We start from the raw sequence: 55,668 nt of genomic DNA, 5'->3' as shown, positions 1-55,668 counted from the left end.
CTTGGCGGATTCGGCCGCGGCCTTTCTGGATTCTTCAAGCAGTTTCGAAGGGTCCTGGCGACGCCTGGCCTTGACTTGGGCTTTTTTCTTGCCCACCAGACCAAAAATGCCGGTGGAGCCGCCGGTTATGATCTCCACTTCAAGCTTTTCACGCTCCGTCGTGAAAAATTTGCAGGCCTCCTGTATGGCGTCGTCAACGGTTTTCCCCGTGAAGATGGTGAAATCGCTCATGGTCGTTCCTTAGGCTTTGGGCGCGGCCGGGGTCTTGCCGCTACGCATGAGCAGCCACTGCTGGGCGATGGACAAAACGTTGTTCACCAACCAGTAGATCACCAGACCGGAAGGGAAATTGAGGAACATAAACGTGAAGATGACGGGCATGAACATCATGATCTTGGCCTGCGTGGGGTCGCCAGGGGCCGGAGTCATCTTCTGCTGGAGGAACATGGTGGCGCCCATAACCAGCGGGGTGATGTAGTAGGGGTCTTTGGCGGAAAGGTCCGCCAACCAGATGTGATGGGTGAACGGAAGGTAGGTGATGAACGAGGCGTGACGCAGCTCGATGGCGTTGAGCAGGGCCTGGTACAGGCCGAAGAACACCGGCAACTGCACGAGCATGGGCAGACAGCCGCCGGCCGGATTGACCTTGTAGGTCTTGTAGAGCTGCATGAGCTCTTCGTTCATCTTGTTGCGGTCGTCGCCGTACTTTTCGCGGATGGCCGCCATCATGGGCTGGAGCTTGCGCATCTTTTCCATGGACTTGTAGCTTTTTTGGGAAAGCGGCCAGAACAGACCCTTGATGATGACCGTCAGGATAATGATGGCCACGCCGTAGTTGTGCACGTAGCCGTAGAGGTAATGCAACAGCCAGAGCAGAACTTCGGCCACAACGTGGAACCAGCCGTAATCCAGCGCGGCCTTGAGGTTGTCCGGGGCCAGGGAAAGCGATTCGCGGGTCTTGGGGCCAAGGTAATACGCGGAAGCCGTCTCGGTGCCTTCAGGGGTGACGGAGATGCCGTCCCGTTCGGCCGCAAGCCGATAGACATCGTCCACATACTGAAACTTGAGAGCGCATTCGGCTCCGGGCAGCACCGCCACGATAAAGTAGTTGCTTTCCACCGCGGCCCATTTTCCGCCGGAAGGAATCACCTTGCCGTCCTTGATCTTGTCGGGATCGGTGATGGTTTCGAGGCTTTTGCCTTCCAGGTAGGCGGCGCGAGTGGTGTTGTACTTGTCCTCGTGGGAGGTGAGTGTTGTGGAGGCCAGGGTGAAGGCCACCTTGGCCGTGGTCGGAGTGGGGGAGGAAAGGCGCACGGTCTCGTCGATGATGTAGGTGTCCGCGTGGAAGGTCAGCTTGCGCACGATGGTGATCTGGCCGAGTTGACCCGTGAAGGTCAGCGTGACGCTTTGGCCGGAGGAGAGGGCGGTGTCTTTGGCGTCCGTGGTCCAGGTGGCGTCGCGCCAGGAGGCCTTGCCGTCCACGATGAGTCCCAGAGGCGCCTTGGAAAGGGCCTGTTGGGTGATGAGGTTCATGTTGGGCGAGTCGGCGGCCATGGACTGTTTATAGTGGGTAAGGGAAAATTGTTCGAAGACCGCGCCGGAACTGTTGATGACCGCCTTGTACATGGGCGTGGTGACGGTTATGGGCACGCCGGCCAACGGCTCGGCGGCGGCCATGTTGGCGTCGGGCTTGGCCTGGGATTTGGCGGGCTGCGCGTTCTGCTGGGCTTGGCTTTGCTGAGAGGGGTCGTTGGCTTTGTTCTGGGCGCCGAGGGGAGGGAAAAGAAAGTGCCAGCCGACAAGAACGACCACGCTCAGGGCGATGGCCAGAAGAAGGCGTTTGTTGCTTTCCATGAAAACGTCCTATTTTGCGGCGACACCCGCACGGCGCACGAAGATTTTGCGCCAGTTCAAGGTTTCCGGAACGGGGTCGAAGCCTCCCCTGCACAGTGGTTGGCAGCGTAGAATGCGCCAGAGACCGAGCACGGTTCCCTTCAGTGGACCGAAGCGAGTGACGGCTTCCTTGGTATATTCGGAACAGGAGGGCGTAAAACGACAGCAACCTGTCAACAAAGGCGACAGGCAGTACTGATAGACGGCGATGAGCCCCAGAATCAACCTTTGCATAGTATCCTGAAGCCGGACGCGAAGTCCGGCGCAAAGGGCCATGCGGCCGTGAGGCTCCACACAACGGCCGATATTCGGGCGACGCGCGGGTGTGCGCGCGTCGTCCGGGACGGAACCGCTTGGTTCAGGGTTCCTCCTGGGGGACGTCCTGGCGGCTTGAGCGTTCCAGATCGGCCTGAATCCTGGAGAGCAGAGGCTCGAGATCTCTGGTGACGATCTCAAGCGTCAGACCGTGTGGCGCAAGATTCTTTTTTGGAACGGCAACAATATCGACGCCGCCTGGGACGTCCTGGCGGTGGAGCCGGAAAAATTCCCTCAAGAGCCGTTTCACCCGGTTGCGATCGTGAGCCCGGCCAGTCTTTTTGGTGACCGCCGAGCCCATACGCCAATGCGTTCGACCCGGAATCCGCGCCACGAACAAAAGAAAACGTTTGCCGTGGTAGCGGCGACCGTGATCGTAACAAGCCAGAAAGTCCGCGCGGCGAAGCAGGCGAAAGGCGCGGGGAAAACCTAAACTCCCAGGCGTTTGCGTCCCTTTGCCCGGCGGCGGCGGATGATGGCCTTGCCGGTTTTGGTCTTCGAGCGGGTCAGAAACCCGTGGGTGCGATTGCGACGGGTCTTGTGGGGCTGATATGTCCTTTTGCTCATGCATAGTCTCCAATCGTGTAATCTCGTGATTAAGGAACTTGGCTTGATACAGCGAGACCGGGCTCCGGTCAAGTCGAAACCGGCGGGGCGACGCTGGACAGGCTTGTGCGACGAAGGTATTGGGATGAAGTGGTAAAGCCGTGACAATCTTCTGTCAACAAAGGAAGCCATCATGCAGACACCATTGGAAAAATACTATCTTGGCCGCCTGGAGCAGGCCGCCGTGGCCCTTCGAAAAAACAACTTCGCGGTCCATGTGGTCGAAGATTCGGAACAGGCCAAGGAATTGGTGCTTGGAACGCTTATCCCTCAAAGTGGGGCCAAGTCGGCGGCTTTCGGGGGATCCATGACCCTGGCCGATACCGGGATCTATGCCGGGGTCAAAACCCTGCCCGGACTCGAAGTGCTCGATACCAATGATAAAACGATTCCTCCGGCCGAGATGATCGAACTGCGCCGCAAGGCCCTGTTGGTCGACCTCTTCCTTATGGGAACCAACGCGGTCACGGAGCAGGGGACCCTGGTGAATCTCGACGGCACAGGCAACCGGGTGGCTGCGCTCACCTTCGGCCCCAAAAAGGTCATTGTGGTGGTCGGCCGCAACAAACTTTGCTCTGACGAATACGACGCCATGGAGCGTGTGCGCGAACTGGCCGCGCCGGTCAACGCCATGCGGCTCGCGCGCAAGACCCCTTGCGCCAAGACCCTGCGTTGCGAAGATTGCAATTCGCCTGAGCGCATTTGCAACACCTGGGTCATAACGAAGAAATCCGCCGTGCGGGAGCGCATTACCGTTGTCTTGGTCAATCAGGATTTGGGATTCTAGGGCCTGTCTCCAAACCATCGCATCCAAATGAGGCATGATGCGATTAGTCGAATTCAGGACATGCTTTGGCCTTGCAACGCGTTTTTTGGCTGATGGAATATCTAATACACCGTAAAGCTTCTGGTGTACGGTTCCATAGACGCGTGATGACTCCTGAAGAAAGAATACGCGCGTGTTTTACGAACGGATTACGAGAATCCCCTGTATCAAGGGGGCGCAGGTACTTCACCGATGCGGCGTTGTGTCTGTTGAAGAGTCGCACCGGATGTCGATGTGGCGTATCGTTGGCGTCCAGGTGCGACTCTTTTCGCAAGGCGCCGTTCTTTCCTGGCGCAAGGGGACACGCGGAGGAGGGGCAGGGCTCTTGTTCGATCGATCACAAGCACAACGGGAATTTCCTACCGGATCAGGCGGGCAGAGGGTGCTTGGGGGCTCTTGCGACGCGACGGAGGGGCGGGGTGGCAACAGGGCGCAAATGGTGTTGATCCTACGGAAAAGGTCGGAAATGGCGCTCCGTGTTCTCAGGTAGAGAAACATGGTATTTCAAAGAGTTGTCGGAACGCCGAGTCACGGCTTTACGGACGGCATTTCGTTCGATATTTTTTCGCAGTGGTTCAGGATGCGGTAACAGTCGTTAATAGCGACGAATTGCTGGTGGAAAAGTTATTGGGATTATTTTCACATAAGTTGACAGAAAAATTTGCCCAGGCTAGGTAGGGCAACCGAATGGCTAAATATTCGCGCTAGATGTTTGCGCGGCCAGTCCTCGCGTAGGCTGACGGACTAGGGGCGCAACTCCTTCGAGTCGGGAAGTGTCAGCGGATTGTGGCGTGCCTTGACGATAGAGTCGGTTTTTACCGAACAACATGTCAGGCGGGGCCGGTTCGCAACTACTTAAAGATTGGGTGTTGTCGGTTTTCGAACCGGCAGGGGGCTCCGCGGGCGTGCGGAGCCGAGCGAGCCGCTTCGCGGCGGCGCGTCGGTTGGGCGCGTCTTTGGTGCTGTGTGTTCGGGACGACCGGTCTTGGATTTCCGCCAATATCTCCCAAAGGCGTCCAGTACCGATGGCCTGGACGCCTGCCTGTTTTTTCGCGCAAAAAAACACCTTTCTCGACGACAAAGGAGCAATCGCTGTGGACGACCGTTCGACGTTGGATCTGTTGTACATCCTGGCATTTATGCTAGGCGGCCTAGGATTCGCCATAGGGCCGTTTCTTGTAGTCTACCTTGTCGCGCCGCGTAAGACGCGCAACACCGTACAAAAAACCACACAACTCATCGAATGCGGCATGGATCCCATAGGCGATGCCTGGATCAAGTTCGCCGCCGTATACTACCTCTATGCCCTGATGTTCGTGGCCTTCGCCGTGGACATTTTGTTCTTGTTTCCGGCGGCGCTGGTTTACAACAAGCCAGGCGTGATCGGCGGATTGCAAGGCTTTCTTGAAATTGTGCTTTTTGTGGGAATCTTGTCCCTCATCATCGTTTACGCCTGGAAAAAGGGAGTCTTCACGTGGGAACGAAAGAGCATCAAGAACCTTTAGTGCAGTTCGCAAAGCTCAGCCAGCTTCTCGATCTGTGCCGAGCGAACTCGCTATGGCCCATGACCTTCGGCTTGGCCTGCTGCGCCATCGAAATGATGGCCACGGGCGCGGCCCGGTTTGACTTGGCCCGGTTCGGGGCCGAAGTGTTTCGCCCCTCGCCCAGGCAGGCCGACGTGATGATCGTAGCCGGCACCATCAGCAAGAAGATGGCGCCGGCCGTGCAGATCCTCTACGACCAGATGCCCGAGCCCAAATGGGTCATTGCCATGGGCAACTGCGCTATCTCCGGCGGGCCGTTCGTTTTCGAGGGCCAGTACGGCATCGTGGAAGGAGCCGACAAGCTCTTTCCTGTGGACGTCTACATCCCCGGCTGTCCGCCTCGCCCCGAGGCGCTCATCGAGGGGATTCTCCTCTTGGAGGAAAAACTCACCGGAACCCGCCGGTGGCCCAGGGTGGAGGCCTAAACCATGAACATCGAAGCGGTGGAACAGGCCCTGGCCGACCAGAGCCCCGAAGCCCTGACCCGGTGCGAACCGTCCGCCAAGGGATACGCCCTGGACGTGCGGGTGAGCCCGAACAAACTTGTCGCGTGCGTGGCCCTGCTTGATAAGCTGGGCTTTTTCCTGGAAACCATAACCGGCGTGGACTGGTTCGGCGAAAACGTGGCCAAATGGCGTGAAGAAAAAGCCGCCGCGGCCAAAGCCGAAGCCGACAAGGCCGCCAAAGCCGCCGAAGCCGAAGGCAAACCCGCCCCCAAACCGGCCAAAGCCGCCAAGGATGACGCCACTCCCCCCGCCGATCTCCCCCCCGACGACATCGAAGTCGTCTACGACTTCAACCGCTACGATAGCCCGCTTCGCGTGGTCGTCCGCGCGCGCACTCCGCGTGATAAAGCCCGGGTGCCCACCATTTCCGAGATCTATCCTGTGGCCCATTGGCACGAACGCGAGACCCACGAATTCTTCGGGGTCAAGTTCGAGGGGCATCCCTATCTGGTGCCTCTGTTCTTGCCCGAGGACGCCGATTTTCATCCTCTGCGCAAGGATTTCAAGTCATGATTCGTCCCGCTCAAAGTTCAGACAAAGAAACCTTCGTCCTCAACCTGGGACCTCAGCATCCGTCCACGCACGGCGTGCTTCGGGTCAAGATGGTCATGGACGGGGAATATATCGTCATTGCGGAGCCCGTGCTCGGTTACATTCACCGCATGCACGAGAAAATGGCGGAAAATCGCACGTATGCCCAGTATCTGCCCAACATGGGGCGTTTGGACTACCTGCACGCCTTGGCCTACAACCACGGTTACGTCTGCACGGTTGAAAAGGCCCTCGGCCTCGAAGTGCCGGAACGCGCCGAATACATCCGTGTCATCACTACCGAACTCAACCGAATCACCAGCCACCTGCTTTGGTTCGGAGCCTTCGTCCTCGACCTGGGAGGCTTCTCCCCCCTGCTGTACGCCTTCGATGATCGCGAACAGGTCCTGGATCTGCTCGAATCGGTCACCGGTTCGCGCCTGACCTACTGCTACTTCCGCTTCGGCGGCGTCTACAACGACATCGACGAGGACTTCATCACCGGAACCCGGGCCTTCATCGAACGCATGCGCAAACGCATGCCGATGTACCATGACCTGGTGACCAAGAACATCATTCTGATGAAGCGACTGGTCGGCATAGGTTTCGTGGACGCCGAAATGTGCCGCAAGTACGGAGCCACCGGCCCTGTGGCCAGGGGCGCGGGCATTCCCTACGACGTGCGCCGCCACGAACCCTACTCGGTGTATCCGGAATTCGACTTCGATATTCCGACATACCCTGAGGGCGATTCCATGGCCCGCTACATGGTGCGTATGGACGAGATTCTCCAGAGCCTGCGCATCATCGAGCAGGCCCTGGCAAAGTTGCCGGACGGGCCGGTGGACCTTGGGTCCAAGGCGCCCAAGTCCATCAAGCCTCCCAAGGGAGACACGTATTGTGCGGTCGAGGCCGCGCGCGGAGCCTTCGGCGTGCGTTTGGTGAGCGATGGTTCGACCCAGCCCTACCGGCTCAAACTGCGTTCGCCGAGTTTGTCCAACTTCCTGGTCTTTGGCGAGGTGGCCGAGGGGATGCTGCTGCCCGACGCCATCGCCTTCATGGGCAGCCTGGACCTGGTCATTCCCGAGATAGACAGGTGAGGAGTTTCCGCCATGAGTAGCTGGTTCGAAGTGTTACGCCTGCTGGGATTTCTGGTGGGCATCATCGCCTTCGTGGCATTCAACGCCGCCTATCTGGTCTGGCTTGAACGCAAGGAGGCCGGTCACATCCAGCGCCGCATCGGTCCAAAGGAAGTCGGACCGTACGGCCTCTTGCAACCCGTGGCCGACGGCGTGAAGCTGATGGCCAAACAACTCATTATACCCGATGGGGCCGACAAACTGCTGTTCATGATGGCCCCGGTCCTCGTCATGACCCCCGCGCTCATGGTGTATGTGACCATCCCTTACACTGCGGTGCTCGTCCCGCGCAGCATGGACCTGGGGCTCCTGGCCATTTTCGCCTTTGGTTCGGTGAACGTGCTGGGACTTCTGCTCGGTGCGTGGGGTTCGCGCAACAAGTATGCTATCATCTCTTCGGCGCGTGTCGTGTCGCAAAACGTGGCCTACGAAATTCCCATGCTCGTGGTTGTGGTCACCCTGGTCATGGTCACGGGTACCATGAACCTGACCGACATGGTGGCCGCGCAGGACGGCGGATTCTGGAACTGGAACATCTTCCGTTTGTCCGCGAGCCCGCTCATGCCAGTGGCCTTTCTCATCTACTTCGTGTGCATGCTGGCTGAAACCAACCGCGCTCCCTTCGACATGACCGAAGCCGAGAGCGAATTGATCGCCGGCGCCTTCACCGAATATCCGGGCATGGGCTTCGGCGTGTTCTTCATGGGAGAATACTCCAACGTCCTCGCCGGTTCGAGCTTGGCCACGGTGCTTTTCCTCGGCGGGTGGAACTGCCCCTTCGGTCTGTTCCCCGGATTGCACTGGTTCCTTATCAAACTGTACTTGATCATCTTCACGGTTATCTGGATACGTTGGACCTTCCCGCGCACGACCTTCTACGGACTGCTGAACCTGTCGTGGAAGATTCTTATTCCCATTTCGTTCGCTAACCTGATTCTCACTAGCGCCCTGCTCAAGGTGTTTTAACCATGAAAGCCTACTTCAAAGAGATCATCGACGGCACCTGGAGCCTCTTCGTGGGCATGGCCATAACCTTGCGCTATTGCTTTCAACCTGTGGTTACGCTGCGTTACCCCTATGAATCGCTGACCATGACCCCTCGTTACCGTGGGCACATCGAGCTCGTGGGCGAGGAGCGCAAGGGCGGCGGACACAAGTGCATCTTTTGCGGCATGTGTCAGCGCAACTGTCCGTCCGGGTGCATCACCCTGGTCGGCGAGCGCAAGGAAGGCTCGAAGCGTAAAGAGCTGACCGGGTATCTGCTCGATTTCACCAAATGCAGCCTGTGCGGACAGTGTATTGAAAACTGTCCCACCAGCGCCATTGACTTCTCGAAAGAATACAACCTGGCCGGATTCTCCCGCGGAGATTTCCAGTACGACCTGCTCAAGCGTCTGGAGGCGAAACAGTCATGACCCCATCTTTGTTTTCGGCCGAGGGGCTGGCAGGCCTGGCTTTTCTGGGCTTTGTCGCGGCCACTCTCGGCGGCGCCGTTGTCGCCACCCAGGCCCGCCAACTGGTGCGTAGCGTCGCCGGTCTGGCCCTGTGCTTCGTGGGCGTGGCCGGGCTCTACTACTATCTCGGCAGCCCCTTCATAGCCATGATGCAACTGCTCATCTACGTAGGGGCCGTGTGCGTGACCATCGTGTTCGCGGTCATGCTGGCCGATCCCGACGAACCGCCGCGCTCGGTTTCCGGCGCCATTCGCCTGCTCGGTGCGGTGGCCTGCGCGGGAACCTACCTGGCCTTGGCCGCGCTGGCCCTTTCCACGGACTGGAAGCCCATCCCGGGTGATGGAAACGGCAGCGTGGAGCGTATCGGCCAGTCGCTGCTCACCACCAACGGCTTCAGTTTTGAACTCATCTCCCTGGTGCTCCTGGTGGCCATCATCGGCAGCCTTGTGCTGGCCAGGGAAGGGAGGAGCAAGTCATGAGCCTGCTTTCGCTGCCAAACGAACTCGGGGTCTACCTGCTCATCGGCGCGCTGCTGTTCGCCATGGGGCTTTGGGGCGTTGTCCGCAGAAGGACCTTCATCGGCATGCTCATCTCGGTGGAGCTCATCCTGAGCGGAGGTTCGCTCAACTTCATGGCCTTCAGCCGGTTTCTGGCTCCGGACCCCTCAACGGGGTACATCTTCACCCTGTTCGTCATGGCCATAGCTGCGGCGGAAACGGCTATCGCTCTTTCCATCATTATCGCCGTGTACCGCAACTACAAGTCGATAGACACCCAAGACCCCGCTCAACTCGGCGGGTAGGGCGACCAAGGACCTAGGCTCATGGAAAGTATTGAATCCGTCCGTCCTCTGCTGGCCGTGCTGACCGCCCTCGTCGGGGCGATCCTGGTGATGCTCAACGGCCGCAAACCGAACGTCAGGGAAACCTGGTCTTTCGTTGCCGCCCTGACCATGTTCGGCATCATCGCCTCGATGATCGGCATCGTGGCTCCCGCTCCCCTGGGCGAGGGCAAACTCATTACCTGCAAGGTGTTCACCATCCTGCCGGGGCTCGGCGTGTCCTTTCGCGTCGACGCTTTCAGCATGGTGTTCGCCATGGCCGCCTCGTTCCTCTGGATCATCGCGGTGTTTTATTCCGCAGGATACATGAGGGGCCTGCACGAACATGCTCAGACCCGTTTCAACGCCTGCTTCGCTCTGGCTTTGTTCGGCGCCATCGGCGTGGCGTTTTCCGACAACCTGCTCACCATGTATCTCTTTTACGAGATCGTGAGCATCTGCACCTACCCCTTGGTCGCCCACCATCAGGACGAGGAAGGCTACGAAGGCGGTAAGAAGTACATCGTCTACCTGACGACCACCGCCAAAGGCCTGGTGCTGCCGGCGATGATTCTCATCTACGTGCTGACGGGGTCTCTCGACTTCGCCCACGACATCCACAAGGGTGTCTTCTCGCCCGAGACCAACGCCGCGTTGGTGACCGTATTGTACATCTGCTGCCTGTTCGGCTTCGCCAAAAACGGTGTGATGCCGTTCCACAACTGGCTGCCGAGCGCCATGGTGGCTCCCACACCTGTCTCCGCGTTGCTGCACGCGGTGGCCGTTGTTAAGGTCGGCGTGTTCTGCACCACCCGCGTCATGCTCTACATCTTCGGTGTGGATACCATGAGCGCCCTCAACCTGGGGGTGCCGACCGCCTACTTCGTCTCGTTCACCATCCTCACGGCTTCAATCATCGCGCTGTCCAAGGACAACCTGAAAGCCCGGCTGGCCTACTCCACAGTGAGTCAGCTCTCCTACATCATCCTGGGCGTGGCCCTGCTCACCCCGGACGGCATCCAGGGCGGATTGGTGCACATAGCCAACCACGCCTTCTCCAAGATCACACTGTTCTTCTGCGCCGGCGCGATTTACGTGGCCACGCACAAGAAGTCCATCTCCGAGATGGGCGGACTCGGGCGCACCATGCCCTTCACCTTCGCGGCCTTCGCCGTGGCGTCGCTCAGCATGATCGGCGCTCCTCCGGTGGCAGGCTTCGTCACCAAGTGGAAGCTGCTCGTCGGGGCCATGGAGATGCCGGCCCATTCCATCGGCATCCTTGTCGTGCTCCTGGCCAGTACGCTTCTCAACGTGGCCTACTTCGCTCCGGTCACCTTCAAGGCCTTCTTCGGCAAGCGTCCGGAGGGCGAGGTCTATGAAGGCGTTCGCGAAGCGCCCATGGCCATGGTCGTTCCCATTCTGATTGCGGCCACCATTTCGGTGATCATCGGCATATGTCCTGATTTCTTCATGACCTTCGTCAAGGCGGTGACGGGATGATCGTTCGTTTTATCCAATTCCTGCGCGACCATTTACGGGTCGTGACCTGGCTCTGCCTGGCGGGGCTGGCGCTTCTGGTGATCTGGGACGCCCTCTTCGTGGACAAGGGCCACGCCCATACCTCCATTGAAACCATTCCCGGTTTCTGGGCCGTGTATGGCTTCGTGGCCTGCGTCTTAATCATTATCGTTTCCAAGTGGTTCGGCCACCTGGGCATCATGACCCGCGAGGACTACTATGATCGGTGATTTTTGGCTGCATCCCTCGCTCATACTGCTTCTGGGGGCCATAATCTTGCCCGTTGTCCCCAGGCAGTACAGGCGGTGGTATCTGGTGGCTGTGCCTGTCCTGGCCTTTCTCGACGTGCTCACCATGCAGGGCAACTACGGCGTCTACGGCGTGAGCAAATTCATGGACTGGTCCCTCACCTTCGGCAGGGTCGACAGACTGTCCATGGTGTTCGCCTACATCATGACGCTCATGTGCATCATCGGTACGGTCTACGGCCTGCATGTGGAGGACGACTACCAACACATGGCCGCCTGGACATACGTCTCGGGGTCGTTGGGTGTCATCTTCTGCGGCGACTACCTGGTGCTCTTTCTCTTCTGGGAGTTGATGGCCTTCTCGTCCGTGTTCCTGGTCTGGTTCCGCGGCCGCAAGGAGTCCCTCGCCTCGGGCTACCGGTACCTGCTGGTGCATACCTTCGGCGGGCTTCTGCTCCTGGCGGGGCTGGTGCTGCGCTACCAGGCCACCGGCGGAGACCTGTCCTTCGGCCCCATCGGCGTCGATGATCCGCACCTCTACACTTGGCTCATCATGGCCGGCTTCATCCTGAACGCCGCTGTTCCGCCCCTGCACGCCTGGCTGCCCGACGCCTACGGCGAAGCCACGGTGAGCGGCGCGGTGTTCATGTGCGCCTTCACCACCAAGACTGCGGTCTACGCCCTGGCCCGGGGATTCGCCGGCATGGAGATCCTGGTGCCCCTGGGCGTTATCATGGCGCTCTACGGCGTCGTGTACGCGGTGCTTGAAAACGACTGCAGACGGCTGCTTGCCTACCACATCATCAGCCAGGTCGGTTACATGGTGGCCGGCGTGGGTATCGGAACGGAACTGGCCATCAACGGCGCTTGCGCCCACGCCTTCGCTCACATCCTCTATAAGGGCTTGCTCTTCATGGGATGCGGAGCGGTGCTGCACATGACCGGCAAGAGCAAGTTCACCGAACTGGGCGGTCTGTGGTCGAAGATGCCGCGCACCTTCATCTTCACCCTCATAGGCGGTCTCTCGATATCCGCATTCCCCTTGTTTAGCGGTTTCGTGAGCAAGTCCATGATCGTGGCGGCGGGCTTCGAAGTCCACAACTACTGGGCGGGCTTCCTGCTCACCCTGGCTTCCGCCGGTACCTTCCTGCACACCGGTCTCAAGGTTCCGTACTTCATCTGGTTCGGCAAGAACAACTGCAGCCAGGAAACCTTGGAAAAGGCCGCCGATCCGCCGGCCAACATGCAGTGGGCCATGGCCGCTGCTTCGTTCCTGTGCATCTTCATCGGTTGTTACACCCCGTACCTCTATGACATGCTGCCCTTCCAGCAGGCTGCCATGGACTATCATCCCTACACGGCCAGCCACGTCACCGAAACGCTGCAGATTCTGGGCTTCACCGCTCTGGGCTTCTTCCTGCTCATCAAGAAGCTGACCCCCGAAGCCAAGATCAGCATCGATCTGGACTGGTTCTACCGCATGGGCGGTCGGGCTTTCCTCTGGTTCGCCAAGAAGCCCGTTCAGGAAGCCGACGACGTTGTGAGCGAAGTGTACCGCACCGGCGGTCTTCAGCCCCTCATGCGCACGGCCCGGTTCTGGTCCTGGTTCGATTGGAACGGCATCGACACGGTGGTGGACGGAATCGCCCGCTCGGTTCGCTCTGGAGGCGGCGTCGTGCGCCATCTGCAGAGTCCGCGCCTGCAGACCAACATCGTCTATGCCTCGTGCGTCGTGGCCCTGGCCCTGATGATTCTTGTCTTTGTGTGAGCCAGGCCATGCTGCCTGACCGAAAAGACCTGGCGGCGACCGTCTTTCACCTTCGCCCATCCCAGGGAGGAACGTGTCCATGGATTTCCTGATAATGAACCATCTGGGGCTGCCCATCCTGAGCATCCTGATCTTCTTGCCCCTGGTCGGCGCCCTGGTGCTCCTGGCCTTGCGCGGCGATGAAGCGGTGAGGCTCTGGACCTTGGTGATCACCCTGGTCAATGCGGCCATTTCCCTGCCGCTCTACTGGATGTTCGATCCCACGACACCGCGCTACCAATTCGGCGAGCACGCTTCGTGGATCCCCGCGCTCAACATTCATTACACCCTCGGGTTGGACGGCATTTCGCTCCTGCTCGTGCTGATGACCACGCTCATCATGCCGCTTTGCGTGCTGGGATCGTGGAAATACATCGCGACCCGGGTCAAAGAGTTCATGTTCTGCCTGCTGGTCATGGAAACCTCCATGCTCGGCGTGTTCGCGGCGCTGGACTTCGTGCTCTTCTACGTCATGTGGGAAGCCATGCTCATCCCCATGTACCTCATCATCGCGGTCTGGGGCGGACCGCGCAAGGTGTACGCTTCCGTGAAGTTCTTCCTGTACACCTTGGCCGGCTCGGTGCTCCTTCTGGTCGCCATCATCGCCCTGTACCTCTCCCAGGGCACCTTCAGCATTCCGGCGCTCATGGGGCAGAGTTACTCGTCCGACTTCCAGTTGCTCGTGTTCGGGGCGTTCTTCCTGGCCTTCGCCATCAAGGTGCCCATGTTCCCGTTTCACACCTGGCTGCCGGCCGCCCACGTCGAAGCGCCCACCGCGGGCAGCGTCATCCTGGCTTCGGTTCTGCTGAAAATGGGCACTTACGGCTTCCTGCGCTTTTGCCTGCCCATCACGCCCCAGGCCACGGTTGACGTTTTGCCCTTCGTACAGTGGCTGAGCATCGCCGGTATCATCTACGGCGGTTTCACGGCCCTGGCCCAGCAGGACATGAAAAAGCTCATCGCCTACTCCAGCGTGGGCCACATGGGCTTCGTCACCCTGGGCATCTTCGTGCTCAACCAGCGCGGCATCGAAGGCGCCATCCTGCAGATGATCAACCACGGTATCACCACCGGCGCGTTGTTCTTCTGCGTGGGCATGATCTACGAGCGCACCCATAGCCGCGATCTGGCCACCGCCGCAGGTATCGGACGCTTCATGCCCATCTATGTGACCTTCTTGACCTTCTTCTCACTGTCTTCCCTGGCTTTCCCCGGCACCAACAGCTTCGTCGGCGAGTTTCTCATCCTGGCCGGCAGCTTCATGGACAACAAGATCCTGTCCGCCTGCGCCATTCCCGGCGCGGTGCTGGCCGCGGCCTATATGTTGCGCTTGTTGCAGCGGGTGATCTGGGGCGGAACCAACAACCCCGACCACACCGGGCTCATGGACCTGAGCCTGCGTGAAGTGGTCGTGCTTGCTCCCTTGCTGCTCTTCGTTTTCTGGATCGGACTTGGCGCGTCGCCGTTTACCGAAGTGATGCACGCAAGTGTTGGCCATCTGGTCAATCAGACGACCGTGGCGGCCAAGGCGGGAGGCCTCTCCCTGGCTGGGATCGCGCCCTGGTAGGCCCCTGCGGGCGACACCTTTGAACCTTACGCAAAGGCCATACTCATGAAGCTTGTGTTGTTTGCCCCGGAACTTGTGCTCTTATTGGGAGGGCTGGCGTTGTTCCTGGCGAGCGCGGTCAAAGGCTCCGCGCGTTATGCCAAGAATCTGGCCCTTGGCGTCTCCCTGGTCACCCTTGTGGTGAGTTGCCTCTGCCTGACCCAACAGGGAACGCTTTTCTATGACGCTTACAAGGTCGATCTCTTCTCGCAATTGGCCAAACTGGTCATCGCGGCCGGTTTTGCCGCGGTCATGTTCTTTGGCGGCGAGCTCAAGGATATCGCCGAAGACATTCATCCGGAATACTTCGTGTTCCTGACCACGAGCGTTCTGGGCCTGGTCATGCTGGTTTCCAGCGCCGACCTGCTCAGCATGTTCATCGCTTTGGAGCTCTCGTCCTACTCGCTCTATCTGCTCGTGCCCATGCGCAACGACCGCGACGGGTTGCGCATTCAGATGGAAGCCGCGATCAAGTACATCCTCTTCGGCGCGGTGGCCACCGGGGTCATGCTCTTCGGCATGAGCTACCTCTTCGGCTTGACCGGAACCACGTACTTTACGGCTCTTGTGCCGGCGGTGCGCAACCTGTCCGGCAACCCGGCCGTCACGGTGGGATTGATCATGCTGCTGGCCGGCTTCTTCTTCAAGTTGGCCGCCTTCCCCATGCACTTCTGGGCGCCTGACGTCTACCAGGGATCGGCCAACGAGACCTCGGCTTTCGTTTCAAGCGTGCCCAAGGTCGCAGCCGTGGTCCTGCTCGTGCGCGTGGCCGTTCTGGCCTCGCCGCAGGATGAGGCGATCATCTGGGTCTTCGCCACGTTGGCCGCGTGCTCCATGCTGTACGGCAATTTGGTGGCCCTGGTGCAGACCGACGTCAAGCGCATGCTCGGTTTTTCGGGCATCGCCCACGCCGGCTACGTGCTGTTGGGTCTGGTGACTTTGGGCGCCGCCGGGTACGCCGCCGCGCTCTACTACATTACCGGTTATCTGTTCATGAACGTAGCCGCCTTCCTGGTGATCTGCGCGGTGTCCAAGAGCGGTGAAAATCTGACCGTGAGCGACCTGGGCGGCCTGTACAAGCGCTCGCCGCTTCTGGCCTTCACCCTGGGCGTGAGCATGTTCGCCCTGGCCGGTATGCCGCCTTTCGTCGGCTTTATGGGCAAGTTCTTCCTGCTCACCGGCGCGTACAAGGCCGGCCATGTCCTGCTGGTGATCTTCGCGGCCATCAACACCGCCATCTCCATCTACTACTATCTGAGCGTGGTGCGTTCGGCCTATTCCGACGCTCCCCAGGCCGACGAAGCCCTCACCGTGGACAAGACCACCCGTTTTGCCGCCGTGGTCCTGGTGCTGGTCACTCTGGCCTTGGGTCTGCTGCCCAACAGCATTATTGATCTGGCCGCCAACGCGGTGCGCACGCTTTTGTAACCGTTCCTCCCTCCCTTGGATTACAAGCCGCTCGGGACACGCTCCCGGGCGGCTTTTTTGTTTGCCCGTTTTGAACCCTTCGCAACCCGAGCGGTTCGTTGGACGTCCTGGGCAAAAGAAAGCCGGGACCTGTTGACCAGATCCCGGCGTGGAAGGGAGAACAGGGGGCGCCTGGGTCAGCGCGCGAGGGCCTTGGCCAAGATTTCGGCCATGTGTCGAACCTCGATGTGCATGTTGGCGTTCACGGCGCCGCCGCGAATCTGCATGACGCAGCCCGGACAGTCGGTGACCAGGGTCGCGGCTCCGGTCGCTTGGGCGGCGGCGAGCTTCTTGGCCAGAAGTTCCCTGGAGATCTCGGGGAACTTCATCGAGTAGGTTCCGCCGAATCCGCAGCAGACTTCTTCCTCGTCGTTTGGCCTGTAGTCGTATCCGGCAATGCGCATGAGGTCGCGCGGGGCCTCATGGACGCCCATGCCTCTGCAGAGGTGACAGGGGGCGTGGTAGCAAACGCTCTGGCCGTTGGGAGTGAACGCCTCGGGTTGCACACCCAATCGATCGCGCACCAGGGAACTGAAATCGATCACCTTGTCGGCAAAGCGGCGAACCCGCATGGCCTGGTCCGGCATATCGGACAAAAGCTTGGGGTAGCCGTGCTTGAGGTGCGCGGCGCAGGAGGCGCACAGGCAGACAATCGCGTCGGCGTCGCAATTTTCGAAAGCTTTGATGTTTTGTAGAGCGACTTGGCGCGAGGAGTCGTTCTCGCCCATCATCTGCACGGGCAGACCGCAACAGGATTGCCCCATAGGGAATTCCAGTTGAACGCCCAGGCGGTTCAGAACCTGGACGGCGGCTTCCATTTGTTCGGGATAGATGAAGTCTTGCACGCAGCCGGCGAACAGGGCCACCTTGAGCTTCGGATTGGCCACGGGCTTGCGCAGGCTCGGCCAGCGGTCGCGGAAGGCCTTGTCCGCCACGGCCGGCACGGCGCGAAAGGCCTGATCCTTGAAAAACATCATGGGCAAATGGCGCAGGTAGGGTGCACCACCGGTCATGGGTTTTTGGGCGAAACGGGCCGCCTTGAGCAGGCCGTGGAAGAATTTGCGATTTTTGAGCACCATGCCCAACAAGGCGCTGGGCAGGGGATGGCCGTCCTCGTCCTGGATGCGGGAGTGGATGATCTTGATGACGCGGGGCAGGTCGATGCCGGCGGCGCAGACCGCCTTGCAGGCCTCGCAGTTGATGCAGTTCTGGATGAGGGCCTTGGCTTTTTCCTTGCCGTGGAAAAAGTAGGTCAAAATGAGCCCGATGGCTCCGATGTAGACATAGCCGTACTTGTGGCCGCCCACCAACCGGTAGACCGGGCAGACGTTGGCGCAGGCTCCGCACCGCACGCACCGGAGCACCTGGGCGATGTCCTTGTCCCGGGACATGGCCAGGCGGCCATTGTCGAGAAAGACCACATGCATGATCTTTTTGCCGTCCGCGGCGTTTTGCGCTTCGCATGCGCCGGAGATCCAGGTCACGTAGCTGGTGATGATCTGGCCGGTGGCGTTGCGCGGGGTGACGCGCAGCACCTTGAGGGCGTCGTCCAGGGTGGCGCACAGTTTTTCCAGCCCGGCCAGGGCCACATGGACGCGGGGCAGGGTGGTCACCAGTCGGGCGTTGCCTTCGTTGGTGAAGGTGGCGATGGTTCCGGTTGCGGCAATGGCCACGTTGGCCCCGGTGATGCCCATGTCAGCTTCGATGTATCGGGGGCGAAGCTCGCGTCGCGCCACCTTGACCAGCTTGGCGATGTCTTCGTCTTGGTGTTTTTGGGTCACTTCGGTGAAGAGATCGGCCACCTGGTAGCGCGAGAGGTGGATGGCCGGCAGCACCATGTGGCTGGGCCCTTCGTGACGCAGCTGGATGATCCATTCGGCCAGGTCGGTTTCGGTCACCTCCATGCCGGCGGCGATCAGGTCGTGGTTGAGGTGGGTTTCCTCGGTGGTCATGGACTTGGACTTCACCACCTTCTTGACCCCGTTCTCCTTGGCGATGGCCGTGATGATGGCGTTGGCCTCGGCCGCGTCGGCCGCAAGGTGCACGTGCACGCCGGCGCGTTCGGCGTTGGCCTTGAATTCGTCGTAGAGCTCCATCAGGTGGGGCATGGCGGCGTCCTTGGTGGCGGCCACCTCGGCGATGCAGGCTTGCGCGTCGAGACCTTCGTAGGCTTTTACCCGCGCGCCCCGGTAGGCCACGGCGAATTTGTCCAGGGCTTCGCGCTGAAATTCGTTGCCCAAGGCTTCGCGCAGTTCCGCGCGGTATGCGTTCACGGTCTTGGATTCGATCATGAGTTCAATCCTCCAGCAAAACGATGTGGGCTTCCAGGGGGCCATGAACGCCGATGGTGAGTACCCGTTCGATGTCGGCCGTTCGACTCGGGCCCGTGATGAAGGCCAGGTTGCAGGGAGGGTTTTTCATGCGCGCGGTCATTTCCCCCGAGATGTCTTCGCCCCTGGGGACGATTCGGGAGACGGGCAGGAGAATCACCACGGTCTCGCAGACGCTGGTGGCCAGGCGAACCTCTTCGCTCGAAGACTCCACCACGCAGGTGCCTGTTTCGGCGATGCCCCATAGGGCGCGGCACAGGCCCACGTCGATGCCGGCCAGGCGGTGACGCATGCCGGAAGCGATGCAGGCCATGCCTTTTTCGTCGCAAAGCCTGCTGAGTTCGGCCAGCTCTTCCGAAGAAAATTCGGGCGCGGCCAGCACTTTTTGTTGCTTCTGGTCGCAAAGTGCCTGCCCGGAATCGGAAAGAGGCAACTCGCACCCGGAAACCATGAGCTGGCAGGCCTCCTTGCGTTCGCAAACGTCCACCGCGTAGGCCAAGGCCTTGGCAGGAGTGGAAACGCTCGCGGTTATGGAAGAAAGCACCTGGGCTTTCTGGAGAAACTGTTCCTTCAAACCTGGGTTGTTCATGCGGGCCCTCCTGAAGTCGGGATTCTCGCGGCCAAGGGCGAGCGGTTCGCCCCTGGTGTCGTTTTGTGGACCTTCTGTACGAGAAAGCACGCCGGACCCGACCATGCAAGACAAATCGCGCGGCGAGATCAAGGCGTTCACGGCGGGGGTTCCCGGGGTCCGATTGGTCTTGCGACGTGGCCGGGGGGCTTTTCGCCCCCCGAACCGAGCGCAAGGGCTAGGGCAACATCCATTCGAACCAGTAGGCCTGGGCCAGGGTGAGCAGGCAGACGAATCCGCACATGCCCACGGAGTGCCACAGGGTGAAGCGGAAGATGTCGCCGTCCTTGCCGACCAGACCCGTGGCGGCCGTGGCCACGGCGATGGACTGGGGCGAGATCATCTTGCCCGCGCCGCCGCCCGAGGTGTTGGCGGCCACACACAGGGCCGGGTCCACGCCGATGGCCTGGGCCGTGGTCTGTTGCAGGGGACCGAACAGGGCGTTGGACGAGGTGTCGGACCCGGTGAGAAACACGCCCAGCCAACCCAGGATGGGGGCGAAGAAGGGAAAGAACACGCCCGTGCGGGACAAGGCCAACCCCATGGTGGAGCTGAGTCCCGAATAGTTCATGATCTGGGCCAGTCCCAGGATGCAGGCGATGGTCATGATGGGCACGCGCAACTGGTTGACGGTGCGTCCCAGGCAGGCGAACGCGCGGGAGTAGGTGTAGCCCGGCATGACCGGCACGGAGATCAGACCCGCGAGCAGGATGGCCGTTCCGGCGGCGGACAGGACGTTCAGCTTGAATATGGCCGCGTAGGGGGCGGGGGTGGCGGACACGGGGGCCATGCGGATGACCTCGTTGTGCAGTCCGGGCCAGGCGAAGCCCTTCTGGGCCAGGATGCCCACGAGGGCGTCGAGTTCCTTCTTCACCGGCGCCATGCCCCACAGGAGCACGAGACCGGCCAGGATGATCCAGGGCATCCAGGCGCGCAGGACTTGGCCGGCGGTGTAGTCGTGGGCGGTCTTTCCGCTGGAGGCGGGCTCGTCGGGAAAGTGCCAGACCGCCTTGGGCTTCCACACGCGCAGGAAGAGTCCCAGACCGATGATGGTGGTCAGGGCCGAGGCGATGTCGGGCAGGTAGGGACCGTGGAAGTTGGAGAGCAAAAATTGCGGTCCCGCGAAGCACGCGCCGGCCACGAGCAGGGCGGGCAGCACTTCCAGGGTGCGCTTGAGGCCGCACATGGTGACCGACAGCCAGATGGGCACGAGCATGGAGAGAAATGGCAGTTGGCGGCCGACCATGGCGGAAATCTGAAGTTCGCCGAGGCCCGTGACCTGGGCGGCCACGGTGATCGGAATGCCGATGGCGCCGAAGGCCACGGGGGCGGTGTTGGCGATCAGGCAGATGCCGGCGGCGTAGATGGGGTTGAAGCCCAGACCCACCAGCATGGCGGCGCAGATGGCCACCGGGGTGCCGAACCCGGCCGTGCCCTCGATGAACGAACCGAAGGCGAAGGCGATGAACAGGGCCTGGAGTCGCCGGTCGTCGGTGATGGAGGCCAGCGAGCTCTTGATGATTTCGAATTCGCCGGATTCCACGGTCATGTTGTAGACCCAGATGGCCGTGACCACGATCCACACGATGGGAAAGATGCCGTAAAGGCCGCCGTAGAGCAGGGTGCTCACGGCCGCGCCCGCAGGCATTCCCCAGACGCCCACGGCCAGTACGGTGGCCGCAACGGTGGCGGCCAGGGCGGCCGCCCAGCCCTTGGCCCGTTTTACGGCCAGCAGGTAGAAGAGCACGTAGAGCGGCAGGCCGGCGGTCAGGGCCGACGCCACGACGTTGTTGCCCACGGGGGAGTAGACTTGTTCCCAGGCCATTCGAACCTCCGGATTGGCTTAGCGCCCGAGCGATTGGGCGTAGAGTTCCACGGGATGCTTGACCGCGACGCGGTCGCCCGCGTGCGAAAGCATGTCGGTGATCTGCATCATGCAGGCGGGACAGCCGGTAGCCACCACTTCCGCGCCGGCCGCGACGATGTTGTCGCGCTTTTTCCGCCCGATCTTCTTCGATTCCTCATAGTGTTGCAGGTTGAAGGAGCCGCCGCAGCCGCAGCACACATCCGCTCCGGCCATCTCCACCACCCTGAGATCCGGGTTGGCCCCCACGAGGGCGCGCACCTGGCCGGACACGCCCAGGGACTTCTTGAGATGGCAGGGATCGTGAATGGTCACGGTTCTCGCGTCGGGAGACGCGTGGGCCGGTGCGACGCCCAGCACGTCCACCAGGAAGGCGTTGATATCCAGGGCCTTGGCCTTGAGCATGTCGATCCGGGCCCGTTCTTCGTCGGTGAAGCCCGAGTTCATAAGCGGCCAGATGTGGTGAAAGGCCTCCGTGCATGTACCGCAGGGGGTGACCAGGTAATCGAAATCGCCCTTGCCGAAGTGCTTGAGGTTGGTCCGCACCAGGGTTTCGAAGCTCGCCATGTCTCCGGAGGCCAGGGACGGCACGCCGCAGCAGGCCTGGCCCACGGGCATGAAGACGCCCACGCCGTGGTGCTTGAGAACCTTGAGTACGGCGTGTCCTATGGAGGGAAACATCTTGTCCGTCATGCAGCCGTAGAAGAAGGCCACCCTGAGCCCTCCCTCCCCGGCCGGCATGTTCACATCGCCCCTGTCGCGAAAGGCGGTCCGGGCCAGGGCCGGAAAATGCCGATCGCCCAGGATCGGAGCCATCAGCCTGGAGCAGGAGGTCCCCAGGACCTCGCTCGCCGGGTTGGTGAAGAATCCCTGGAACCTGGCTCCCAGGCGCAGAAGGCCGTTGAACAGGGCCGGCCTGGCCAACATGCCGTGGAAGATGGCCTTCTTGATCGGAGACAGGCCCAGGTAAGCCGTGACGATAGACCGGGCCTTGAGGAAAATGTCCAGCACCTTCACGCCCGATGGACAGGCCGCGGCGCACGACCCGCACAGCAGGCAGTTGTCCAGGCGTTCCTTTACGCCCTTGGCGTCCCGGGTCATCTTGTGGCCGAGAAATTCGAGCAGGGCGATCTTGCCCCGGGCCACGTCGGCTTCGCGCCCGGTTTCGGCGTAGAGCGGACATACGGACTGGCACATGCCGCAACGCATGCAGTTGACCAGTTGGTCGTCGAGTTCTTCCAGTTGCCGGATCATGGTGTTCAAATCGGCCATGGCTAGTCTCCCAGGATCTTGCCGGGGTTGAGCAGATTCTTGGGGTCGTTGGCCAGCTTGAGACGCCTGGAAAACAGTACCGAAGCCTTGTTGGTTTCCTTTTCCAGATACTTGGACTTGGCCAACCCGATGCCATGTTCGCCCGAAAGGGTTCCGTCCAGGGCCAGGGCCGCGTCGAAGATGTCGTTTACGGCCAATTCCACCCGGTGGAACTCCTCCTTGTCGCGGCGGTCGCAGAGAATGGTGGGATGCAGGTTGCCGTCTCCGGCGTGGCCGAAGGTGCCGATGGTCAGGCGGTAGCGCTTGGCGATTTCGTCCAGGGCCTTCATCATGGCCGGAATCTTGGAGCGCGGCACCGTGGCGTCCTCAAGCACCGTGGTGGGGCGCAGCCTGGCCAAGGCCGACAGGGCGGCGCGCCGCGCCTCCCAGACCCGAGTGCGTTCGGCGGCGTCCTTGGCCACTTGCAGGCTCTTGCAGCCGTTGTGCTTGCAGATGTCGGCCACCTTGGCCGCTTCGTCCTCAACCTGGGCCGGGTGGCCGTCCACCTCGATGAGCAGCAGGGCCTTGGCCTCCACGGGCAGCCCGACCCGGGCGAAGTCCTCCACCGCGCGGATGGTGAAGTTGTCCATGATTTCCAGGGTGCAGGGGATGACCTTGCCCGCGATGATGGCCGACACGGTGCGCGAGGCGTCCATGATGTCGTCGAAAACGGCCATCATGGCCTTGGAGGCCTCGGGCGGCGGGATGAGCTTGAAGGTTACGCTGGACATGACGCCGAGCGTGCCTTCGGAGCCCACCATGAGCTGGGCTATGTTCATGCCCGTGACACACTTCACCGTGCGCGAGCCCGAACGGATGAAATCGCCTTGGGCCGAGAAGAAATCCACGCCCATGACGTAATCCTTGGTGACGCCGTACTTGAGGCCGCGCAGACCGCCGGCGTTTTCGGCCACGTTGCCGCCCAGGGTCGAAGCCGCCTGGCTGCCCGGGTCGGGCGGGTAGAAAAGGCCCCTGGCCGCCACTTCGGCCGCGAACTTTGCGGTGATCACGCCGCATTGGGCCACGGCGTAAAGGTCTTCGGTGTTGATTTCGAGAATCTTGTTGAGCGCGTTGGTAAGAACGACCACCCCCCCCTTGGCCGGGATGGTCCCTCCCGAAAGGTTGGTGCCGGCCCCGCGCACGGTGATGGGCAGGCCGGCGTCGTAGGTGAGCTTAACCGCCTGGCCCAGGGCTGCGGCGGTTTCGGGCCGGATCACCAGGCCGGGCAGGGAGGGTTCCAGAACGGCGGCGTCGTAGGAGTAGGCGTGCATGTCCGCCTCGGCGTCCATGACGTTGTGCGCGCCAACGATCTTGGCGAAGGACTGCTTGAGTGCTTTCAGGGCCATGGCGTTCTCCAGGTGTCTGGTCGGTTTCGGGATTGGGAGTCGTTTCGTATATACCAACAATCGTGCCATGGAATGGTCATGGCGAGAAGTACCGTCATCATAGTATGTTACGTGTGTTTTCAGTCTTTGTGAACCTGGCGGGACAAAAAAGCGGACAGGGGCGCAATGCCAGAGAAGTTTTGTGATTCAGGGGTGTTACAAGAAAATGACGTTTCTGGGCGGCTGTCCGTTTTTTCGGACGGCCCTGTGCTGTCCGGGAATTCGGACCCCTTGGGATGGGCGGCACGGATTTTTTCGAAAAATCGGACGCGAGAAAGGGGAGGCGAGCGGGCGGGAAAAACGAACAGGGCGCGCGGTTGTGGAACCGCGCGCCCTATTTTGGCGAAGTGCGTTCGGGCGTATGCGCCCGACGGGCCTACAGGCTTTTCAGGCCCAGGCGCTTGACCACGTTTTCGGCCGCGCGCACCGTGTAGGCTTCGGGGGAGAGTTCGGCCTTTTCCTGGGCGGTGATGACCAGTTCCGGGGCGTTCATGAGTTCCTTTTTCGGGGTGATGCCGTATTCCGGGGGAAAGGCGTTTTCGAAATACATCTGCTGGAAGCCCGAGAACTTGAGCGCGTGGGCCGTGGCGTCGAGGATGGCCAGTTCCTGGGGCTCGATGAGTCCCATTTCCTTGGCGCGAATGAGTCCGGCCAGGCATTCTCCGCCTTGGGTGCAACTGATGTGGCCGTGGCGGTTGGCCAGGAGCATGCTTTCGATAATGGCTTGCTCCTCCACCTGGATGACCTGGAAGGAGCCCGGTCCGCCGATTTTTTCGTACTGTTCGACGTAGTGCTTGACCCGGGGAAAAGAAACCGGGTTGCCGATCATGGCCGCCTGGGCCACGCTCGGGGTCACGGTCACGGGTTCGTAATGGCGTTTCTTGGCGTCGGCCTGGCTGTAGAAGCGGTACACCGGATCGGCGTGGGCCGACTGCACGCCGAAGATGCGCGGCAGGGAGGGGATGACGCCAAGGCGTTGCAGTTTCAGGAAGCCGCTCATCACGGCGGTGATGTTGCCGGCGTTGCCGATGGGCACGAAAACGGCCTTGCGGTAGGTGTCCCAGTCGAAATACTGGGCCACTTCGAAGGCGTAGGACTCCTGGCCGAGAATGCGCCAGGCGTTTTTCGAGTTGAGCAACGCCACCCGGTAGTTGTCGGCCAAGTGCTCCACGACCTTCATGCAGTCGTCGAAGACGCCGGGCACTTCGAGCACCATCGCGCCGCTGCCCAGGGGTTGGGCCAACTGCTGCGGGGTGACCTTGCCCTGGGGCAGGATGACCACCGTGGTGATGGGGTCGCCCACGTAGGCCCCGTACAGGGCCGCCGAGGCCGAAGTGTCGCCGGTGGAGGCGCACACGGTGAGCACGTTGTCCCAGCCGTTTTCCCGCACCAGGGACTTCAGGTAGCTGAAGGCGCAGGCCATGCCCCGGTCCTTGAACGAGCCGGACGGGTTTTGTCCGTCGTTCTTGAAGGCCATGGGCGTGCCCAGGTATTTTTCCAGAGCCGGGCTCGCGGATACGATGGGGGTATTGCCCTCCCCCAGGTGGACGATATCCCGCTCTTCGAGGATGGGGGCCATGAGCTCGTAGAAGCGGAAGATGCCGCGCAGGGCCGTGGTCTTGCTGGCCGCGCGCTTGTCGAACAGAGTCTTGTAGTAGACGGGCGGGTTTTCGGCCAGGGCCTCGAAGGCCGTGTCCTCAAGCAGGAACACCCCGCCGCACTTGGGACAGGTGTAATGCAGCTTGTCCACGCCGAAACGTGAGTTGCAGCCCAGACAAAAATACTCCATGCGCCCGCGCATGGTGGGAAAGTCGTTCATCGTAAATCCTTACGGACGCCGCGTTAGCAGGGCGAGTTCGGAAGCGGAGTGTTGCCCGGGCCGAGCAGTACCAGCCTGGGGGTATGGGTGGCGATCTCCTCCGGCGCAAGTTGCAGGTAGGAGGCGATGATGACGAGATCGCCCTTGGAGCCCTTCAGGGCCGCCGCGCCGTTGAGGCATATCTCGCCCGGCTTGCCCGCGATGGCATACGTTGTCAGCCGTTCGCCGTTGGTGACGTTGTAGACGTCAACCTGTTCAAAAGGCAGAATGCCCGCGCGCTCCAACAGCGAGGTGTCTATGGAAATGGACCCCTCGTAGTCGACGCGGGCTTCGGTGATGGTGGCTCTGTGGATCTTGGCCGAAAGAAAACAGCGGTATGGCATGGTGATCTCCGCCCTGTCGGGCTCGTGTTTTCGGGGCCCGGCCCCACGCCGTCGATTCGACGAGTCGTCTCGCCGATGTCACGTGGCCTCCCGTATCGTAAACCGTTACGCCAGGCAACCGGCCTGGCGGCCTCGGAAGCAAAAACCTTCTCTCTTTGAGAATAGGAATCCAAACGGCCCTCGCCAAGAGGGCGCGTTGCCCGTGGGGTGGTTTTTCCGATTCCTTTTCATTTCCCAAGGTCGGGCCATTTGTCCGCGATGGCCTTGCCGATCACTTCGTAGCCGAGCGTGGTGCAATGGGTGTCGGCGGGCTGATAGAGCAGACAGCGCTGGGGATTGTCGCGCATCGCGTCGGTCAGGTCCAGTACGTCGAAACCGAAACTTTCGAAGGTCTCCCGGGCGATCTGGCGTTCTCGCTCCATGGCTTCCTGGATTTTCGGGGTGTCCTGGGCCAGGCGGCTGTCCCGGGGAATCGCGTTCCAGTCGATGTCATCAAAGATCACCTGGATGTTGGCCGGAACGAGCACCACGTGGATGCGCAGGCCGGATCCCGCTAGTTCCTTGATCTGACGCACGAGATCCCGCGCCGCCGGCAAGGGGCCGGAAAGGATCTTGGGGTCGAGCAGGGCCATGTATCCGGGGTTCCATGCGAAAGGCAGCATGCCCGGCGTTTGGCATTTCATGGGGATGGGCGCGTAGATTCCGTGGGGAACCACCGGAGCGGCGTAGGCTTGGCTGTTGAAGGCGAAGTCCAGGCCTTTTCGCAGGGGGCCCAGTTGCAAAAGCCAGAGCGGGGCGCGGTCCGTATGCAGGACGCGCAATTGGTTTTGCAGGACGTCGGCCGTGAAGTCGTTGCCTATGTAGCTCATGAGCACCACATCGTGGCCGGTGAAGCGCTGGTCCGGGGGCAGGTCCCGGGTGAGCATCTTGAGAATGGCCAGATACTGGGTCAGGCCGTAGCCGCCGTTGCTGCCGTTGTAGGTGGAGGTCCCGGTGAGGCGGCAATAGATGGCGGCCGGGGCATGCTTGGAACCGGCCGAAGCCCCGACGCAAAACGAATCGCCCACGAAAAGCACCTTGGCGTCGTGGGGACTGCGGGCGTTGGGGAATCCGAGGAAGTCGCTGTCGTATTCGTCGATGGTCCCTTCGAGGGTCACGCCGTACAGGGCGTAGTTGTCCATCAAATATTTTGTGCTGCGCGGTTCGTTGGGGGCATACACGCTGTGATGCAGCCACGCGCGATAGAGCGGGTTGCTGGTGGGGCTGAACACGCCCACGGAAAAGAGTTCGTCCCGTTTGAAATCGTTCATGGATTTGAGCAGGGACCAGGGCGTATAGAATATGGCGGCGCTTAAGGCCACCAAGGACGCATAGAGCGCCAGGATGAAAAGGGCGAGTTGAACCAGGCGGTTGCGCCGGGGTTTCCCCCCGACTGTCGTGGATGTCGGACCGTGTGCCATGAGTGCCTCTCGCGCGAGATCGTCTGGCCTGATCCACGCGGGCGGCGCCAAGTCCGGCCGGGGGGTGGGGCGCCGCGCATGTCGCAGGGTTGTGTGAAGCCGTCATCGGCGCGAGCGGCGTGATGGCCGCGCCCGAACGGACGAGCTTTCGGCGCTAGTACACGTTCTCTCCCCCCGGGGCAATCCGCCCTCCGGGGGAAGCGCAGGAAAAAGAACGCGTTGGAGACGGGAGGGCCGGCCCCGTCCGTTGGCTCTGTCCGTTGCCGTCCGGTGATTTTTTCTGTCGCGGCCGTCTACCGGAAGGAGTCGCGGTACAAAACGTCCAGGGCGGCGAACATGCGTTTGCGCGTCTCTTCGAACTGGGCGAGCATGCGGTCGGCTTCGGCCTTTTTGCCTTGCTGGACCAGCGCGACGATCTGGCGAACCAGGGTGTGCACCTGTTCGTGGTGGCGGCCCACTTCGGCGAAGGCCGGACGATCACCCAACTGCTTGGAGCCTTCGGAATCGAACCACTGACCGAAATCGCACTGGTGATGGTCCGCCACTTCTTCGGGCTTGAGGGTGACGAAGCCGCCCAGCAGTCCTTGCAGTCTGGCCACCCAGGCCAGGTGGCGGGTCTTGATGCGGCCCACGTCGAAGCCGGGGGAGCCCAGATTGAAGATGCCCACCTCGCGCTCCAACTGCACGGCCAGCTCCCCGACCTCCTTGGCGCTGGACTTGACCTGGAGCGCCGTGGCCGAAATGGCCGAAATGTTGGTCTCCACCGAGGCGATGGCCTGCCCGATGACCTGGGCTTCCTTGGCGCTTTGCCCCACCTGGGTCCGCACTTCGCCCAGCTCGTTGGACATTTCGGACACGCCCCGGGCCACCTCGCGCGAGGCCTCGGACTGCTGGGACACGGCCTCGGCGGCCGTATCCACCAGGGAGCTCACTTCGTCCAGGGCCGAGTCCACCTGGCCCATCTTGATGGTCACTTCCTGGCTGGCGCTTTCCATGCCCCGGATATCCTCGATCTGGGCGTTGGCCATTTCCGTGCTGCGGGTGATGGCCTCCACGGCCTGGTCGGTGGTGAGGATGTTTTGCCGGGTCATCTCCTGGATGCTGGTCACGGCCTGGTCCACGTCCTTGGTGGCGTTCATGGTCTTTTCGGCCAGCTTGCGCACCTCGTCGGCCACCACGGCGAAGCCGCGTCCGGCCTCGCCGGCCCGGGCGGCCTCGATGGCGGCGTTCAAGGCCAGCAGGTTGGTCTGGTCCGCGATGTCGCCGATGACTTCCATGATGCGGCCGATGCTTTCGGCCTGTTTGCCCAGTTGGTCCATGTCCTGCTTGAGGCGCTGCATCTGATCCTGCATTTCGGCCGTGGCGGCGCTCACCTGGGCCACTCCCTGGGCGCCGCGCCTGGCCGTTTCGCCCAAGGCCTCCACGGAGCCGCTCGCCTCGCGCGAAACGCCCGCCACCTGGGCGGCGGTTTCGCGGGTCCTGACCATGGAGCGGTTGATGCCCTCCACCGTGGCGGAAAGCTCTTCCGAGGCCGCGGCCATGCTGGCCATGTGGTCGGTCGCCGAGTTGACGTTCCGGTCCACCACGTCCATGCTGTGCCCGAAATTTTCCGACGAAAGCGTGACGTGGTGCGCGCTGCCCAGCGACTGGGCCGCGTCGTTGGACATGGCGCCCGACTGCTGGGTCAGGTCCTGGGAAAAGGCGTGCAGCGTGCTCACGGTGTTGGCCAGGTTTCGATAGGATCCCACGAAGGTGTCGACCATGGCGGCCAGGGCTTTGTGGGCTTCGTCGGCGTTTTCCGTTTCCAGGGCCTGTTTTGCCGCTTTCAGGTCGCCCTTGGCCAGGGGAAGGATCACGGACGACAAGGATTCGCATTGGCCCTGGGTCGCGAGGATCAGGCTCCAGACGGCCCAGAGTCCGGCGCAGGCCGATAGGCCGGCGGGCACGCCCAGGGGCAGACCCACGGAGCCGGACAGGAAAAAAAACGTCGTGATCAACACTATCGCCGCCGCGGCGACTAGCGCCGGGATGATGTGTTTGGTTTGCAGATGTTGCATGATGGTGCTCCGAGTAATGGATATTGGTCAGATCGTATTGCCCGGCATAAACAAGATGCGGCGCCGGAACAAGGCCCGGCGCGCCGGGAGCGGCCTTTCAACCGCCGATTTCCCGTGGTCGCCAGCGGGTGCGCGGGGCGGGGGGGCTTGCCTTGTCGCGGGAATGACCTGTTGGGGGAATTGCATGGCGAGGAAGTCGCGTCCGTTGTGCGGGGGAAAGCGGGAAAAAGCGGGATCGCGAGAAAACCGGACCGCATGCGAACCGGGAATCGGCTGTCGTTTCCTGCCGTGGGACGTTTGAACGCCTACTTGGGCAGCGATTTGACGAACAAATTGAGATTGTTGAACTTGTCCTTGTAGACCGCGCCGTGAAGCGTGACTTCCTTGTTCTTGTAATGTTGCTGGAACGCGGAAATGTCGTCGAGCGTGACATCTTCGGGGGTCCACACAGAATAGTTGGCCCCGTCGTTGGTGACCACCCAAAGACCTTCGCCGTCCTCTTCGCCCACGGTCGCGGTAATGGTGGCGTTCTCCTCGATGAGAACCATGTCGGGAAGAGGTTCGGCCGAAAGCGGGGCCTGGGCCGCCAAAAGGAAGAGGGCCAAAAGCCCCGTATAGAGACAAGAACGCCGAAAACGCATCATGGCCGAAGTCTCCAGCGAAAAGGCGGCCTTGGCGTCTCGACGCCAGGCGGCGTTTTTCTATGCCCGGGCGTCGGCGGAGTCAAGGTTATCCGGGCGTTTCCCGGGCCTGGAGGGCCAGAATTCTGGCGATTGCGGCGGTGGTGGAATGGCCTTCCAGGAGGGGGAGGCTTTTTACCCGTCCCCCGCGCGCAAGCACTTCGTCCGCGCCCACGATGGTCTCCACGGGCCAGTCCCCTCCCTTGACCAGCACGTCCGGGGCCACGGCCCGGATCAGTTCGATGGGCGTGGGCTCGGAAAAGCCGGTCACGAAGTCCACGCATCCCAGTCCCGCTAGCACGGCCGCCCGGGCGGGGAAGGGGGTGACCGGGCGGGCGGGGCCCTTGAGCCCGGTCACCGAGTCGTCGGCGTTGAGCCCCACCACCAGCACGGAGCCAAGCGCGGCGGCCCGCTCCAGAAGGTCCACATGTCCCGGGTGCAGGAGATCGAAGCAGCCGTTGGTGAAGACCACGCCGCGGCTTTCGCGCAGGGGGGCCAGTCTTTCCAGGAGCTGGTCCCTGGTCACGATCTTGCGGGCGTATCCGGCCTGGACGGTCACCGGGGCTTTCTCCGCAGGCCGGTTTCGCGTCCGAAGAGCACGAGGTCCAGCCAGTCGAGGGCGAAGTCCAGGCGGCGCTCCTCGTCGGCGAGCACCTGTTGGCGGTCCTGGTCGCTTATGTCCAGCAGGTCGAAAACGCCCACGCGGGCGATGAACTCCTTGAAGGCGTCCAGGCTGTAGAGGGCCAGCAGGACCAGATTGGCCTTTTGCGGCGCAAGGCGAAGCCCGAGCGTTTTGGCCTGGGCCAGCAGGTGCATGTAGCGGTCGTTGACCCGGTTGTAGTCGGGCAGGCCCTGGTCGGCCAGCCAGGTCTCGGAGGTCCAGTGCTTGTCCTCTTCGAATCCCTTGCAGTGGGGTTCGCGCACCACGAAGAATTGCTCCACCACCTGGCCGTTTTCGTCCTCTCGGGTGGCCCGTCCCAGGGGATAGGTGCGGCAGGCCCCGGGCCGGTCCGGGTAGACCGTGCATCCTTTGGGGGAGACAAAGGGACACGGGGCTCCGGGCACCTCCTGGCGCATGCGCAGGCGCACCACGGGCAGTCCCGTGTCCGGGGCGAGAAGGACCACGGCGTGCGTGTCCAGGAACTGTTGCCCGGAAAAACCAAGGTTGCGACGCAAACGCAAGACGTCGTAAGGCGTGAGCGGAAGCGTCAGATCCGAACAGCACTGGTTGAAACAGGGCACTCCGGGATGGCAGGCGAACTGGTAGGTCCGGCCCGGAAGCAGTTCGGGCAGGCTTTCCAGGAAGGCCTGGGTGGCGTCGTGGTCGGCGTCCGGGGCGGGGCGGACGCTAGCGTTCCGGGTGGGATCGGTCATGTCGGTCCTTGGGTCTGGGAGCCTTTTCGGCTCCCGGTTGCTGGGGATAGGCCCTGGATTTGGGGGCGTCGCCCTCCTGGACCTGCTTCACGAATTGTTCGAGACTGCGTCCGGTCTTGAGCTTGAGAAAGCGCGAGACCACGGCGGCCACGTAGCGTTGGGTTTCGGGATAGGGCGGAATGCCCCCGAATTTGCGCACGGACTGGGGGCCGGCGTTGTACGCGGCCAGGGCCAGTTGCGCGTCGCCGAACGTCTTGAGTTGTTGTTTCAGGTAGAGGCTGCCGGCCGCGATGTTGGCCTTGGGATCGAAGGGCTGGTCCAGCCCCAGGCCGTCGCCGGTTTTCGGCATGATTTGCATGAGGCCCCTGGCGCCCTTGGGCGAGACGGCCATGACGTCCCAACCGGATTCCACCTCCATCACCGCCTGAACGAGAAAGGGATCCAGGCCGTAGGTCTTGCTGGCCATGGCGATGTAGGATTGCACCTGGGATCGGGCCGTGCCCTGGGGGATGCGGAAACTGCCCGCCTGGGGCGGAGACTGGGCCGAGGCCGTCTGGCAGGCCAAAAGGACGGCGAAAAGTACGAGGCTGCGCCACATGGCCTTTGCTACCATCAGCCGGGCCGCTTGGGAAGGCGCGTGGGGCCGGCGAAGCGGGGAAGCCCCCCTGCGCGTTGACACGGCTCCGGCGTCGTGAAAGACTTGGGCATGGGCGATACGCTTTCGCTTCGCATCAAAAACGACCTGGCGGAACTCGACCGGGTGAACCAGACCGTCGAGGAGTTTCTCGAGGAACGCGGTGTGCCCATGCGGGCTTCGTACCACATCCGTCTGGCCCTGGACGAACTCATCACCAACACCATCTCCCACGGCTGCGAGGGCGGGCAGGGCTGCGAGATCGTCCTCGATCTGTCCTGCACGCCGGAAGCCGTCAGCATCATCTTGAGCGACGACGCCAAGGCCTTCGACCCCTTGAGCGCCCCGCCGCCCGACCTGGATTCCCCGCTGGAAGAGCGGCGCGTGGGCGGGCTCGGCGTGCATTTCGTGCGCACCACCATGGATGAAGCCCGTTACTCCCGGGAGAACGGGCGAAACGTCATGCGGCTCCTGAAAAAACTGGGCTGAGAGCCCCGCGCGCTTCGCCGGGGGCGCGGCCCTTGACAGGGGGAGGGACTTGTCCTAACAGCGGTCCTTCACCTTGCTCTTTCCCTGGGCCGCCAGGCCGTCGGGAAAGGGCCATGGACCACAAGGAGGACGCGAAATGCGCAAATACGAGATGCTCCTGCTCTTGAGTCCGGAGCTCAACACCGAGGGCAAAAAAGCCCTCATCGACACCCTGGTCGCCATCATCGAGCGCGAACAGGGGTCCGTTTTGACCATCGACGATTGGGGCACCAAGGACCTGGCCTACCCCGTGCGCAAGCACGTGCGCGGACAGTACGTGCGCCTGGAGTTCGCCGCCCCCGGCAAGGCCGTGGCCGAACTCGAACGCAATGTCCGCATCACCGACGACATCTACAAGTTCGTCACCGTCAAACTGGCCGACAAGTTCGAGCCCGCCCCCGTGGAGGCCTAGCCCATGTCCTACAAGAAGAAATTCACTCCCAAAAAGAAATTCTGCCGGTTCTGCGCCAACAAGAACCTGCCCATGGACTACAAGCGCCCCGACATCCTGCGTGACTTCATCACCGAGCGCGGCAAGATCATCGCCCGGCGCATCACAGGCACCTGCGCCAAGTGCCAGCGCAGGCTCACCACCCAGATCAAGCGCGCCCGCCAGATGGCTCTGCTCTATTACACCGCCACGCACAGCGCCGAACTCATCAAGAAGATGCACTAGGAGACCGTGTCATGGCAGTCATGAAAGTCATTTTGCGCGCGGACATGGAAAACCTGGGCAAGCTGGGCGACGTGGTCAGCGTCAAACCCGGCTACGGCCGCAACTACCTGCTGCCCCAGGGACTGGCCATGGTGGCCTCCGCTTCCAACCTCAAGGTGTTCGAACTCGAGCGCAAGAAGCTGCAGGCCAAGATGGACTCGCTTCGCGCTTCGGCCAGCGACCTGGCCGAAAAGCTCGCCAAGGCCGACGTGTCCATCGAAGTGCGCGTGGGCGAAGGCGACAAGCTCTACGGTTCGGTCACTTCGGCCATGATCGCCGAGAATCTGGCCGACCAGGGCATCGAGATCGACCGCAAGAAGATCCAGCTCGAAGACGCCATCCGCACCCTTGGCGTGCACGAAGTGGAAGTCAAGCTGCATGCCGACGTGCGCGGTTTCGTGCGCGTTGTGGTGTGCCGCCAGGGCGAGCGCCTCATGCATGAAGAGGAAGAGGCTGCCGCCGCCGCGTCCGCCGAGGCCGGTGAGGAAAGTGGACAGCCAGCCGAAGAAACCCAGGCGTAAGACCAGAAGCGGGGCGGGCGAGGCCGAAAGCCAGCTCGCCCCGCAAACGCTCGAACAGGTTTCGGGCGATCTGGTCCGGCGCGTCCCCCCCCACAGCCCCGAGGCCGAACAGTCCGTGCTGGGGGGGATTCTCATCAAGAATTCCATCCTCCATTCGTTGATCGACGTCCTCGGTGAGGACGACTTCTATTCCCCGGTTCACCGCACCATCTACCAGGCCTGTCTGGAACTCAACCGCCAGAGCATCGCCGTGGATCTCATCACCCTGGCCGACACCCTGGCCAAGATGGGCAAGCTCGACGACGTGGGCGGGCCGGTCTATCTAGCCGAACTGGCCCAAGCCACGGTGAGCGCGGCAAATGCCCTGCATCACGCCGAAATAGTACGCGAGAATTCGGTCAAGCGCCGCCTCATCTCCGCCGCGTCGGACATTATCAGCAAGGTTTTCGATGGCGGCGAGGAGACCGAGGCCCTGCTCGACGCCTCGGAACAGTCCATCTTCGCCATCGCCGATTCGAAGAAGTCCGGCACGCTGACCAACAGCCGCTCCCTGGTGGACCAGGTGTTCGAACAGCTCACCAAGCGGGTGGAAAACAAGGAGTTGGTCACCGGCGTGCCCACGGGCTATTACCTGTTCGACGAATACACCGCCGGGCTTCAGCCCTCGGACCTCATCATCGTGGCCGGCCGGCCTTCCATGGGCAAAACCGCCTTCGCCATGAACGTGGCCATGCGCGCCGCCTGCATGTACGCCGTGCCCACCGCCGTGTTCTCGCTGGAGATGAGCAAGGAGCAGATCATGATGCGCATGCTCTGTTCCTGGGGCAAGGTGGACCTCTCCAAACTGCGCAAGGGCCGCCTGGACGACTCGGACTGGACCAAGCTCTACGACGCGGCCAACGTGCTTTCCCCGGCCCCGGTCTTTGTGGACGACTCGGCCGCCCTGTCCACCATGGAAGTGCGCGCCCGTTGCCGCCGTCTCAAGGCCGAACACGGGCTGGGTTTGGTGGTGGTGGACTATCTGCAACTCATGCGTTCGGCCCGGCGGGTCGATTCGCGCGAGCAGGAAATTTCCGATATTTCCCGCAACCTGAAGGCCCTGGCCAAGGAACTTTCCGTGCCGGTCATCGCCCTGTCTCAGCTCAACCGCAAGGTGGAGGAGCGCGGAGACAAGCGGCCCATGATGAGCGACCTGCGCGAGTCCGGGGCCATCGAACAGGATGCGGACATGATCATCTTTCTCTACCGCGAAGCGGCCTACAAGAAGCGCGAGGAACTCACCGACGAGGACAACGTGGCCGAGATCATCATCGGCAAGCAGCGAAACGGTCCCACCGGCATGGTGAAGTTGCGTTTCTTCAAGGAGTCCACCTCGTTCGAAAATCCCACGGACCAGCCCGTACCCTCGGAATACGGCGTCCACTGACCCCTTCACCGGGCCTTGCGCGGCCAATCCCGCGGGCCCGGCCATCCCGCGGAGTCCTTATGCGCGTCTACGATCAAGCCGAACTTCTTTCCCGCGACGAAATTTCGCGTCTGCAACTTTCCCGCCTGCGCACCACCCTGGAGCGCGCCGCGCGTTCCCCGTTCTACGCCAAGCGCTTTGCCGAGGCCGGATTCGATCCGGCGGCCGTCAAGAGCCTGGACGACGTGCGGCGCATTCCCTTCACCACCAAGCAGGACATGCGCTCGGCCTATCCCGACGGGTTGGTGGCCGCGTCCAAGGCCGACCTGGTGCGCCTGCACGTGTCGTCCGGCACGACGGGTTCGCCCACGGCGGTGTATCACACCAAAAACGACGTCAACGCCTGGGCCTCGCTGGTGGCCCGTTGCATGTTCATGGCCGGCATGCGTCCCACCGACGTTTTTCAGAATACCACCAGCTACGGCCTGTTCACCGGCGGCCTGGGCATGCACTACGGGGCCGAACGACTGGGCTGTCTGTCCATTCCGGCCGGAGCGGGCAACACCAAGCGCCACCTCAAGCTCATCAAGGACTTCGGGGTCACGGCGGTGCACATCATTCCCTCCTACGCCATGTACCTGGCCAGCACCTGCGAGGCCATGGGCGTTGATCCCAAGAGCCTGGGCCTGCGCATCGCCCTGGTGGGGGCCGAACCCTACTCCGAGGAGACGCGGGGCCGGCTTCAGGAACTTTTCGGCTTCAAGGCCTTCAACTCCTATGGCCTGTCCGAGATGAACGGCCCGGGCGTGGCCTTTGAATGTCAGGAGCAAAACGGGCTGCACCTCTGGGAAGACTGCTACCTGGCCGAAATTATCGATCCGGTGACCCTGGAGCCGGTCCAGCCCGGCGAGATGGGCGAAATGGTGCTCACCACCCTGTGCCGCGAGGGCATGCCGGTGATTCGCTACCGCACCCGCGACCTGACCCGGGCCCTGCCGGGCGCGTGCCCCTGCGGCCGGGCGCACATGCGCATCGATCGCATCACCGGGCGTTCCGACGACCTTATCATCATCAAGGGCGTCAACATCTATCCGATGCAGATCGAGCAGATGCTCATGCGGCTGCCCGAGGTGGGACAGAACTACCTGATCGAGCTGGAGAGCGAAGGCTACATCGACCAGATGCGGGTCAAGGTGGAGATCAAGGACGAATTTTTCGTCGAGGACATGCGCGTTCTGAACGCCCTGCGCCAGAAGATCGCCCACGCGCTCAAGGACGAACTGCTGATCACGCCCAAGGTGGATCTGGTGGAGCCCAACAGTCTGCCCAAGAGCGAAGGCAAGGCCCAGCGCGTGGTGGACAGGCGTTCGTCCGGCAAGTAGCGTCGAGCCGCAACAGCGATTTGGCCAGGCCCCGCCGGGGCCTGGACGCGCCGCTTTCGGCTCGGGATCGAACACGCAACGCAACAAGGAAACGACCGCATGACTTTTTTCGTCTATCTCTGGGCTGTGCTTTTTCTGGCTCTCCTGGTGTCCGTGCTCGGCCTGCACATCTTCAGCCTGCCGGCCAACTGGGTGGTGCTGGGGCTTGTGCTGCTGTGGGGCTGGACGCACCCGGAACTGGCCCTGGGCTGGGGCTTCTATCTGACGCTTTTCGGCATCGCCCTGGTGGCCGAGGTGGTGGAGTTCCTCTTCGGATTCCTCGGAGGCGCGAAATACGGTGCCTCGGTCAAGGGCAACCTGGGCGCGTTCATCGGCGCCATAGCCGGGGCGATTCTGGGCGCGCCGTTTTTTTTCGGCGTGGGCGCACTGGCCGGAGCCCTGACCGGTGCCTATCTGGGGTGTTTCGTTCTGGAACGCATCCATGGACGTCCCGCGCACGAGGCCTGGCAGGCCGCCAAAGGGGCCATGATCGGCCGCATGTTCGGCCTGGTGACCAAGATCGGCCTGGGCGCGCTCATGCTCACCCTTACGGCTCGGGCCATTTGGCCGTAGCGCCTGCGGCCTTGCGAAACGAGGCCGTCGCTTTTCCCCTTCCGTTTTTTCGTACGCATCGACCCGGGCGGATGTCGCAGACGGCATCCGCCCGGGTCGTTTTCCGTCCTGATCCGTATGGAACCGAATTTGCAAGCGTTTCTGGAGGGACAGAACCTTCCGGAAAACCACGCAAGGAGCGCGCATGCGGTATGTGAACAACATCAAGACCATGAACGAGGCGTTCGCCAATGGGGCGGCCCAGGGCAACGTGACCGAAGTGGTCCATTTTCCTCTTGAAGTCACTCTGACCATGAGCCTGGCGTGCAATTACCGGTGCACCATGTGCTTTCAGGACCGCTATGACCTGACGCTTCGCTGGCAGGCCATAGAACGTCTCGCGCCCATCCTGCCCTTTGCCAGGACCCTTCAGCTGTTTGGTGGCGAGCCCATGCTCTACAAGCACATCAAGCCGCTCTACGAGATGGCCCATGCCAACGGCTGTCTGGTGACCATGATCTCCAACGGGTCGCTGCTCACCGAGGAGATGGTGGAAAGCATTGTGGAGAACCAGGTCCACTGCATCAAGTTCAGCATCGACGCCGGGTCCCCGGCCACCTACAAAAAAATTCGCGGCGGGGACTATTTCAACGTGTTGCGCGGCGTGGCCCGCATCGCCCGGCGCAAGATGGAGACGCGCTCGTTTTTTCCGGTCTATGATTTCAATTTTTTGGCCATGCGCTCCAACGTCAAGGAGCTCAGCCGGCTGGTGGTGACCGCCGCCGAACTGGGGGTGCGCGCCGTCAACGTGTTCTATCCGAACATGCTCAAGGACCACCTGGTGGAGGATTGCGTGTATTTCGACCAGGAGCGCTCGGACGACATGTTGTCCCGGGCCCGCGAGGTGGCGCGCCATCTGGGGGTGGGGCTCAATCTGCCTCCGCTTTTCGGGGAATACGAGGCGCAGGCCGCGACGATCAGCCGGGAGCGCTGCCTGGACCCCTGGACCAAGGCGTTCGTCAATGCGGACGGAACCGTGAATCTCTGCTGCGGAGGCGACACCCGTATCGGAAGCCTCTATGAAAGCGAGTTCGAGGAAATCTGGAACGGCGAGCGCGCCAAGCGCTTGCGCGCCACGGTCAACACGCCCGACGAACCGGCCTTCTGCAAGCGGTGCCGCATCCGCAAGGTGAATCCGCACAATCCCGAGATGCACATTCCCAGAGAACTTTGGCGCAAGCACGGCATCACGCCTCGAAATCAACCCTGCGAGGCATGACCGTCAAGGATATGACGCGGACGCGTCCGCGGGCCCGACGCGTCGATGTCAGGCTGGCTTTCCGGCCGCGCTCACGGCTTGCTGGCGGTGAGCAGAAACACCGGGTAGCGCCGGAGTTCGCCGTTTGGGCCGGGCTTTTCCACGGCCATGACGTCGTGAAAGGTCACGTCCGTGAATCCGGTTCGGCGGCACAATTCGCCCAATTCTTCGCGGTCGAAGCCGTTGTGAAAAGCGTGCATGGCGTTTCCGTGGAAACCGCCGTCCTCGGCGTCCAGGTCCGCGAAAGCCGCCTTGCCGCCGGAGGGCAGTAACTCAAAAAACGTCCGAACGGCTTGGGCCACGTCTTCCACATGGTGCAGCACCATGGAGCCGGTGACCACATTCACCTCGGGCAGGACCCCGGGGTCCTGGCCCGCGCTCCACAACATCGGGGTGACGTTTTCGATCCCCATGGCCGTGAGCTTGTCGCCAAGCGTCTTGAGCATGCCGGGCGAACTGTCCGCCGCGATCACCCTGTCCGCCGTTTGGGCCAGGATCACGGAGACCAGTCCCGTGCCGGCCCCGTAGTCGAGCACCCGGTCGCTTTGGTCCAGTCCCAGCTGTTCGAGCATGCGTTCGGCCACGGTCCTGGCGAGCAGCGCCCGTTGGGGATTGTCGTCCCACACCGTGGCGTGTTGATCGAAGAGATTTGCGGTCATGGGGGAGGGCCTTTTGGAGGCCGGCGCGAGCAGCGACGGCGCGGGAAGAGGGTTGCGACAAACGGTGGGACGAACGGACCCAAACGTGACCGGTCCGCCCTCCCGCGGGGGATGCGGGAAAGCGGACCGGACGAAAAAACACCAGGGACGATCCGCCTGGTCGGCGGGTCATCCGCCGGAGGCGAACGGGCGGGCGATCAGCCGTGATGGCCGCATTCGTGTCCGTTGCCGTGGGCCTGGCACAGGATCTGGCTGTCCTTGAGGGAGCCGTTCAGCCAGGCGGCGAGGGCCTGGTCGATGGGGCCCTTGGCGCCGCGCACCACTTCGATGCCGCCCTGGCGCAGCTTGATGACCGCGCCTTCGCCCATGTTGCCGGCCACGAGAACGCTCACGCCCTTCTCTCCGAGGATTTCCACCAGGTTCGACTTGCAGCCGCAGGACGGGGGCGGAACAAAGGTTTCCTTGGACTCGACGGTTTTGTCCGAACCCACCGTGAACACCGTGAAGTATTCGCAGTGTCCGAAGTGTTCGTCAACCATGTCGTTGCGCGAAGGAATGGCGATTTTCATACGAGAATGCTCCTGAAAACGGTTTAAGGTTTGGATCGGTCCGTTGTCTTTCGGGAAGCCCGCACGGCAAGAACGCGAATCGGACCCGGACATGCGGCATGCGGACAGGGATCGCCATGGGGCTCGAAGCGGCAGCAGGCCGCCAGCCCGCGTGGACAGGCGTGTTCCGCGCCTTCCGGGGGGGAAGGGATGTCCCCCTCGATGCGCAGGCCAAGACCGAACATCACGGCCTGGGCCAGCTTGCGCCGGCCGGAGGCCAAAAGCCTGCCGAAGGTCGGACGCGAGACTTCCATGAGTCGGGCGGCGGCTTCGTGATACAGGCCTTCCAGGTCGGCCAGGCGCACGGCTTCCAACTCTTCGATGGCCAGGGCCAGGGTGGGCGGCTCGGGGCCGTCGTACTCGTGGGGGCGGAAGAGTCGGTGGGCGGGAACTCCGCGCACCTTGCAGCAGCATTTGGGTCTTGACATGACGTACCTGGGCGCTTTTGAACATATGCTCAAAAACATGTCAAGCGCCAAAATGCATTCGGATGACGCGGGCGAGGCCGGCGGCGTTCGCCACGGCCTCTGCGGACGGTCACGGGAGCGACAGGCGAAAGCGCTCGCCCGGCCGCGCGGCTATTGAACGTTCGTTTTGGTCAGGTCTTCCACCACGAACCGCACCATGGCTTCCAGGAGCACGGCTCTGGGAAAGTCGTTCTTGTTGATGAGCGTGGCCGTGAGCACGGGGGTGCTTTTCCCGAAGGGCATGGCCACGGCCAGGTGGTCGGCGTTGGCGTAGCCCAACAGGGTGGAGCCGGGCATGAGCGAGTCCGCCGCCATGACCATGCCGTCGTTGAGGGGGTCGGTTTCGGACAGGACCCCCGCGAAGGGCTTGAGGGCGAGCGACGTGTTCACCGGCGTGGCCACGGCCGCCAGGCTGTAGAGGCGCACGCCCTTGGGGGCGGGATGGGCGGCGGCCCAGCGCAGCCGTTCGGATCGGCGCAGGCTTTGCAACGCCTCGCAGGGGGCTTCGGTCTTGGGGCAGCCGTGCAACTTTGCGTGGCTGGCGAAGTCGAGCAGGGCCTGGGGCAGGACGTCCGCCAGGGGCGAGCCGGCCACGGCTCCGGCCACGCCGATCAGGGCGACCACGCGTGTTTCCAGTTCCGGGTACAGGGCCAGGGCGGTCAGGCAGTCCGGCGCGCCCTTGGAGTGCCCCACCAAGATGACGCGTTGCCCCTCGGGCATGGCCATGACCGCGTTGCGGATGATTTCGGCGTTTTTTTCGCAGGAGAGCCTCCCCCCCGTCCGGATGGATTCCGTGGCGAAACCGCGTTTTTCCAGATTGGCCCGGGCGTCCTCGAACACCTTGGACCATTCGGCCGCGCACTCGGCCAAAAAGCCGGGCACGAGCGCCACTCGAAAATTTCCCGCGCCGTCGGCCAGGTTCACGGGTCGTCCCGGGGATTGGGGCTCCTCCGCCAGACGCCACAGGGCCTTGTCCGGGGAGCGGTCGAAGGGCAGGGCGGCTCCGTGGTCTTTTTGCACCGCCTGGTAGATTTCCCGGAAACGCCCTCGTCCGTCCGCGATGTCGGCTCGGGACGCGGGTACGATCACGGCCGGCACGGCGGTTTGGATGAGCTCGTCGGCAGGCTTGTGGGTGCAGGCGGCCAGCGGCAGCAGGCAAAGCAAGAGATACGGAAGCGACAGGCGCATGGCGCTCCTCCCGGATTTTTGTGGTGCTTGGACGAATTCGGTACGGTTGCGAATACACCGTTTGTTCGGAGCGCGCCAGAGGCGAAGAGGCCTGCGCGGGCGCTTCCAACCGGCGCGGGAAGAGGCTATGTTGACGATACCGGATTTCGGCGTCTGCAACGGGCCGGAGGGGCCCGGCGCTCGTATTCGGACCCGGCGAACGAGGAGGTCGTCATGCGGGCTGCCCTGGCCTTCGCTTTCATGGTGGCGCTTGTCGCGTGCGCATCGTTGTCCTGCGCCCAGAACGGGCCCTCCCCGGGGACCGAACACCGCGTGGCGGACAAACGCCGCATTCTCTATTTCAACTCCTACCACAACGGCTACGAGTGGTCCGACCAGATTCTCGAAGGCCTGCGGGACGGGCTCAACCGAAGCGGCGTTCCCTATGACCTGATCATCGAATACTTGGACACCAAGCGGTTTCCCGACCCCGACCTGCAAAGGACGCTGGTCGATTTTTACCGCCGCAAGTACGCGGGCAGCCGCGTGGACGTCATCGTGGTCTCGGATGACTACGCCTACCAGTTCATGATCAAGAATCAGCCGGTGTTGTTTCCCGGAACGCCCGTGGTGTTTTCCGGGGTCAACGATTTTGGCCCCAAGGACCTGGAGGGCCGCAACGACTTCACCGGCGTGATGGAATATCCCGATTTTCTGACCAACTTCGAACTGGCTCGTCGACTGTTTCCCGACCTGGAGCGCATCGTGGTGGTGGGTGACGAATCCATCACCGGCCAGGCCATACAGAAGCAGATTCGCGTCGCCGTGTCTCCGCTGGCGCAGAGCGTGACCATCGAATACTGGAGCGTCAAAACCCTGCCGGAATTGCTCGCGCGCGCCGAGAGTCTGAAAAAACGCGACGTGGTGTTCATGATTCCCATCTACCTTGGAGCCAAGACCCAGGTGTTTTCCGCCTATGAGGTCTTGGGGATCTTGGCGCGCAAGGCCCCGGTCCCGGTGTTTTCGGCCTGGCGCTTTCTCCTGGGCAACGGCATGGTGGGGGGCAAGCTCCACTCCGGCCAGGGGGAGGGACGCCTGGCCGCCTCCATGGCGCTTCGCATCCTTTCCGGCGAGCGGCCCGAGTCCATTCCCGTGGTGGAGACCCTGGACGACACCTATGTGTTCGACTACCTGGCGCTCAAACGGTTCTCCATTCCCCCGGATCGGCTGCCCGAGGGCTCCGAGCTCATTCACGAGCCGCTCAACTTCTACACCATCGACAAAAAACTTTTCTGGACCGTGACGGCGGGCGTGTCCTTTCTGCTGGCCGGCGCATTTTTGCTGGTGGTATCCACCCTGCAAAAGCGCAAGGCCCAGCGCGAATTGACCGAGCAGGTCAATTTTCTCAACATTCTCATGGACACCATCCCCCTGCCGCTGTCCTACAGGGCCACCGACGGGCGCTATCTGGGTTGCAACCGCGCTTTCGAACGCTGGTTCGGCGTGACCCGGGCCGAGCTCCTGGACAACGCCGACCACCCTCTGGCCAAGCAAATCGGGCCCGGAGAATCGGCGCTCATGCGTCGCATCGGGGTCGAGAGTTTCGAGACCGACATGGTGGACGCCGTGGGGGGATCGCGGGGCGTGATCGTGAGCCAGGCGTCGTACCCCAACGCCAGGGGCGACGTGGCCGGATTGGTGGAGGCCGTGCAGGACATTTCCCAGCGCCGGGCCGCGGAGCAGGCCTTGCGTCGGTCGCAGGCCATGCTGCAGACCGTGCTCGACAACATTCCCCAGCTTGTCTACTGGCTCGACACCCGGTTGCGCGTGGTGGGCGCTAACCGGCCGTTTCTCGAATTCTTCGGCGTGGACGAATCGCGTCTGGGCGCGGGCCACAGTCTGGACGAGCTCATCCCTCAGGCCCGGGCCGCCGGAGCCATAAGCGGGCGCGTGCTGGACTCCGACCGGGCCGAACGCCGGGGAGCGCTGGAGCTGCCCCTTCCGGGTCGCGAACCCGCCCGTCTGGAATTGACCGTGGTCCCTCTGCACGACGAAACCGGCCGGGTGCTGGGGGTGTTGGGCGCGGCTGAGGACGTCACCCTCCGGGCAAGTCTGGAGCGCCAGTTGCTCCAGTCGCAAAAGATGGAGGCCATCGGGGCCCTGGCCGGCGGCATCGCCCACGATTTCAACAACATTCTCACTTCGATCATCAATTCCGCCGAATTGGCCCTCATGGACATCGCCCCGGAAAGCGACGCCGCCCAGGATCTGGAGCGCACCCTCAAGGCCGCCCGGAGGGGCAGTCGGCTGGTGCAGCAGATTTTAGCCTTCAGTCGACCTTCGCAGGCCGGCTTCACGCCCGTGGACCTGGCCGAAGTGGCGCACGAGGCCCTGGCCATCTTCAGCGCTACCTTGCCGCGCAACATCGCCCTGGAAAAGATGGTGCCCCAAGACCGGCCGCTCATGGCTTTTGCCGACGCCACCCAGATTCACCAGATTCTCATGAACCTGTGCGCCAACGCTTTTCAGTCCCTGCGCGCCTCGGGCGGAAAGTTGCGGGTGGAGCTTTCCCGGGTGGATCTTCAGGGGGAGCAGGCCGCAATGCACTCCCTTGCGCCCGGACGCTACATACGTCTGTGCGTTGAGGACAACGGCCCGGGCATCGCCCCTGAAATTCTCGACCGTATTTTCGATCCCTTTTTCACCACCAAGCCCAAGGAGGAGGGCACCGGCCTGGGCCTGGCCGTGGCCCACGGCATCGTAAAGGCCCACAAGGGAGCCATGACCGTGCGCAGCCAGCCGGGCGAGCGCACGACCTTCGAGGTCTTTCTGCCCGCCCTGGGCGACGCCGCGGCCCGGGAGCGTCCGCGCGACGCGGGGCCCGTGCGCAAGGGCGGGGAGCATGTGCTTTTCATAGAGGACGACGAGGACCAGTTGCGCATCATCCCCCGGGCGCTGGGAGTGCGCGGCTACCGGGTGACGGCCAAGTCCGGGGCCGAGCAGGCCCTGGATTTTCTTTCCAAGACCCACGGGGAGCACAAGGTGGAGGTGGTGGTCACGGACTACGACATGCCGGGGCTGTCCGGCGTGGATTTCGCCGAGCGACTGCTTCCGCTCGATCCCGACCTGCCGGTGATCCTGGTTTCGGGACGGCGCGGCGCCTTGACCGCCGCGGCCCGAGCGGGCAACATCAAAAACGTGCTTCTCAAACCCTACGACGGGGACGACCTGGCCCGCGCCATCGGCCAGGTGCTGGACCGTCCGGACGCGTGACCATGCCAACCATTCTGGTCGTCGACGACGATGCGGGCATCCGCGAGACCTTCAAAAGCCTGTGCCGGCGGATGCGCTTCGATTTTCTCGGCGCGGGAAGCCTGTCCGAGGCGTTGTCCATCCTTGCGCAACACGAGGTGGACGTGGCGCTCCTGGACATCCGCCTGCCAGACGGCAACGGCCTGGAGGCCCTGCCGGACTTTCAGCGCGGACCCAATCCCCCCGAGGTTATCATCCTCACCGGTCTGGGCGACCCGGACGGTGCGGAAATGGCCATCAGCGGGGGCGCGTGGGACTATCTGGTCAAGCCCGCGCCCATCAAGCAAACCATGCTTTCGCTTACCCGGGCCCTCAAGTACCGCAAGGACAAACAGGCCCAGGCCCCGGCCGTGGCCCTGCGACGCGAAGCCGTGGTGGGGTCGAGCCCGGGCATCGAGGCCTGCCTGGACCAGGTGGCCCAGGCCTGTCGACTCAACGGTCCGGTGCTCATTCTCGGCGAGACCGGCACCGGCAAGGAACTCTTCGCTCGCACCATTCACGCGAATTCTGCGCGTTTCCAGGGGCCGTTCGTGCCCGTGGACTGCGCTTCCCTCACCGAAACGCTGCTGGAAAGCACCCTCTTTGGACACCGCAAAGGGGCCTTTACCGGAGCCGGCGCCGACCGCACCGGACTGGTCACCCTGGCCGACGGGGGAACCCTTTTTCTCGACGAAGTGGGGGAGATGTCGCTTGGCATCCAAAAATCGTTTTTGCGCGTGCTTCAGGAAAAGCGTTACCGTCCCGTGGGAGCCACGGCCGAGCGCGAGAGCGATTTCCGGCTCATCGCCGCCTCCAACCGGGATCTGGAGGCCATGGCCGAGGCGGGAAGCTTTCGGCCGGACCTGCTCTTTCGCCTGAAGACCTTCACCCTGGTGCTGCCGCCGCTGCGCGAGCGCGCCGGCGACATCAAGGCCTTGGCCGTGGGACATTTGGACGCCCTGTGCCAGCGTTTCGGGTTCCCCACCAAAGGGTTGGGCTCTGATTTCATCGAGATGCTCGCGGCCTACGACTGGCCGGGCAACGTGCGCGAACTCTTCGGCGTGCTGGAACGCGCCTTGGCCGCCGCCGGGACCGAGCCGACCCTTTACGCCAAGCACCTGCCCATGCGGGTGCGCATCCAGGTGACCAAGGCCAATGTGGAACGGTCCCAGCACGGGGAGAAAACGGTCCCGGGGCAGGGCGCGTCACAGTCCGTGCAGCCCCGTCCCGACCCCCCGGCCCTCGGCCCCATGGGCGCGTTGCCCCCGCTTAAGGAATATAAGCTCCTGCACGAGCGCCGCTATCTGGACGCCCTGTTGCTGGAAACCGGCCGCGATCTGCCCGCCATGCTCGAAATTTCCGGGCTGTCGCGGTCGCACTTCTACGCCTTGTTGAAGAAGCACAAAATGACGCTCTAGGCTGGGATGCGAGCGGCGGATTGAGAAGAGGGAAGAGGCCTCCAGCGGCCGGGGGGAATGATTCCCCCCGGACCCCTTCGTGTGCGAGCGGGGGAGGGGACTGCGAGCGGGGGAGGAAAACTGGGACGGGAGGGCGGAAGAGTTGCGGCGGGGAGTCTGGGCCGGCAAGGCCCGGCCCAGACTCCCCGCCGCGACGCCTTCGCTGCTTTGCGGCGACATGATTGTGACGTGAAGAGTTTTTTTCGAGTCTACCCTGACGGTGCGTAGCGCCGTGGGCTTGTTTCTGGAACTTCCGGGACCGGCCTTGCGGTCCCGGAAGTTCCAGAAACAGTGTCTTCGCCTTCCCCGCCCCGGCGCCTGTTCGTCCTTTGGCTACGCCGTCCCCGCTCCCGCAGGCAACCGGGGATTCCAAAGGGGGGCACCCCCTTTGGCCGCCGGAGGCCGTTCTTCTCCCGCCAATGCCCCGAGACACCCCGCTTTGCGTTTTTCGCAGCAACGCAGCCAGCAAGGATTTTTCAACAAGCTGCTAATCCAGGGTCATTCGATAGCGCTTTACCGCCACGGCCATCATGACCACCAGAAAGGCGAGCATGGGCCACATTTCCGGGGCGACGTCATAAAGCCCCAGGCCCTTGAGGGCGATGCCGCGCACGACGCGCAGGTAGTGGGTCAGCGGCAGAATGCTGCCGATCCATTGGGCCCACTCGGGCATGCCCCGGAAGGGGAACATGAACCCCGACAGCAAGATAGAAGGCAGAAAGAAGAAAAACGCCATCTGCATGGCCTGCAACTGGTTTTGGGCGATGGTCGAGAACAGGATGCCCACCGCCAGGTTGGCCGAGATGAAGAAGAACGAGAGAACCAGCAGCAGCGACATGCTGCCGAGCATCGGCACCCCGAAGACGACATTGGCCGCCAGGATGATGAGTCCCATTTGCAGGTAGCCCACCAGCACGTAGGGAACGATCTTGCCGGTGAGCACTTCGAATGGGCGCACCGGGGTGCAGAGCAGGTTTTCCATGGTGCCGCGTTCGCGCTCGCGCGTGATGGCCAGCGAAGTGATGATGACCATGGTCATGGTGAGCACCACGCCCATGAGTCCGGGCACGATGTTGTTCTTGGTTTCGATCTCCGGATTGTAGAGGCGATGGACGCGCAGGTCCACCGGGCCGGGCTGGGCCTTGAGCTTGGCCAGGGGACCGACCAGATCGCGGTTCAGGCTGTCGGTAAAGATGGTGTCCAGGGCGGATATGGCGAAGCCCGTGGCGCTGGGGTCGGTGGCGTCGGCTTCCACAAGCACGGTGGGGCGGTCGCCCCGGGCCAGCAGGCGGCCGAAGTCCTGGGGAATGTTGAGCACGAACTGCACCTCGCCCCGCTCCAGAAGCCTGCGGCCTTCGACTTCGGTGGTGATGGTGTGGTCCAGGGTGTAGTAGAGGCTGTTTTGCATGGCCGTCGTCACGGTGCGGGAAAATTCCGACTCGTCGTTGCACAGGACGGCCAGGGGCAGACGCTGCGGGTTGGCGTTGATGGCGAAGCCGAACAGCAGGAGCTGCATGATGGGGATGCCGATCATCATGGCGAAAGTGAGGCGGTCGCGGCGCATCTGCACGAATTCCTTGAAGACCATGGCCGTGAAGCGGCTCGTGGAAAAGCGGACCATGGTTCAGCCTCCCGCCTGGGTCATGAGGCTGATGAAGACCTCCTCCAGGCTGGTTTGGGTCCTGACCAGGGTGACTTGGCCGTCGGCCAGGGGGGTGAGGCTCTTTTCCAGCAGGTGGGCGTCGGAGCCCGAGACGTGCAGGGTGTTGCCGAAGTGGGCCACCTGCTCCACGCCGGGCAGGGTGCGCAGGATCTTGGCCAGAGCGTAGAGGTCGGGGCCCTGCATTTCGAAGGTGGTCAGGCCGCGGTTGGCCACCACTTCCTCCACCGTGCCCTGGGTGAGCAGATTGCCGTAGGCGATGTAGGCCAGACGATGGCAACGCTCGGCTTCGTCCATGTAGTGGGTGGTGATGAGGGCGGTCAGGCCCTGGCCGGCCAGTTCGTGCACTTCGTCCCAGAAGTCGCGCCGCGCCTTGGGGTCCACTCCGGCGGTGGGTTCGTCGAGCAGCAAGAGCTCGGGGCCGTGGATGAGGCTCGCGGCCAGGGCCAGGCGTTGCTTCCATCCGCCGGAGAGGTTCTGGGCCAACCGGTCCGCGTAGGGAGAAAGGCGCATGCGTTCCAGGGCGCGCTCCACCGCCGCCGTGCGGTCCGCGACATCGTACACGCGGGCCATGAATTCCAGGTTCTCGCGCACGGTCAGGTCGCCGTAGAGGCTGAAGCGCTGGGCCATGTAGCCCACATGGGTCTTGATGCGCTCGGCGTCGCGGATCACGTCGAACCCCAGGCAGGTCCCCTGACCGGCGTCCGGGCTCAGCAGTCCGCAGAGCATGCGGATGAATGTGGTCTTGCCCGATCCGTTGGGGCCGAGAAATCCGAAGATCTCTCCCCGATGCACCTTGAGGGAGAGGTTGTTCACCACCGCCTTGCCCCCGTAGCGCTTGGTCATGCCGGTGACGTCGATGATGGGGGGGGAGGCGTTCATCGCCCGTTCTCCAAATGGACGTCCACGGGTTGGCCCGGCTTGAGCAGGGCCGCTTCCTGGGGCGCGAAGCGGGCTTCCACCATGACCACCAGCTTGGCCCGGAAATTCTGGCTGTAGATGATGGGCGGAGTGTATTCCACCTGCGTGTTGACGAAGCTGATATGCCCGGCCAGGGGCTTGTCCAGGCCGTCGGCGCGCACGCTCACCGCCTGGCCCACCTTCAGGCGTCCCCATTCGGTTTCGGGTACGAAAAAGCGCACCTTGACCGCGTCCGGCGGCAAAAGCTTCACGACAGGGCTGCCGGCGGAGACCCACTCGCCCCGGTAATACAAGAGATCCACCACTTGGGCGTCGAGAATCGCGAGCGGCATCTTTTGGTCCAGCGACCATCTGGCCTGGTCGAAATCGGCGCGGGCCGCGGCCACCTGGTCCGTGGCCGCCAGGATCTGGTCGATGCGCGAACCGAGCTTGCCCGTGGCCAACTGGGCCTTGAGGTCGGCCAGCGAGCCCTGGGACGCGAGAAAGGCGGTGCGCGCCTTGTCGTATTCCTCCTTGGCCACGGCGCCCGAGGCCAGCAGACGCTGGCGGCGCTCCATTTCGATCTTGGCCAGGGACAGTTCCGCCTCGCTCTTGGCGATGCGGGCCAGGATCTGGTCTATCTCGTCCGGGCGCAGCCCCTTCTTGAGGTCGGCAAGGGTGTTCTGCGCCTTTTGCAGGGTGGCCTGGGCCCTTTCCACGCCTATGGTCTCGGTGTCGTGCTCCAGTACGAAAAGACGCTGCCCCGGGATGACCTTGTCGCCCCGCACCAGGGGCAATTCGTCCAGCCGGCCGGCCAATTGGGAGGCCACATAGACGAATTCGCCCTCGGCGTAGCCCTGGAAGGTGTCGGCCGGAGTCCGGTCGCAAGCGGAAACCAGAAGCGAAAGCAGAAGCGAACATATCGCCGCATATCCAAGTCGCGCCATCAGGAATTCTCCATCGCCTTGCGGTACAGGGTGGTGAGAAAAGATGCCATATCGTGCACGTCCACCGCGCCCATCCGGGCCAGCGGCTCGGGCAGCATGGCGGCGGCCCGTTCGCGCAGGGGTTGGGTGAGAAACTGGAACACCAGGGAGCCGGCCACGGAAAAGTAGGTGCACACCGGGTCGAGCCCCGCCCGCTCGGCCAGGGGGAGTATGGACTTGAACACGCGTTCCCATCGGGTGATGACCGCCAGGGGCATGTTTTCGCCGCCGGAGGCCAGTTCCCAGGCCATGATGCGGGGCAGGCGGGGGTTCTGGAGAAAGAGCTCCGCCAGGGTGGAGAGAATGCGTCCCAGCACTTCTGCGGGCGGACCGGGAACGGCGGCGGTTCGTTCTATGGTGGTGGCCAGGCGTTCGAAAAAGCCCAGCACCACCAGTTCGTACAGTCGGGCCTTGTCGCCGACGCGGTAGTAGAGCATGGCCTTGTTCATGCCCGCGGCCCTGGCGATGCCCTCGACCCTGGCTCCGGCAAAGCCCTTTTCGGCGAAGACCTGGGCCGCCGCGTCGAGAATGGCCTCTTGGGCGGGAGAGTCCGGGGTTTCCCTGTTGCTCATACTAGACGGTTTAACCAGGCGGTTAACCCCTGTCAAGAACGATGGCGCGCACGAAAAGAACCGCGCGATGCCCGGCCCCGGCAGTTGGGGGCCAAGTCGCGGGACCGGCTGGGGAATTGGTATGGATGGGGCGACAAAGGGGCGCGGCGCGATTTTCGCCGGCCTGAAATTCTCCGCCGGACTGAAGCCCTGCGGCGGTTTGCTCCAGCCGCAAGAGCGCTTCGAGCGCCGCTGGCGCGCCGAATCGCCCGGCCGGACGTGGAGTCCGCACCGGGGCCACAGGGACCGGGCGGCGGCTTACGTCGTTGCCAGGTGCAAGACGACGGGCTCGATGTCTTCCAGCCGTTTCCCCAGCGCCGACTCCACCCGCGCGCGCACGGTCTCGGCCCGCATCTGGCCGTGGCGGAGACTTTCAAGCTTCTGGGGATCGTGCAGCCAGGAGTTGATCCAGATGGCGTAGCGGTCTTCTATGCTCACGCGCCGAGTGCGGCGAAAGCTCTTGTCCGCCAGGTAGACCACTTCGTCTTCGCCGATGGGCTCGTGGGGCTCGGGGATGCGCCCGCCCAGACGGGTGTGCACTTCGGCCACGGCCGCGACTTCGTGATAGCCCATGGAGCGCAGCAGTCGCCCGGCGGCCAGGTCGTGGGCCGGCTCGCCTTTGCAGATGTCGTGAAGCAGGGCGGCGGACTCCACCAGCTCCACGTTCAGGGCAAGCCCCCTGGCATTGAGCGTCTGGGCCAGGGCCACGGCCAGGCCGGCAACGGCCACGCAGTGCCCGGCCAGTTCGGGTTTTTCCGGCTGATGTTCCCGGAGCAGGTTCAGGGCGGCTTTCCTGCCCGGTATCGTCCTTTCCTCTACGTTGTTTTCCTCGTCTCCCATGCGCAACCGCTCGACCTTCACACCCAAGTTAAATGTTTTGAAAGGGGGCCGGGGCAGCGTTTCTTCACGGAAGTCTCCCGGCCGTTTTCGTATCGTTTATGTCAGCAGCGCCTTCGCGAAGTCCTCTCCGCTGAAGGGGCGCAGGTCTTCCATCTTTTCGCCCAAACCCACAAAGGTGATGGGCACGGCGTGCTCCAGGGCGATGCCCACCACCACGCCGCCCTTGGCCGTGCCGTCGAGCTTGGTGAGCACGATTTCGTCCACGCCCACGGCCTCGTTGAACAGCTTGGTCTGGGACAGGGCGTTTTGTCCGGTGGTGGCGTCCACCACCAGGATGGTGCGGTGCGGCGCCCCGGGATGCTTTTTGCCCAGCACCCGCGACACCTTCTTGAGCTCTTCCATCAGATTGACCTTGGTGTGCAGGCGCCCGGCCGTGTCGAGAAAGAGCAGGTCGTAGCCTTCGGCCAGGCAGCGGTCCATGGCCTCGTAGGCCACGGCGGCCGGATCGGCTCCCTCGCCCTTGGCGAAAAAGCCCGCGTCCACGCGTTCGGCCCAGATCTGCAACTGTTCGATGGCCGCGGCGCGGAAGGTGTCGCCGGCCGCGATAAGCACCTTGCGCCCCTGCATTTTGGCCCGGTAGGCCAGCTTGGCGATGGTGGTGGTCTTGCCCACGCCGTTGACGCCCACCAGCATGACCACTTCCGGCGGATTGACGGCCTTGATGGTCTTGGGAGTCTTGAAAATCTGGGCCAGCTCCTCGCGCAGCAGGTCCTTGAAGGCCGAGGAGTCGCTCACCTGGGCCTTGCGCGCCCGGTTCTTGAGTTGGGCCAGGAGCTTGCTGGCCGGTTCGAACCCCACGTCGGCCATGATGAGGATCTCTTCGAGCTCGTCCCAGAAGGCGTCGTCCATCTTGTCGTGGGAGGAGAGCAGGGAGTCGATGCGGGCCGCGATCTGCTCGCGGGTCTTGGAGAGCCCTTCGGTAAGCTTGATGAGCAGTCGGCTGCGTTCGTCCTCTTCGTCTTCGAGCTCCAGGGCCAGGGCCAGGCGGTACTGGAGTTCCGAGCGGAACTCTTCCACTTCCGCGTAGCCCATGTCGTCCAGCCATTTGGCGAATTCGTTCACGAACCGGTCGGCTTCGGCGGTCGGGGCCTCCAGGCAGGAGAAGAGAAAACGCAGCCGCTCCCAGAGGGCGGGGCCGGGCTTGTCCACTCCTTGAAGCAGAATGGCCAGCCAGGCCGACAGCTTGGGTTCGGCTTGGCGAAGCGTCAGCGTGAGTTCTTTTTGCCACTCCTCCTCCCCGGGGGGCGGGGCCGGAGCGGCTTCTGCTTCTTGGGGAGAGGATTCGGCCGGCTCAAGGACGGCCTCGTCGGCGTCCTGCGTCTCGGCCTGGGGCTTCTTGCCCAGCCAGGAGGAAAGCTTGGAGAAAAATCCCATGGAACATCCTTCTATCGGCGAAATCAATCCCTGCCTCCTAACCCAGGGACAGGCGTCAGACAAGGCTTGCGTCCGGCTTGCGGGCTGAATTATTCAACGGGGATGAAACGATGGACCATATCCTCTCTTCTTGCGGCCGAAGGCCCACGCGACGAGGTTGCGCTCAAAGGGTGGGTGCGAACCCGCCGGGACGCCAAGGGATTTTCCTTTCTCGAAGTGAACGACGGCTCGTGCTTGGCCAACATCCAGGTGGTGGTCGACGCCTCGGCCGAGGGCGCGGATCGACTCAGGGACATGGGGGCCGGGGCCGCGGTGTCCGTGGTGGGCGGCCTGGTGCCTTCGCCGGGAAAGGGACAGTCCTGGGAAGTGCGGGCCGCCAAGGTCGAACTTGTGGGCGGCTCCGACCAGGAGACCTATCCACTCCAAAAGAAACGCCACTCGGACGAGTTTTTGCGTTCCATCGCCCACCTGCGTCCGCGAACGAACAAGTATGGCGCGCTGTTTCGCATCCGCTCGGAACTGGCCTTGGCCGTGCACGAATTCTTTCGGGAACGGGGCTTCGTCTACCTGCACACGCCCATTCTCACCGGGTCGGACTGCGAGGGCGCGGGAGAGATGTTCCGGGTCACCACGTTGGCGCCGGGCGCTCCGGCCGGTTCTGAAGCCGAAAAGTCCGACTTCTTCGGCAGGCCGGCCCAGCTTACCGTCTCGGGCCAACTTACGGCCGAACCTTTCGCCCTGGCCCTGGGAGACGTGTACACCTTTGGCCCGACTTTCCGGGCCGAACCGTCGGATACCGCCCGTCACGCGGCCGAGTTCTGGATGGTGGAGCCGGAAATGGCCTTCGCCGACCTGGAAGACGACATGAACCTGGGCGAGGACCTGCTGAAGCACTGCGTGCGGGCCGTGATGGAGCGTCGCCCGGCGGATTTGGAGCTCTTCGCCAAGTGGGTGGACCCGACCCTCATGGCGACCCTGGAAAAGCTCGCGGTCGAGTCCTTTGTCCGTGTGCCCTACGGCGAGGCCGTGGACATCTTGTCCAAGGCGTCCAAACCGTTCGAGTACCAGCCGGCCTTCGGCAAGGACATTCAGACCGAGCACGAACGATACCTGGCCGAAAACCATTTCAAGAAACCCGTGATCGTCTATGATTATCCAAAGGATATCAAGGCGTTCTACATGCGCCAGAACCAGGACGGCGTTACCGTGGCGGCCATGGACGTTCTGGTGCCCCGCATTGGAGAGATCATCGGCGGGAGCGCCCGCGAGGAACGTCTGGAGAGATTGCAGGCCCGTATTGCCGAACTGGGCCTGCCTATGGAGGGATACGACTGGTACCTGGACACCAGGCGCTACGGGACGGCCCCGCATGCCGGCTTCGGGCTGGGGTTCGAACGACTGGTCATGCTGGTGACCGGAGTGACGAACATCCGCGATGTGATCGCTTTCCCGAGAACGTACAAGCACCTGGAGTACTAGGGCGGAGTGTGGGCCTTCCCCTGGTGGCAAAAGCATTCAGGCAATGGAGAAAAGTATGAATGTGTTCGGGGCAAGGTTTTCTAAAGGAACCGTAGGTTATTTAGCCTGTTAGAGTGTTCAGGGAATGGCGAGACCGCCCCGGAGAAGACAGTTTTCTTGACGATTCGAAGAAAACCCGTTGACAGGTGGGGGGGAGGTCTATAGAAAGCGCCTCCTGCCTGCGGGAACGAAGTTGCTGCTTGGCGGCCCTGAGTGGAGGGGACCAATCGGATAAGGTATGGATGGACAATCCGCCGCCGAGGGGAGCTTCCGGGAAGGGATTGAAAACGAGGTGGAGCGATCCGCCGAATGGGAAGCGGCACAGACGGAGACGGTTCATCCGCGAAAGCGGAAAAGTCACGAACTTGAAAGAAAGTTGTTGACGAACGGGCCGGTCGAACGTAGGTAGCCACTCCCGCCCGCAAGAGGGCGCCCGCGAGGGGAGACCTGAAGCGGAATTGAAAAATGAAGCTGGCGAGAAAAAAGATGTTGACAGCGAGGCCCGGTGGCAGTAAATAGCCGAGCCCGCCGCGAAAAGGGAAACCGGATCGGGGCGAGAAAAAAAGTTGACGACTTGAAAAAAAAAGTGGTTGACAAAAACGCTGGAAGCACTTAGACAGACCAGCCGCCGAGGGAAGCATGCTTCCCGGAGCGAATTGAAAGAAGTCGACGAAAAAAAACGTTGACACCGCCGGGAAGGTCGGAGTAAGAACCACCTTCCGCCGCAAGGAAACGCGGAACAAGTTCTTTGACAATTAAATAGCGAGTCGGGTGAATTACGATTAGCCACACCCCCTGGGTTTTCGGACCCGGGAGGGTTTCAGCAAGCTACAAGGATTTCAAACTGGAGAGTTTGATCCTGGCTCAGATTGAACGCTGGCGGCGTGCTTAACACATGCAAGTCGTGCGAGAAAGGGGGCTTCGGCTCCTGAGTAGAGCGGCGCACGGGTGAGTAACGCGTGGATGATCTACCCTTGAGTACGGAATAACGATGGGAAACCGCCGCTAATACCGTATGACAATCCTTTTCAACGAGGGTTCAAAGATGGCCTCTGCTTGCAAGCTATCGCTTGAGGATGAGTCCGCGTCCCATTAGCTAGTTGGCGGGGTAATGGCCCACCAAGGCTACGATGGGTAGCTGGTCTGAGAGGATGATCAGCCACACTGGAACTGAAACACGGTCCAGACTCCTACGGGAGGCAGCAGTGGGGAATATTGCGCAATGGGGGAAACCCTGACGCAGCGACGCCGTGTGAGGGAAGAAGGCCTTCGGGTCGTAAACCTCTGTCAGAAGGGAAGAACCGCCTTGGGTCGAATAGGCTCTAGGCCTGACGGTACCTTCAGAGGAAGCGCCGGCTAACTCCGTGCCAGCAGCCGCGGTAATACGGAGGGCGCAAGCGTTAAT

Annotated in this window: 53 protein-coding genes and 1 rRNA gene (2 of these 54 only partly in view); 26 read left to right on the top strand and 28 right to left on the bottom strand. The window is 62.6% G+C overall.

The genetic code is table 11. From position 1 onward, the window contains the following. The 5 genes from ACYQ01_RS04215 to rpmH all read right to left on the bottom strand — a co-directional run. Positions 1-231: the 5' end (the start) of a Jag family protein gene (locus ACYQ01_RS04215; RefSeq protein WP_459932580.1), read on the bottom strand. It extends 993 nt beyond the left edge of the window; 231 of the gene's 1,224 nt are visible here — the first part of the coding sequence; it begins with the start codon at positions 229-231; its stop codon lies off the left edge, out of view. A 9-nt stretch (positions 232-240) separates the two neighbouring features. Beyond that, positions 241-1,854, bottom strand: coding sequence for a membrane protein insertase YidC (gene yidC / locus ACYQ01_RS04210; protein ID WP_459932579.1), 1,614 nt, complete (start codon positions 1,852-1,854; stop codon positions 241-243). Positions 1,855-1,863: 9 nt separating this feature from the next. After that, positions 1,864-2,169, bottom strand: a complete 306-nt coding sequence (gene yidD, locus ACYQ01_RS04205; RefSeq protein ID WP_459932578.1) for a membrane protein insertion efficiency factor YidD — start codon at positions 2,167-2,169, stop codon at positions 1,864-1,866. 82 nt (positions 2,170-2,251) lie between these two features. Further along, positions 2,252-2,596 carry a ribonuclease P protein component gene (rnpA, locus tag ACYQ01_RS04200; protein WP_459933883.1) on the bottom strand — a complete coding sequence of 115 codons (345 nt, stop codon included), beginning with the start codon at positions 2,594-2,596 and terminating at the stop codon, positions 2,252-2,254. Between the two features lie 41 nt (positions 2,597-2,637). Then, entirely contained in the window at positions 2,638-2,775 is a 138-nt protein-coding gene (gene rpmH, locus ACYQ01_RS04195; protein ID WP_459932577.1) for a 50S ribosomal protein L34, read from the bottom strand. Between the two features lie 172 nt (positions 2,776-2,947). Here rpmH and ACYQ01_RS04190 point away from each other — a divergent pair, with 172 nt between their 5' ends. The 14 genes from ACYQ01_RS04190 to ACYQ01_RS04125 all read left to right on the top strand — a co-directional run bounded on the left by ACYQ01_RS04190 (position 2,948) and on the right by ACYQ01_RS04125 (position 16,241). Beyond that, entirely contained in the window at positions 2,948-3,601 is a 654-nt protein-coding gene (locus ACYQ01_RS04190) for a lactate utilization protein (RefSeq protein WP_459932576.1), read from the top strand. 1,064 nt (positions 3,602-4,665) lie between these two features. Next, positions 4,666-5,145 carry an NADH-quinone oxidoreductase subunit A gene (locus ACYQ01_RS04185; protein ID WP_459932575.1) on the top strand — a complete coding sequence of 160 codons (480 nt, stop codon included), beginning with the start codon at positions 4,666-4,668 and terminating at the stop codon, positions 5,143-5,145. Next, a complete protein-coding gene (locus tag ACYQ01_RS04180) occupies positions 5,145-5,609 on the top strand; it encodes an NADH-quinone oxidoreductase subunit B (RefSeq protein WP_459932574.1) in 465 nt (154 codons plus the stop codon). The genes ACYQ01_RS04185 and ACYQ01_RS04180 overlap by 1 nt, the downstream gene beginning before the upstream one ends. 3 nt (positions 5,610-5,612) lie before the next feature. Further along, entirely contained in the window at positions 5,613-6,203 is a 591-nt protein-coding gene (locus tag ACYQ01_RS04175) for an NADH-quinone oxidoreductase subunit C (RefSeq protein ID WP_459932573.1), read from the top strand. Next, positions 6,200-7,321, top strand: coding sequence for an NADH-quinone oxidoreductase subunit D (locus ACYQ01_RS04170; protein WP_459932572.1), 1,122 nt, complete (start codon positions 6,200-6,202; stop codon positions 7,319-7,321). Before ACYQ01_RS04175 ends, ACYQ01_RS04170 begins: the two co-directional genes overlap by 4 nt. 12 nt (positions 7,322-7,333) lie before the next feature. Next, positions 7,334-8,326 (top strand): NADH-quinone oxidoreductase subunit NuoH, encoded by a 993-nt coding sequence (gene nuoH / locus ACYQ01_RS04165; RefSeq protein ID WP_459932571.1) that lies wholly within the window; start codon positions 7,334-7,336, stop codon positions 8,324-8,326. Between the two features lie 2 nt (positions 8,327-8,328). Then, entirely contained in the window at positions 8,329-8,775 is a 447-nt protein-coding gene (locus tag ACYQ01_RS04160; RefSeq protein WP_459932570.1) for a NuoI/complex I 23 kDa subunit family protein, read from the top strand. Continuing rightward, positions 8,772-9,293, top strand: a complete 522-nt coding sequence (locus ACYQ01_RS04155; protein WP_459932569.1) for an NADH-quinone oxidoreductase subunit J family protein — start codon at positions 8,772-8,774, stop codon at positions 9,291-9,293. Before ACYQ01_RS04160 ends, ACYQ01_RS04155 begins: the two co-directional genes overlap by 4 nt. Further along, positions 9,290-9,616 carry an NADH-quinone oxidoreductase subunit NuoK gene (nuoK, locus tag ACYQ01_RS04150; RefSeq protein WP_459932568.1) on the top strand — a complete coding sequence of 109 codons (327 nt, stop codon included), beginning with the start codon at positions 9,290-9,292 and terminating at the stop codon, positions 9,614-9,616. The genes ACYQ01_RS04155 and nuoK overlap by 4 nt, the downstream gene beginning before the upstream one ends. Positions 9,617-9,637: 21 nt before the next feature. Further along, positions 9,638-11,134 (top strand): monovalent cation/H+ antiporter subunit D family protein, encoded by a 1,497-nt coding sequence (locus ACYQ01_RS04145; RefSeq protein WP_459932567.1) that lies wholly within the window; start codon positions 9,638-9,640, stop codon positions 11,132-11,134. Next, a complete protein-coding gene (locus tag ACYQ01_RS04140) occupies positions 11,131-11,382 on the top strand; it encodes a hypothetical protein (RefSeq protein ID WP_459932566.1) in 252 nt (83 codons plus the stop codon). Before ACYQ01_RS04145 ends, ACYQ01_RS04140 begins: the two co-directional genes overlap by 4 nt. Further along, positions 11,372-13,168: a Na(+)/H(+) antiporter subunit D gene (locus ACYQ01_RS04135; RefSeq protein ID WP_459932565.1), complete on the top strand. Its 1,797-nt coding sequence runs from the start codon at positions 11,372-11,374 to the stop codon at positions 13,166-13,168. Before ACYQ01_RS04140 ends, ACYQ01_RS04135 begins: the two co-directional genes overlap by 11 nt. Positions 13,169-13,247: 79 nt before the next feature. Further along, entirely contained in the window at positions 13,248-14,774 is a 1,527-nt protein-coding gene (locus ACYQ01_RS04130; RefSeq protein WP_459932564.1) for an NADH-quinone oxidoreductase subunit M, read from the top strand. A 45-nt stretch (positions 14,775-14,819) separates the two neighbouring features. Beyond that, positions 14,820-16,241, top strand: coding sequence for an NADH-quinone oxidoreductase subunit N (locus ACYQ01_RS04125; RefSeq protein ID WP_459932563.1), 1,422 nt, complete (start codon positions 14,820-14,822; stop codon positions 16,239-16,241). A 176-nt stretch (positions 16,242-16,417) separates the two neighbouring features. On the opposite strand, the gene ldhH is transcribed toward ACYQ01_RS04125, so the two are convergent. The 13 genes from ldhH to ACYQ01_RS04060 form a co-directional block, all read right to left on the bottom strand. Further along, positions 16,418-18,571: an L-lactate dehydrogenase (quinone) large subunit LdhH gene (gene ldhH, locus ACYQ01_RS04120; RefSeq protein ID WP_459932562.1), complete on the bottom strand. Its 2,154-nt coding sequence runs from the start codon at positions 18,569-18,571 to the stop codon at positions 16,418-16,420. Positions 18,572-18,575: 4 nt separating this feature from the next. Then, a complete protein-coding gene (locus ACYQ01_RS04115; RefSeq protein WP_459932561.1) occupies positions 18,576-19,199 on the bottom strand; it encodes a LutC/YkgG family protein in 624 nt (207 codons plus the stop codon). 217 nt (positions 19,200-19,416) lie between these two features. Further along, a complete protein-coding gene (locus ACYQ01_RS04110) occupies positions 19,417-21,063 on the bottom strand; it encodes an L-lactate permease (RefSeq protein ID WP_459932560.1) in 1,647 nt (548 codons plus the stop codon). Between the two features lie 18 nt (positions 21,064-21,081). After that, complete coding sequence (locus tag ACYQ01_RS04105; RefSeq protein WP_459932559.1) at positions 21,082-22,374, bottom strand: (Fe-S)-binding protein; 1,293 nt, start codon at positions 22,372-22,374, stop codon at positions 21,082-21,084. Between the two features lie 2 nt (positions 22,375-22,376). After that, positions 22,377-23,759 carry an FAD-binding oxidoreductase gene (locus ACYQ01_RS04100; protein WP_459932558.1) on the bottom strand — a complete coding sequence of 461 codons (1,383 nt, stop codon included), beginning with the start codon at positions 23,757-23,759 and terminating at the stop codon, positions 22,377-22,379. 415 nt (positions 23,760-24,174) lie between these two features. Then, positions 24,175-25,617, bottom strand: a complete 1,443-nt coding sequence (gene thrC / locus ACYQ01_RS04095; protein ID WP_459932557.1) for a threonine synthase — start codon at positions 25,615-25,617, stop codon at positions 24,175-24,177. Between the two features lie 23 nt (positions 25,618-25,640). Beyond that, positions 25,641-26,000, bottom strand: a complete 360-nt coding sequence (gene panD, locus ACYQ01_RS04090; RefSeq protein WP_459932556.1) for an aspartate 1-decarboxylase — start codon at positions 25,998-26,000, stop codon at positions 25,641-25,643. 227 nt (positions 26,001-26,227) lie between these two features. Then, entirely contained in the window at positions 26,228-27,460 is a 1,233-nt protein-coding gene (locus tag ACYQ01_RS04085) for an alginate O-acetyltransferase AlgX-related protein (protein ID WP_459932555.1), read from the bottom strand. A gap of 293 nt (positions 27,461-27,753) precedes the next feature. After that, positions 27,754-29,517: a methyl-accepting chemotaxis protein gene (locus ACYQ01_RS04080; RefSeq protein ID WP_459932554.1), complete on the bottom strand. Its 1,764-nt coding sequence runs from the start codon at positions 29,515-29,517 to the stop codon at positions 27,754-27,756. Positions 29,518-29,822: 305 nt separating this feature from the next. Then, on the bottom strand, positions 29,823-30,161 hold the full coding sequence (locus tag ACYQ01_RS04075; RefSeq protein ID WP_459932553.1) for a hypothetical protein: 339 nt from the start codon (positions 30,159-30,161) through the stop codon (positions 29,823-29,825). A gap of 85 nt (positions 30,162-30,246) precedes the next feature. Then, positions 30,247-30,756: an adenylyltransferase/cytidyltransferase family protein gene (locus ACYQ01_RS04070; protein ID WP_459932552.1), complete on the bottom strand. Its 510-nt coding sequence runs from the start codon at positions 30,754-30,756 to the stop codon at positions 30,247-30,249. Next, the gene (locus ACYQ01_RS04065) at positions 30,753-31,571 is read right to left on the bottom strand and encodes a YkgJ family cysteine cluster protein (protein WP_459932551.1); all 819 of its coding nucleotides are present in this window, start codon (positions 31,569-31,571) and stop codon (positions 30,753-30,755) included. The genes ACYQ01_RS04070 and ACYQ01_RS04065 overlap by 4 nt, the downstream gene beginning before the upstream one ends. Then, positions 31,546-32,169 carry a lytic transglycosylase domain-containing protein gene (locus ACYQ01_RS04060; RefSeq protein WP_459932550.1) on the bottom strand — a complete coding sequence of 208 codons (624 nt, stop codon included), beginning with the start codon at positions 32,167-32,169 and terminating at the stop codon, positions 31,546-31,548. Before ACYQ01_RS04060 ends, ACYQ01_RS04065 begins: the two co-directional genes overlap by 26 nt. Before the next feature lie 108 nt (positions 32,170-32,277). On the opposite strand from ACYQ01_RS04060, the gene ACYQ01_RS04055 reads away from it, so the two are divergent. The 8 genes from ACYQ01_RS04055 (at position 32,278) to ACYQ01_RS04020 (ending at position 38,626) form a co-directional block, all read left to right on the top strand. Further along, on the top strand, positions 32,278-32,694 hold the full coding sequence (locus ACYQ01_RS04055) for an ATP-binding protein (RefSeq protein WP_459932549.1): 417 nt from the start codon (positions 32,278-32,280) through the stop codon (positions 32,692-32,694). 136 nt (positions 32,695-32,830) lie between these two features. Then, positions 32,831-33,145: a 30S ribosomal protein S6 gene (rpsF, locus tag ACYQ01_RS04050; protein WP_459932548.1), complete on the top strand. Its 315-nt coding sequence runs from the start codon at positions 32,831-32,833 to the stop codon at positions 33,143-33,145. Positions 33,146-33,148: 3 nt separating this feature from the next. Next, positions 33,149-33,409 carry a 30S ribosomal protein S18 gene (gene rpsR / locus ACYQ01_RS04045; protein ID WP_459932547.1) on the top strand — a complete coding sequence of 87 codons (261 nt, stop codon included), beginning with the start codon at positions 33,149-33,151 and terminating at the stop codon, positions 33,407-33,409. Between the two features lie 20 nt (positions 33,410-33,429). After that, positions 33,430-33,969 (top strand): 50S ribosomal protein L9, encoded by a 540-nt coding sequence (rplI, locus tag ACYQ01_RS04040; RefSeq protein ID WP_459933882.1) that lies wholly within the window; start codon positions 33,430-33,432, stop codon positions 33,967-33,969. After that, the gene (gene dnaB / locus ACYQ01_RS04035) at positions 33,938-35,395 is read left to right on the top strand and encodes a replicative DNA helicase (RefSeq protein WP_459932546.1); all 1,458 of its coding nucleotides are present in this window, start codon (positions 33,938-33,940) and stop codon (positions 35,393-35,395) included. The genes rplI and dnaB overlap by 32 nt, the downstream gene beginning before the upstream one ends. A gap of 59 nt (positions 35,396-35,454) precedes the next feature. Then, entirely contained in the window at positions 35,455-36,756 is a 1,302-nt protein-coding gene (locus tag ACYQ01_RS04030) for a phenylacetate--CoA ligase family protein (RefSeq protein ID WP_459932545.1), read from the top strand. A gap of 99 nt (positions 36,757-36,855) precedes the next feature. Beyond that, positions 36,856-37,368 (top strand): DUF456 family protein, encoded by a 513-nt coding sequence (locus ACYQ01_RS04025; RefSeq protein ID WP_459932544.1) that lies wholly within the window; start codon positions 36,856-36,858, stop codon positions 37,366-37,368. 184 nt (positions 37,369-37,552) lie between these two features. Further along, positions 37,553-38,626 carry a radical SAM protein gene (locus ACYQ01_RS04020; RefSeq protein WP_459932543.1) on the top strand — a complete coding sequence of 358 codons (1,074 nt, stop codon included), beginning with the start codon at positions 37,553-37,555 and terminating at the stop codon, positions 38,624-38,626. A gap of 71 nt (positions 38,627-38,697) precedes the next feature. On the opposite strand, the gene ACYQ01_RS04015 is transcribed toward ACYQ01_RS04020, so the two are convergent. From ACYQ01_RS04015 to ACYQ01_RS04000, 4 genes are all read right to left on the bottom strand, one after another. Beyond that, positions 38,698-39,324: a class I SAM-dependent methyltransferase gene (locus ACYQ01_RS04015; RefSeq protein ID WP_459932542.1), complete on the bottom strand. Its 627-nt coding sequence runs from the start codon at positions 39,322-39,324 to the stop codon at positions 38,698-38,700. 197 nt (positions 39,325-39,521) lie between these two features. Next, positions 39,522-39,893, bottom strand: a complete 372-nt coding sequence (locus ACYQ01_RS04010) for a NifB/NifX family molybdenum-iron cluster-binding protein (protein ID WP_459932541.1) — start codon at positions 39,891-39,893, stop codon at positions 39,522-39,524. Positions 39,894-39,916: 23 nt separating this feature from the next. Continuing rightward, the gene (locus ACYQ01_RS04005; RefSeq protein WP_459932540.1) at positions 39,917-40,360 is read right to left on the bottom strand and encodes a DUF134 domain-containing protein; all 444 of its coding nucleotides are present in this window, start codon (positions 40,358-40,360) and stop codon (positions 39,917-39,919) included. Between the two features lie 150 nt (positions 40,361-40,510). Beyond that, positions 40,511-41,587, bottom strand: coding sequence for a lipase family protein (locus tag ACYQ01_RS04000; protein WP_459932539.1), 1,077 nt, complete (start codon positions 41,585-41,587; stop codon positions 40,511-40,513). A 213-nt stretch (positions 41,588-41,800) separates the two neighbouring features. Between ACYQ01_RS04000 and ACYQ01_RS03995 the strand changes: the two genes are divergently transcribed. Then, positions 41,801-44,839, top strand: coding sequence for an ABC transporter substrate binding protein (locus ACYQ01_RS03995; RefSeq protein WP_459932538.1), 3,039 nt, complete (start codon positions 41,801-41,803; stop codon positions 44,837-44,839). 2 nt (positions 44,840-44,841) lie between these two features. Next, a complete protein-coding gene (locus ACYQ01_RS03990) occupies positions 44,842-46,275 on the top strand; it encodes a sigma-54-dependent transcriptional regulator (protein WP_459932537.1) in 1,434 nt (477 codons plus the stop codon). Between the two features lie 526 nt (positions 46,276-46,801). Here ACYQ01_RS03990 and ACYQ01_RS03985 read toward each other — a convergent pair. The 6 genes from ACYQ01_RS03985 to ftsY form a co-directional block, all read right to left on the bottom strand. Beyond that, positions 46,802-47,935: an ABC transporter permease gene (locus ACYQ01_RS03985; protein ID WP_459932536.1), complete on the bottom strand. Its 1,134-nt coding sequence runs from the start codon at positions 47,933-47,935 to the stop codon at positions 46,802-46,804. 3 nt (positions 47,936-47,938) lie between these two features. Further along, complete coding sequence (locus ACYQ01_RS03980; protein WP_459932535.1) at positions 47,939-48,856, bottom strand: ABC transporter ATP-binding protein; 918 nt, start codon at positions 48,854-48,856, stop codon at positions 47,939-47,941. Continuing rightward, positions 48,853-49,821 carry an HlyD family secretion protein gene (locus ACYQ01_RS03975; RefSeq protein WP_459932534.1) on the bottom strand — a complete coding sequence of 323 codons (969 nt, stop codon included), beginning with the start codon at positions 49,819-49,821 and terminating at the stop codon, positions 48,853-48,855. Before ACYQ01_RS03975 ends, ACYQ01_RS03980 begins: the two co-directional genes overlap by 4 nt. After that, on the bottom strand, positions 49,821-50,432 hold the full coding sequence (locus ACYQ01_RS03970; protein WP_459932533.1) for a TetR/AcrR family transcriptional regulator: 612 nt from the start codon (positions 50,430-50,432) through the stop codon (positions 49,821-49,823). The genes ACYQ01_RS03975 and ACYQ01_RS03970 overlap by 1 nt, the downstream gene beginning before the upstream one ends. Before the next feature lie 297 nt (positions 50,433-50,729). Next, on the bottom strand, positions 50,730-51,311 hold the full coding sequence (locus ACYQ01_RS03965) for an HD domain-containing protein (RefSeq protein ID WP_459932532.1): 582 nt from the start codon (positions 51,309-51,311) through the stop codon (positions 50,730-50,732). 96 nt (positions 51,312-51,407) lie between these two features. Beyond that, entirely contained in the window at positions 51,408-52,745 is a 1,338-nt protein-coding gene (gene ftsY, locus ACYQ01_RS03960; protein WP_459932531.1) for a signal recognition particle-docking protein FtsY, read from the bottom strand. A 102-nt stretch (positions 52,746-52,847) separates the two neighbouring features. Here ftsY and asnS point away from each other — a divergent pair, with 102 nt between their 5' ends. Together asnS and ACYQ01_RS03950 are read left to right on the top strand one after the other, a co-directional pair. Next, positions 52,848-54,224, top strand: a complete 1,377-nt coding sequence (gene asnS, locus ACYQ01_RS03955) for an asparagine--tRNA ligase (protein ID WP_459932530.1) — start codon at positions 52,848-52,850, stop codon at positions 54,222-54,224. Between the two features lie 880 nt (positions 54,225-55,104). After that, positions 55,105-55,668: ribosomal RNA gene (locus tag ACYQ01_RS03950) — 16S ribosomal RNA — on the top strand (it continues 987 nt past the right edge of the window).

This window comes from Fundidesulfovibrio butyratiphilus, assembly GCF_054657235.1.
Note: the sequence above shows the minus strand (reverse complement) of the source record. Positions and strands in the feature narration are given on the sequence as shown.

What these genes read in the sequence shown, in the direction of transcription:
- ACYQ01_RS04145 (WP_459932567.1), top strand. Translation starts at nt 9,638, where the DNA reads ATGGAAAGTATTGAATCCGTCCGTCCTCTGCTGGCCGTGCTGACCGCC.
- ACYQ01_RS04005 (WP_459932540.1), bottom strand. Translation starts at nt 40,360, where the DNA reads ATGTCAAGACCCAAATGCTGCTGCAAGGTGCGCGGAGTTCCCGCCCAC.
- ACYQ01_RS04190 (WP_459932576.1), top strand. Translation starts at nt 2,948, where the DNA reads ATGCAGACACCATTGGAAAAATACTATCTTGGCCGCCTGGAGCAGGCC.
- rpsF (WP_459932548.1), top strand. Translation starts at nt 32,831, where the DNA reads ATGCGCAAATACGAGATGCTCCTGCTCTTGAGTCCGGAGCTCAACACC.
- ACYQ01_RS04155 (WP_459932569.1), top strand. Translation starts at nt 8,772, where the DNA reads ATGACCCCATCTTTGTTTTCGGCCGAGGGGCTGGCAGGCCTGGCTTTT.
- nuoK (WP_459932568.1), top strand. Translation starts at nt 9,290, where the DNA reads ATGAGCCTGCTTTCGCTGCCAAACGAACTCGGGGTCTACCTGCTCATC.
- ACYQ01_RS04030 (WP_459932545.1), top strand. Translation starts at nt 35,455, where the DNA reads ATGCGCGTCTACGATCAAGCCGAACTTCTTTCCCGCGACGAAATTTCG.
- ACYQ01_RS04115 (WP_459932561.1), bottom strand. Translation starts at nt 19,199, where the DNA reads ATGAACAACCCAGGTTTGAAGGAACAGTTTCTCCAGAAAGCCCAGGTG.
- ACYQ01_RS04055 (WP_459932549.1), top strand. Translation starts at nt 32,278, where the DNA reads ATGGGCGATACGCTTTCGCTTCGCATCAAAAACGACCTGGCGGAACTC.
- yidD (WP_459932578.1), bottom strand. Translation starts at nt 2,169, where the DNA reads ATGGCCCTTTGCGCCGGACTTCGCGTCCGGCTTCAGGATACTATGCAA.
- panD (WP_459932556.1), bottom strand. Translation starts at nt 26,000, where the DNA reads ATGCCATACCGCTGTTTTCTTTCGGCCAAGATCCACAGAGCCACCATC.
- rplI (WP_459933882.1), top strand. Translation starts at nt 33,430, where the DNA reads ATGAAAGTCATTTTGCGCGCGGACATGGAAAACCTGGGCAAGCTGGGC.
- ACYQ01_RS04010 (WP_459932541.1), bottom strand. Translation starts at nt 39,893, where the DNA reads ATGAAAATCGCCATTCCTTCGCGCAACGACATGGTTGACGAACACTTC.
- ACYQ01_RS04175 (WP_459932573.1), top strand. Translation starts at nt 5,613, where the DNA reads ATGAACATCGAAGCGGTGGAACAGGCCCTGGCCGACCAGAGCCCCGAA.
- ACYQ01_RS03970 (WP_459932533.1), bottom strand. Translation starts at nt 50,432, where the DNA reads ATGAGCAACAGGGAAACCCCGGACTCTCCCGCCCAAGAGGCCATTCTC.
- ACYQ01_RS03990 (WP_459932537.1), top strand. Translation starts at nt 44,842, where the DNA reads ATGCCAACCATTCTGGTCGTCGACGACGATGCGGGCATCCGCGAGACC.
- ACYQ01_RS04125 (WP_459932563.1), top strand. Translation starts at nt 14,820, where the DNA reads ATGAAGCTTGTGTTGTTTGCCCCGGAACTTGTGCTCTTATTGGGAGGG.
- ACYQ01_RS03980 (WP_459932535.1), bottom strand. Translation starts at nt 48,856, where the DNA reads ATGAACGCCTCCCCCCCCATCATCGACGTCACCGGCATGACCAAGCGC.
- rpmH (WP_459932577.1), bottom strand. Translation starts at nt 2,775, where the DNA reads ATGAGCAAAAGGACATATCAGCCCCACAAGACCCGTCGCAATCGCACC.
- ACYQ01_RS03985 (WP_459932536.1), bottom strand. Translation starts at nt 47,935, where the DNA reads ATGGTCCGCTTTTCCACGAGCCGCTTCACGGCCATGGTCTTCAAGGAA.
- ACYQ01_RS04015 (WP_459932542.1), bottom strand. Translation starts at nt 39,324, where the DNA reads ATGACCGCAAATCTCTTCGATCAACACGCCACGGTGTGGGACGACAAT.
- yidC (WP_459932579.1), bottom strand. Translation starts at nt 1,854, where the DNA reads ATGGAAAGCAACAAACGCCTTCTTCTGGCCATCGCCCTGAGCGTGGTC.
- ACYQ01_RS04135 (WP_459932565.1), top strand. Translation starts at nt 11,372, where the DNA reads ATGATCGGTGATTTTTGGCTGCATCCCTCGCTCATACTGCTTCTGGGG.
- ACYQ01_RS04020 (WP_459932543.1), top strand. Translation starts at nt 37,553, where the DNA reads ATGCGGTATGTGAACAACATCAAGACCATGAACGAGGCGTTCGCCAAT.
- ACYQ01_RS04085 (WP_459932555.1), bottom strand. Translation starts at nt 27,460, where the DNA reads ATGGCACACGGTCCGACATCCACGACAGTCGGGGGGAAACCCCGGCGC.
- asnS (WP_459932530.1), top strand. Translation starts at nt 52,848, where the DNA reads ATGAAACGATGGACCATATCCTCTCTTCTTGCGGCCGAAGGCCCACGC.
- ACYQ01_RS04060 (WP_459932550.1), bottom strand. Translation starts at nt 32,169, where the DNA reads ATGTGGCGCAGCCTCGTACTTTTCGCCGTCCTTTTGGCCTGCCAGACG.
- ACYQ01_RS04160 (WP_459932570.1), top strand. Translation starts at nt 8,329, where the DNA reads ATGAAAGCCTACTTCAAAGAGATCATCGACGGCACCTGGAGCCTCTTC.
- ACYQ01_RS04080 (WP_459932554.1), bottom strand. Translation starts at nt 29,517, where the DNA reads ATGCAACATCTGCAAACCAAACACATCATCCCGGCGCTAGTCGCCGCG.
- rpsR (WP_459932547.1), top strand. Translation starts at nt 33,149, where the DNA reads ATGTCCTACAAGAAGAAATTCACTCCCAAAAAGAAATTCTGCCGGTTC.
- ACYQ01_RS04075 (WP_459932553.1), bottom strand. Translation starts at nt 30,161, where the DNA reads ATGATGCGTTTTCGGCGTTCTTGTCTCTATACGGGGCTTTTGGCCCTC.
- ACYQ01_RS03975 (WP_459932534.1), bottom strand. Translation starts at nt 49,821, where the DNA reads ATGGCGCGACTTGGATATGCGGCGATATGTTCGCTTCTGCTTTCGCTT.
- ACYQ01_RS04170 (WP_459932572.1), top strand. Translation starts at nt 6,200, where the DNA reads ATGATTCGTCCCGCTCAAAGTTCAGACAAAGAAACCTTCGTCCTCAAC.
- ACYQ01_RS03965 (WP_459932532.1), bottom strand. Translation starts at nt 51,311, where the DNA reads ATGGGAGACGAGGAAAACAACGTAGAGGAAAGGACGATACCGGGCAGG.
- ftsY (WP_459932531.1), bottom strand. Translation starts at nt 52,745, where the DNA reads ATGGGATTTTTCTCCAAGCTTTCCTCCTGGCTGGGCAAGAAGCCCCAG.
- ACYQ01_RS04185 (WP_459932575.1), top strand. Translation starts at nt 4,666, where the DNA reads ATGGCCTGGACGCCTGCCTGTTTTTTCGCGCAAAAAAACACCTTTCTC.
- ACYQ01_RS04130 (WP_459932564.1), top strand. Translation starts at nt 13,248, where the DNA reads ATGGATTTCCTGATAATGAACCATCTGGGGCTGCCCATCCTGAGCATC.
- ACYQ01_RS04105 (WP_459932559.1), bottom strand. Translation starts at nt 22,374, where the DNA reads ATGGCCGATTTGAACACCATGATCCGGCAACTGGAAGAACTCGACGAC.
- ACYQ01_RS03995 (WP_459932538.1), top strand. Translation starts at nt 41,801, where the DNA reads ATGCGGGCTGCCCTGGCCTTCGCTTTCATGGTGGCGCTTGTCGCGTGC.
- thrC (WP_459932557.1), bottom strand. Translation starts at nt 25,617, where the DNA reads ATGAACGACTTTCCCACCATGCGCGGGCGCATGGAGTATTTTTGTCTG.
- ACYQ01_RS04110 (WP_459932560.1), bottom strand. Translation starts at nt 21,063, where the DNA reads ATGGCCTGGGAACAAGTCTACTCCCCCGTGGGCAACAACGTCGTGGCG.
- ACYQ01_RS04140 (WP_459932566.1), top strand. Translation starts at nt 11,131, where the DNA reads ATGATCGTTCGTTTTATCCAATTCCTGCGCGACCATTTACGGGTCGTG.
- ACYQ01_RS04000 (WP_459932539.1), bottom strand. Translation starts at nt 41,587, where the DNA reads ATGCGCCTGTCGCTTCCGTATCTCTTGCTTTGCCTGCTGCCGCTGGCC.
- ldhH (WP_459932562.1), bottom strand. Translation starts at nt 18,571, where the DNA reads ATGATCGAATCCAAGACCGTGAACGCATACCGCGCGGAACTGCGCGAA.
- ACYQ01_RS04100 (WP_459932558.1), bottom strand. Translation starts at nt 23,759, where the DNA reads ATGGCCCTGAAAGCACTCAAGCAGTCCTTCGCCAAGATCGTTGGCGCG.
- ACYQ01_RS04025 (WP_459932544.1), top strand. Translation starts at nt 36,856, where the DNA reads ATGACTTTTTTCGTCTATCTCTGGGCTGTGCTTTTTCTGGCTCTCCTG.
- nuoH (WP_459932571.1), top strand. Translation starts at nt 7,334, where the DNA reads ATGAGTAGCTGGTTCGAAGTGTTACGCCTGCTGGGATTTCTGGTGGGC.
- ACYQ01_RS04065 (WP_459932551.1), bottom strand. Translation starts at nt 31,571, where the DNA reads ATGACCGATCCCACCCGGAACGCTAGCGTCCGCCCCGCCCCGGACGCC.